The sequence below is a fragment of the Leucobacter chromiireducens genome (assembly GCF_051993095.1).
GTDB classification, from domain to species: domain Bacteria; phylum Actinomycetota; class Actinomycetes; order Actinomycetales; family Microbacteriaceae; genus Leucobacter; species Leucobacter chromiireducens.
Genome location: NZ_CP197024.1, coordinates 2,116,058 through 2,173,092, shown reverse-complemented (window position 1 = coordinate 2,173,092; position 57,035 = coordinate 2,116,058). Strand labels below are relative to the sequence as shown.

The following is a 57,035-nucleotide window of genomic DNA, read 5'->3' as shown; positions in this document are numbered from 1 at the left end:
GGAACCGGCGCCGTCTCTTGATCACTCCACTCGTACGCAGCTCATTGCGGGGCGCCTCGCACTTGAGGCTCTCGCATTCCATGCGGGCTGCCCGAGTACGCCGGTGTATGTCGGCTAGGTGCTGAAGTGGTCGTGGGGCAGGGCGGACGCGCCTTGCCCCACGGCTTTTTTGTGGCGTCTCGCTAGCTGTAGAGCGAGGGGCGTCGCTGTGTCAGCATGTCGGTGAACGCATCCGCCGGTGCAGCAATCGTGAAATCGACAACGAGGCTTCCTGGTGTGTGCGCATCGAGTGCGCCGAGCATTTCGCCTGTTGGCGATACGGCGCAACTCATGCCGCAGAATGAGTGGCCAGATTCGCTACCGACTCGGTTGGCATAGGCGAGCGGAAGTCGGTTTTCGAGTGCGCGCGCCTGCGCGGCGATGCGGTGATCCCGGTCATGCGGACGCATGTTTGCGGATCCGGCGATCAGGAGCTCTGCCCCGTGTAGGGCAAGTGTTCGAGCGACCTCTGGAAACTCGAGCTCGAAGCAATTGATCACCCCGATCTGCGTGCCGCACAGGGTGATCGTATCGATGCGTTCACCTGCGCGGAAGGCGTCGCGCTCTGTGCCGAACAGGTGCGTCTTGTGAATCGCTTCGAGTGTGCGGCCATCAGTGTCGATGGCGAGGTAAGCGTCAGAGTAGCCGGTGGCGAGCGGTGAGATGAAGCCAACAAGAAGCCCGGTCTGGGTCTCCCGACAGGCTTCCCGAAGGGGGTCGAGGCGCGCGTCGTGCTCAGTCATGGCGAGTTCGTCAAGCTGCCCGGTCTGGTAGCCCGTGAGATAGAGCTCGGGGAACACGATGAGATCGGCGGAAGACCTCACGATTGTTGTGCGCACGTGCTCGATATTGGTTGCCAGGTCGCGCGGGGCGGGGGTCTCCTGCCGGATTTCGACGCGGAGTTGAGTCGGAGACATGGGGGCCCTTTCTGTGAGAGCTGATGAAGGTTGCTAAATCGTTTCAACCATAATACTAGGCTGAATTCGTTATAAAAACAGAGTATTGCTAAAACGTTTCGGCCAAGGTAGCGTGTTCGCAGAACCAAAGGCTCGCGACGTAGCGAGAGTTCTCGGAGGTTCTGGACGGGCGCGTTGAGTTCCGAGGCCACCCCGTCGTTGTTCACGAAGCAAAGGAGTTTCCATGACCGCGACGTCTCCGGTGATGAAGCGTGAGTTCACAATGTTCTCCGCCCTATCGGTCGCTTTCGCTTTTGTTTCGCCCATCGTCGCGCTCTACAGCGTGCTGGGCGTTGGCCTGACAACTTCCGGCCCGGCCTTTATCTGGGGTGGCCTCATTCTCTACGCTGGTCAGTTCATCGTTGTACTCACGCTCGGGGTGCTCGCGTCGAAATGGGCTGACTCTGGTGGAATTTATCAGTGGTCTCGTCGTCTCCTGGGGCATCGTTACGGCTGGTTTGCCTCATGGACCTATATCTGGACCCTGTTGATTACTCTCCCGGCTGTCGCATACGCGGGGGCTGTGCTGATTCCGCCAATCTTCGACATCCCCGCAGCAGATCACGGCCTGGTGACCTGGCTCGCGATCGGGGTTCTCGCGTTCAGCACGCTCGTGAATCTTGCGGGCAGAGTGTTCATCAAGATCTTGATGGTGGGGGTGATCGTAGCCGAGGCCGTTGGGTCGATCGGTGTTGCGGTGTGGCTGCTCTTCTTTGAGCGGCACCAGGGGCTCGAGTATCTGTCGCCAGCGAGCCTCGGTGACTACAGTGGCGCGTTCTTTTCCGCGCCGCTCGTCATGGCGATTGCGTTCTCGAGCTATTTTGCAATCGGGTTTGAGAGCGCGAGCTCCATCGCTGAGGAGGTGAAGCGTCCGAAGCGGGCAGTGCCTCGAGCGATGGTCGTTTCGTTCTTTGCGATCATGATCATCGTTCTACTGAGTACGCTTGCGTTCACGCTCGCGGTACCGAGCGACGCGTTCCTCCAGGACCCAGAGAACGCTGCTGACCCGGCCGTCGCGATCATCGCTGCCACGTTCCCTGAGCCAGTATTCCGAGGTATCTTGGCGCTCTTCGTGATCGCATTCGCTGCGAGTCTCATGACGATCCAGATCACAGTCTCTCGAATCGTGTGGGCAACTGCGCGAAATGGGGAGTTGCCATTCGCTCGCTTCCTGACAAAGCTTTCAGGTGAGACTGGCCTGCCGAGGCGCGCTGTGCTCATCACTGCTGCGATTGCGGTGCTGCTCTTCTTGCCGTTCCAAAGCGAGGGAATTCAGATGGCACTGATCTCGTTCTCGTCGGTTGGGTTCTTCATTTCCTTCTTGTTCCCCGTGCTGGGGCTCGCAGTTGCTCGAATGCGCGGGACCTGGCGCGAAGATCCTTCGCTGTTCCTGGGGCGCGCAGGGAAAGCGGTGAGCGCGCTCGCGCTCGTCTGGCTCGTGTTCCAGGTGGTCAACGTCGCTTGGCCCCGTCCATCGGGTGCGGGATGGGTGACGGACTGGTCCACTGTGATTGGTGTCGCCGCAGTGGGGGTGCTCGGAGTCTTCGTTGAGGCTTGGGTCCATCGGAAGCGACTCCACGCAGCCTCGACTGGATCGACCATTGTGGTGTTCGAGCGCGATGAGTCCGCGGATGACGAGGATGAGCAGGAACCTGACCGGCTGCTGGGGACGAGCACACCGCAGTCTCGTGTTGCTGGGCCTCGCTAGGAAGCGAGAGAAGAATCGCGAACAGTGAGCGTCGCCGGGACAAGTTCTCGGCGGCGTTCGCTTTTCCCCTCGATTGATTCAAGGAGGAGATCAACCGCGATTTCACCCAGGCGAACTGGAGCAAGGTCGAGCGCAGTGATCGGCATCTGGAGCCCGTAGTCGAGGTACCGGCTGTCTGAGAGGCTGAGAATCTGCAGTTCCTGCGGAATCGAAAGCCCAAGCATGTGCGCGCTGCGCTCTGTCGCGTGTGCAAGGGTGTCGAGCGTTGTCAACACCGCATCAAACTTGCGGTCTCCTGCTGCGAGCGCCTTCTGGATGACAGGTTCGGCCTCATCGACACGAGGGCCGGGAGACCGGATGATGACGGGCTCCACTCCAACTGTGCTGCACCAATCAAGGTAGGCCGAGAGTTCATCGCGAACGTAGGAGGAACTTGTTTCACTCAGGAAGAGTGCTGGCCGAGCATCGCGCAGCTCGCTCAGGTGCGCGAGGGCTGAGGTGGTCCCCGTCGCGAAATCATTGTCCACCCAGCTCAGGTCGTCCCCGTTCCGACCGATCGTCACACATGGGAGCCCCGCCTGAAGAGCGGCACCAATGATGGGATCATCCTGGCTGGGGTCGACCACAATAAGCCCGTCCGTGGCGGCGAGGAGGCCACGGGACGGCTCGCCCGAGGGCATCATCGAGAGGAGGAACCCTCGCTGAAACGCCTGTGCGCTCGCGCCGCTCAAGACTCGAAAGTAGTATTCAACATCCCACTCGGGCTGCATGCCGGGGGCTGCTGAGTGTGCGGCCATCGGGGAGACCGTGAGCGCGAGTGACCCGGTTCGCCCTGCATTGAGGTTCTTTGCGAGGCGATTCGCAGAGTACCCGAGTCGATCCGCCGTATCGACCACGTTCTGGCGGGTGGCAGCTGCAACCCGACCCTTCCCGTTGAGCGCTTCAGATGCGGTTGCAACTGAGACGCCCGCCTCGAGAGCGACGTCTTTGATGGTGATCCGGCGAGATTTCATCTGGTGGCTGCTCCGTTCGTGGGGCGATGCGGGGGTGATACCACGGTATCGACGGAGGTCTGAAGGAAGCCGAGGCTCACGGGGGATGGAAGAATGCCGGTGGCCTCTGCGCGAAGCTGCTCGACGCGTTCCGCAACGACGGCCATGATCCCAGGAGCATCCACTGCTGACATGAGGAGCGCCGGCGTTGGAGCGCTCTCGCCTGACGCAATGAGGCGCTGATAGGCGTGCCAGAGCGGAAAGGTTGGAATCCCATTCCTGACATCTGCTGCGGCGTCTTTGCCGAGCTCGGCTGCGTCGCTCTGAATGTCCAGGATGTCGTCGTGGAGTTGGAACGCGAGGCCGAGCAGTCGTCCTGCCTCGTCAAGGCGGTCTGTCTCATGGTCTGGAAGCCCGGCAACGTGCCCGGCAAGCGCAAAAGCGACACCAAAGAGGGCGCCGGTCTTCAGCACGCAGTACCGCTCAATGTCCTGGAGTCGGTCAGGCGCCCAGCCCAGAGACTCCTCAAGGAGCTGACCCTCGTTGAGTGCGAGGTATGCGGCGGAGAGTCTGCTCGCGGCCTCCGCGGATTGGTGGCTTGCGCTCTGGAAAACGAGCCCAAGTAGCGAGTCACCCACGAGAATTGCGGTGCCAGCGCTGGTGGCCAAATGAAGCGTTGCCTTGCCGCGACGCTGGGATGAAGCATCAATAATGTCGTCGTGGACGAGAGATGAGGTGTGGAGCAACTCGATCGCTGCTCCGATTTCAACGAGCGCTGCATCGTCTGTGGCGCCGTAGGCGAGTGCGGCGGCGAGAAATGCTCGCGCGCGAACGTGTTTGCCGCCACCGAGCGAGGTGAGTTGAGCCGGTGAACGGATCGCCCATTCGTGCGTGCCGAACTCGGACGCGAGAAGCGACTCAATATGAAGGCGGACGTCGCTGAGGAGCGTGTCCAGCTCCTCGGGGCTGCGGGGGAGCAGTCCGTTTGTGTGGGGGTGTGGCACGTGCGGCGGCTCCCTCGATGCGGTGACGTGTGATCTCCTCCCTCAGCGTAGGCCTGACGGGAGCTCCTGCCAAATCGATTCAGCAACCTCAGTGTGCGGCGTGTCCCGTGTGGAAAGGGTGCAGATCAACGACGCGGGCTATTCTTGTCGGCGTGAGCGTTGACGATCTTTCGGCGAGTATGCAGAACTACCTCAAGGTGATTTGGGGGCTGCAGGAGTGGTCAGACGCGCCCGTTTCGAACTCGGCCATCGCGGAGTCTGCCGGGGTGCGACTGTCGACCGTGTCGGATGCGCTGCGCAAGCTCTCTGAGCTCGAACTCATCAGCCACGTGCGCTATGGCAGCGTGACGCTGACCGATCTGGGGCGTGAGCACGCGGTCTCAATGATCCGTCGTCACCGCCTCCTGGAGACTTACCTGGTGCAGGCGCTCGGCTATGAATGGGACGAAGTGCACGCCGAGGCGGACCGCCTGGAGCATGCGGTCTCTGACGAGCTGATTCACCGCGTTGATCGTGCGCTGGGCTACCCGACGCGCGACCCGCACGGTGATCCGATTCCGAGCGCTGACGGTCGCGTACACCGTCCCGATGCCATCATCCTCGCCAAGGTGCCTGCGCCGAACCGCGTGCGCGTGGAGCGCATCTCGGATTCGGATACCGCCATGCTGCAGTACTTTGCCAGCCGCGGTCTGGTCGTGGACGCCGAGCTTGAAGTGCTCCCCGGCGAGCCGTACTCGGAGACGGTGACGGTGCGCGTGGGTGGCGCGAGCGAGCCCGTGAGTCTCGGGCCAGCAGCCGCGGCTGCCATGTGGGTCTCGCTGCAGAGCGAGGCGGCGTAGCCGAGAACCCCCGACCCCGCCGCCGCCCCGAGTGGGCGCCTAGTTTTTCGGCGCCGGATCCTTCGCGAATTTCAGGCCGATCACGCAGCCCACAATGCCGGCGAGGAATACGAGCTTCAACACCGACGGTGTCTCGAGCCCCATGACGAACGATGCTGCGACCGTGAGCGCGGCGCCGAGGCCCGTCCAGATCGCGTAGGCAACGCTGACGGGCAGGCCACGCATCGCGTAGCCGAGGCCGAATAGGCTGATCGGGTTCGCGATGAAGAACACGATCGACGGCATGAGCTCGCTGAAGCCGTGTGACTCCTTGAGTGCGAGCGCCCAGACCGCCTCGAGTACGGCGCTCAGGAACAGGATCACCCAGTGGCGCGTGGACGCGGTCTTCGCCTCGGGCGCGGCCGCCGCGGCGGGGGCGTGGGCGGTCACCGGCGTAGGAGAGATGTACTCAGCCATGGTTAGCTCACCGCCTTGAGGCCCACCACGCAGGCGATGAGGCCAGCGAGCAGTGCGACGCGCAGCACGGTGGCGCGGTCCTTCTTCGTGAGCATGGCCCACGCGGCGGTCAACACCGCACCGATCCCGACCCACACGGCATAGGCGGTGCCAACGGGAATCACGCTCATGGCGTAGGCGAGGCCAGCCATGCTGGCGAGGTATGAAGCGAGGAAGGTGACGGTGGGCCACAGCTTCCGGAAGCCCTTCGAGGCGTCGAGTGCGGTCGCCCAGACCGCCTCCAACATGCCGCTCAGGATCAACGCAATCCATGCGAGGGTCACAATGACATCTCTCTGGCAGTCGTCAGTGTGCGGGTACTGCTCCCTCGTCCGCACCCCTGCGTCGGGGTCATTTCCAGTTTCGCACACTCGCTTTCGTTTCGTGCCCAGCTCCTGCACAGGGATCAGATCGGGATCGGGTCTCGCCGTGTTCCGGCGGTCGCGCGGGAGGCTGTGGGACGTGCGCCTGTGCGCGTCTGCGTCAACCCGCGGCCCAACACTGTGCCCGAGATGCTACGCGAGCGCCGCCCGATCCTGGATAATGGACGTGTGCCCACGCGGGCGCGCGAGAGGAGCACAGTGTTCGGCTGGTCGAAGAAGCGCAAACGCGGCGGTGCGCGCCCGTTGCGACGGCTGCCGAAGCGGGTGCTTGCCCCCGTCGAGGAGATCGTGGAGCAGGGGCTGCTCGTCGCCGATGTTGCGGTCCGCATGACGGTGAAGAACGCGATCATCATGAACGCGTTGCAAAAGCACGTCGACTACGACGAGGCGCAGATCATTGAGATGGTGCGCACGGCGACAGAGGATCTGGCCGCGGAGCGTGAGCGAGATGCGCGACACATTGCGCGCATGCGCGGCGAGATTCGTGACACTGGGCGCAGCTCCTGGAGCGAATCGGACTACGGCAACGACGACAACCGCACGCTCAAGCACCGCCAAGAGGTGTACGAGCAGGTTGCGGCCGAGTTGCACGCCCGCGCGGCCGACGAGGAGTCGTTGCGTGCAACCGCGGAGCGCGCACGCTCGATGGCGTGGGATGAGATTGGTGATTCGCTCAAGGAGCGCGCGACTCACCCCTACTACAGTGGTGGCGACTCGGAGGAGTACCGCGATGCGCGCGACAGCCGCATTCAGCAGCTCATTGAGAAAGACTTGACGGCGCTCATTCAGGAGCACGTGGCAGAAGCTCCGGGTGGCAAGCAGGATCGACCGCGCCTCTTTAAGCGCAAGGATCGCACCAGTTCCTAGTTCGTGCCCTGCCGCGTGTACGGCCGCGGCGTGACGCCCCTCTCAGAAACGAGAGGGGCGTCTTTTGTGTGCGCAGGGACGGGGTGCAGCGTGCGCGGTATTCGGTGTTGCTATGTACCGGTACTCGGTGTTACTGTGTAGTGGTAGTTAGTGACGCTGAGTAGGAGGCGCCGTGGCAAACCAGATGACCGAGATGCTGAAGGGCACGCTCGAGGGCATCGTGCTCGCGATCTTGTCGGGCAACCCAACGTACGGGTACGAGATCACCGCGCGACTGCGCGGCGCCGGCTTTCCCGACATCGCAGAAGGCACGGTGTACGCGCTCCTCGTGCGCATCGAGCGGCGGGGGCTCGTTGATGTGGAGAAGGTGACCTCCGAGAAAGGGCCGCCCCGCAAGGTCTATGCGTTGTCGGCCGCGGGGGAAACCCAGCTCGCAGAGTTCTGGGAGACCTGGGACAGCCTCTCCGCCCGCATCACCGCGCTTCGCGCGAACACCACCACCCACACCACCGCTGAAGGAGCCTAATCATGGCCGCAAAATGGATCGAGACTCTCACCGGGTCTCTCGAGCAGAAGAAGCAGTACCGCGCCGACATGGCGCGGGTGGACGCGCTGCCGGAGCCGTACCGGGCGACCGCTCTGGCGCTCCAGCGCTACTTCACCTACTACGCCGGGATCTCCGAGAGCGAGACACTCGTCGCCATGCTGTCGGACCACGTCGACCTCTGGGAGCGCGCAGCGATTGATGGCACACCGGTGCGCGATGTACTCGGCGAGGATCCGGTGACGTTTGCCGAGGAGTTCGCACTCGCATACCGGGGCAAAGAATGGATCGACAAGGAGCGGGCGCGGCTGCGCGCGTCGGTTGCGACGGCGCTCGGTGAGGATGCTGGCACCCCAGAGGTGCGCCATGAGTGACTCCTGGCCACCGCAGTCCGGTGCTGGCGCGCTGGCGGCCCGGCCGTCGGCGGTGAGTCTGCCCGCACTCCGCATCCGCGGGATCGAGAAGTCGTTCGGAGAACTCCCCGTGCTCCGGGGCGTGGACCTCGACGTCGCGCAGGGCACCGTGTGCGCGCTCCTCGGTTCCAATGGTGCGGGCAAAACCACGCTTGTGCGCATCCTTGCGACGCTGCTCCGCGCGGACGGTGGCACCGCTCACGTCGGCGGCTTCGACGTTGGCGCACAGCCCGCCGACGTGCGCCGCGCGATCAGCCTCACTGGTCAGTTCGCCGCAATCGACGAGGTGCTCACGGGACGAGAAAACCTCGTGCTCGTTGCCCGGCTGCGGCATCTGCCTCAGCCGTACGACATTGCCGATGCACTCCTGGAACGGTTCTCGCTCACCGAAGCGGGTGGCCGGCGCGCGGCCACCTACTCGGGCGGAATGCGGCGGCGCCTTGACATTGCGATGAGTCTGGTGGGGGAGCCCTCCATTGTGTTTCTCGACGAGCCGACCACGGGCCTCGACCCGCAGGCGCGCATCGAGGTGTGGAACATGATTGCCGAGCTCGCCCGCGGCGGCACGACCGTGCTCCTCACCACCCAGTACCTCGAGGAGGCCGAGCGGCTCGCGGATCGCATTGCGATCCTGCACGAGGGCACGATCATCCAGGAGGGCACGCTCAGCGAGCTCCAGCGACTGCTTCCCGCGCCGACGCGCGAACTCGTCGAGCAGCGCCCGTCGCTGGAGGACGTATTCCTCGCGCTGATTGGGGCTCCGGGCGCCAGCTCACACGCCAGTGACACGGACTCGCACGGAAAGGAAGACCAATGACCTCCCACGCACTCAGCGATACGCGGGTGCTGACCGGCCGATCGCTGCGACACATCGTGCGCAGCCCCGACACGATCATCACCACCGCGGTCACCCCGATCGCGCTCATGCTGCTCTTCGTCTACGTGCTGGGTGGGGCGATCCACACCGGCTCCGACGAGTCCTACATCACCTACATGCTCCCGGGCATTCTGCTCATCACGATCGCGTCGGGTGTTGCCTACACTGCCTACCGGCTCTTCCTTGACATGCAGGGTGGCATCTTTGAGCGGTTCCAGTCGATGCCGATTGCGCGCTCCAGTGTGCTGTGGGCACACGTGCTCACCTCGCTTGCCGCGAACCTCGTCTCCGTCGCGCTCGTGATCGGCGTCGCGCTGCTGCTCGGCTTTCGCACCGGGGCCACGGCGGGGGCCTGGCTCGCGATCGCCGGAATCCTCGTCCTGTTCACACTCGCGCTCACGTGGGTCGCGGTGATCGCCGGGCTGTCGGCGAAGACCGTGGACGGAGCGAGCGCGTTCAGCTACCCGCTGATCTTCCTGCCATTCATTAGCTCAGCGTTCGTCCCTACAGCGTCGATGCCCGGGCCGGTGGCCTGGTTTGCCGAACACCAGCCGGTCACGTCGATTGTCGACACGATTCGGGCACTCGTGACGGGCGCCCCGGTCGGCGCCGAGATCTGGGTCGCGCTGGCGTGGCTCATCGCGATTCTCGCGGTGGCGTATGCGAGTGCCATCGCAATCTATCGGAAGCGCATCCGGTAATCAGCGCCCCGTGCGCTCCGCCCACCGCGACCCCGCTGCGGGCTGGGCACGCGCTACGTGACGGCGCCGGCCTGCTCGAGGAGCTCCGGGTGGCGTTTCAGATAGCCGTCGATGAACCAGCACGACGCGAGTACCCGTCGCCCGCGCACGATGTCATCGGTCACGGCGCGATGCGCGAGCAGACCGGAAAGCCCCGTACCGCGGTACGCATCGTCGACGAGGGTGCTGTCAAAGTTGATGGTGCCCGCGCTGTTCGAGTCTGCGGCACCCCCGGCGAGCGGCTCGCCGCTGAGCGTGTAGTGCGCGTAGCCGATGGAGCGCACCGGCTCGCCTTCGACGGTGTGCGTGATGATGAATCCCGAGTTCTCCGGGTCGTGCACGATGAGAAAGCCATCGACAGCAGCCTGGTCTTCGGTGAGATATCTGGCCATGTGCTCAGCCTAACTTCGGGGTGGGGAGAACGCACGAGATATTCTGAGGCCATGGGAAAGAAGTCGCGCCTGGCCGGGGGAAGTGTGTCGAGTGCTGCTCTCGTGCTTCTGGCGGCGGTGGCGCTGAGCGGCTGCTCGGGCGCGCCCGAGCCAGAACCCGAGGTGCTCTCGGCGAGCGAAGCAGGAACGGCCTACCTCGACGCAGTGTGCCCGGTGAACGAGGCGTGGGATCGGGCCGACGCCGCACTCGAACGCTTCCGCATCGCCGTGACGCTCGGCGACCGCGACGTCGCCCCGCTCGCTGAAGCGCTCACTGAAGTCGCACAGGCGAGCGGCGAGGGCGCGAAGCGCCTGGACCCCGAGCGTTCCGTATGGCCGCGTGCGGCAAGCGACGAGGTTGAGGCGGTGCGCGCCACGCTGCTGAGCGACCGCGCGCAGGCGCGTGAACTCGCGGAACTCGACGCTGCGGCTGTGCTCGACTACGCCTGGGATGGTGCGGGCGAGAGCGGTGCGGCCGCCGCTGCCGCGCGCGCCGCGCTCGAACTCCCCGACGACCCCGACGCCGCGTGTGCAGAGCGCGCCAAGCAGCTTGCGGACGAGCGTGCAGCGAAATCAACGTCGAAGTCCCCGGACACCAACGAGAAGGACACCACGGACCGTGACTGAGTCGAACACTGGCACCGAGGCCCTCTCGAGCGGGATCGCGGGAACGCCGCAGCTCGCCGTTGAACGCGCGCTGCGCGCGGCGGCGCGAGCGGGAAACCGAATGCTCGCGGGCGGCGTGGCGAGCGTAGAGCTCAGCGATCCCACGCAGCGAGACCTGTTGCACACCGCGCTGCAGCGCATGGGCGTGCGTACCGCCCCTGCGGCCCACCCCGCCGTCGAGTTCGCGTTTGCGGACACGGCAGGCATCGACGCGAGGCCTGCGGGCGCAGATACTCGGGCGGCTGCGCAATCGCAGGCGGGCGCTCTGCCCCCGGTGCGCGTGGGGCTCGACGGTTCCCTCGCATCGCCGCGCGCTGCCTCAGCCGAGGCGAGGATCGCGTGGGCCGCCCAGGGCATGCCGGCAACCGCGCAGCTCGCCCAGACGCTCGCCGAGGCGACCGGGGATCACGCCCCGCGCATCGCGGTGAGCCTGGTGCTCGAGCCGAAAACCGCCGCATTCACGCTCGCGCTTGCGGACGCCGGGTGCGAGGTCGCTGTATTCAGCGCGGTCAGCGAGACCGACCCGGAGGTCGCTGCGGCGCTCGCGGCGACGGGGCGCGTTGCAGTGTTCGCGCCCACCACCGCGCTCGCCGCAGTTGACGAGGATTCCGCGCGGACCGTGCGGGAATACGACGCACGGCACGCCGCGGCGGTGCTCGCCTGGCGCCCCGAACTGCTCATCGACGACGGCTCGCACTTGATCCGCCTGGCCCACACGGAGCAGCCCGAGGCGCTCGTCACACTGCGCGCAGCTGCCGAGGAGACGACGAGCGGCGTGCGGCCGCTGCATGAGATGGCGGCTGACGGCGAACTCCAGATACCGGTCATCGCCGTGAACGATGCGCGCACGAAGACCGGCTTTGACAACCTCATCGGCACGGGGCAGTCCTGCGTGTTCGCGCTCGCAGATGTCTGGGATGCTGCCGACCCGCACTACGCGGGGCTCAGTGGCACCCGCTGGGCGGTGCTCGGCTACGGCCCAGTGGGTCAGGGCGTGGCACGCTTCGCTGCGGCACTCGGCGCGCGGATCACCGTCGTCGAGCCAGATCCCGTTCGCGCGCTCGCGGCGCTGCACGACGGCTTCGACGCGCAGCCAAGCGAGCGTGCCCTGCCCGAGGCGGATGTGGTCGTGAGCGCGACCGGCGTGTGGCACACGCTTGACGCCGCGGGCTTCGCGCTGCTGCGCCCCGGCACGATCGTCGCAGTCGCCGGGGGGATTGACGATGAGCTTGCGCTCGACACGCTCGCCGAAACCGGGTGGACGCACCGCTCACGTGGCGCCCGGGTTGCTGAGTGGCTCGCACCCGGTGCAGACGCGGGCCCACTCGTGCTCGCCGAGGGTGGGGGAGTGAACTACTCTGCGGCGGAGGGCAATCCCATCGAGGTGATGGACCTGTCGTTTGCCACGCAGCTTGCCGCGCTGCTGCGGCTGCTCGAGACGCCGTTGCCGCGGGGGGTCCACGCGCTTTCGGTCGCCGAGGAGGAACGCGTGGCGCGCGCCGCGCTCAATGCTCGCGGCGGTGCGCCGGCGCGCCCGGTCCGCTCGGACCGCGCGGGCGGTGCGGCGCAGCCCTGGCGCGTTCACCGGTATCGCAGCCGGGCCGACGCACCCCGCGGCTAGACTTTTGGGGTGAGTACTGATCCCGCAATCGTTGTATATAGCTCCCCTCTCGTGTTCCCGGTGACGAGCCCTCGGATCACCGACGGTGCGGTGGCCGTGCAGGGGGATCGGATTCTGCACGTCGGTGACCGGCGCTGGGTGCGCGAGGCGCTCGCTGCCCGCGGGGCCGCATACACCGAAGAGCGATGGGATGGTGTGATCGCGCCGGGGCTCGTGAACGCGCACACCCACCTGCAGTACACGCACATGGCCGAGGTGGCTGCCCGCAACTACACCGGCTTCGATGACTGGGGTGACGCGTTCGATGTGGTGTACGACCGCGGCGGACACGACTGGGGTGCCGCCGCCGCAGCGGGTGCGAAGCTCAGCCTCGCCGCCGGGGTCACCGCCGCCGCCGACGTCGTCACCGACCGCGAGGCGTTGAGCGCGCTGCACGATGCGGGCATGCACGGCATCGCGTACTGGGAGGTCTACGGCAAGAGCAACGAGGACTGGGACGAGGCCGCGCGCGAAGAGGTGCGTGAGCAGTTGCGCCGTATCCCCACCCCGCCCGGGGCAGGCGTTTCGCCGCATGCCCCGTACTCGCTTGAGGTGCAGCCGCTCCTTGAACTGCCGGACATCGTGCGCGAGGAGGGGCTGCGCCTCCACATTCACCTCGCTGAGGCGCACATGGAGCGCGAGTTCGACGGGATTGACGGCTACGCGGGCCCCGGTGGTCACGGCGAGTGGCCGGAGCTTGAGGCCGACAGTTTCCGCGCCCTGCGTTCCCACGGCATCGGGGTGTCGTCCACGCAGTTCGTCGACCACCTGGGCGTGCTCGGGCCAGACTGCCACATTGCGCACGGCGTGTACGTGAGTGCGGAAGACCGTGCGCTGCTGCGCGCCCGCGGCACGAGCGTGGCCCTGTGTCCGCGGTCGAACGAGGTGATCGGCCTCGACATGCCCCCGGTGGCGGCGTACCTCCGCGAGGGCAATCAGATTGCCGTGGGCACCGACTCGCTCTCCTCATCGCCGTCACTGGATCTGCTCGCCGACGTGGCGACGCTCTACAAGGTGGCGCGTGCGCAGGGCTACCGCGGCGATGATCTGCACCAGCGCTTGTTTGGGGCTGCGACCCTTGGGGGCGCCGCGGCGCTCGGCCTGCACGTGGGGAAGGGGCGGCTCGGACAGCTGGGCGTCGGGGCGGTTGCCGACCTGGCATTCTTTGCGGTCGGAACAACCGACCCCGACGTGGCGCTCGCTGAGCTGGTGGAGGACGGGGCGGGCCGTGCCCGGCGCACCATCGTCGATGGTGTTGAGCGCTTCCGGGCGCCCGGCGTCTAAACAGGGTCGCCACCGCGCGGGCTCCGCGTATGACGGTGCGTGACGCCCCGCGCGCGAGGTGGTCTGACATCTCGTAGACTGGGGGCATACGCGCGGACCGGTTTCGTGCGCCCGCACGTCCTCCGCACCTCTCTAGGAGTTCTCCATGTCTCGCACGTCCCGCCTCGCCGCAGCCGTCGCTGTTGGCGCCGCCGCACTCCTCGCGCTCACGAGCTGCGCGGGTGGCACTGACTCGGCAACGGTCACGCCCAACAAGCTCACGATCGCGACCGGTGAGCCCGCGTACGCGCCGTGGGTGCTGAACAACGACCCCGCGAGCGGCGAGGGCTTCGAGGCTGCCGTGGCATACGCGGTTGCCGACGAGCTCGGCTACAAGAAGACGGACGTCGAGTGGGTGCGCACCAGCTTCGACGCCGCGATCGCGCCGGGCCCGAAGGACTTCGACCTCAACCTGCAGCAGTTCTCGGTGAACGACGAGCGCAAGAAGGCTGTTGACTTCTCCTCGCCGTACTTCGTGACCACGCAGGCCGTTGTGGCTGCCGGCGGCACGGACGCCGCGAAGGCAACGAGCCTCGCGGACCTCAAGGACTCGGTGATCGGCGTCGCCTCGGGTACCACGTCGCTCCTCGTTGCTGAAGAGATCATCGCCCCCACCCAGAAGCTGCAGGTCTTCAACAACGTGGATGACACGGTTGCTGCGCTCAAGAACGGCACCATCGATGCCCTCGTCACTGACCTGCCGGGCGCCTTCTATGTGCGCGACGCGCAGCTCGACGACGGTGTGATCGTCGGACAGCTCGACTCCACCGAGGGCGGCGACGAGTTCGCGATCGTGCTGCCGAAGGACTCGAAGCTCACCGCCGACGTGACGAAGGCCGTTGACACGCTCCGCGAGAACGGCACGCTCGACGAACTCATCGCGAAGTGGGTTGCCGACCAGGGCGCCCCGGTTCTGAAGTAACCCCGCGTGAGTCACCCCACCCCAGCTTCGCAGGCCGCCGGCGTCGGATCCACCGACATCGGCGGCTTCGCCGTGAGCGCGATTGAGCTGGAACGCCGCGCGTTCCGCCGCTCGCGCAAGCAGCGCTCCATCCTGGTGAGCCTCGCAAGCACGCTCGTGTTCGCCGGCGTCATCGCGATCGTCATCGTCAACAGCCCCGGCTGGGACCGCGTACGCGAGACCTTCTTCGATCCCGCCGTCGCGATCGCCTCGCTGCCGCGCGTGCTCGAAGGGCTCTGGCTCAACATTCAGGTGCTCGTCGTCGCGGTGATCGGTGTGGCGATCTTCGGCACGCTGCTCGCCATCGCGCGCACGCTGAAGGGCGCGGTGTTTACACCCCTCCGGCTGTTTGCGGCTGCGTACACCGACCTCTTCCGAGGCATTCCCGTACTGCTGGTGCTCTACCTCGTCGGCTTCGGGATCCCGGGCCTCGGGCTCACCGGGCGCATGCCGGCGCAGTTCTGGGGCGCCATCGCGCTGATCCTCTGCTATTCCGCGTACGTTGCGGAGGTGCTGCGCGCCGGCATCGACGCGGTGCACCCGTCGCAGCGGCTCGCGGCTCGCTCGCTGGGGCTCAGCCACAGCAAAACCCTGCGCCTCGTGGTGATGCCGCAGGCCGTGCGCAAGGTGACGCCCGCGCTCATGAACGACTTCGTCTCAATGCAGAAGGACGTCGGTCTCATTTCGGTGCTCGGCGCCGTCGATGCGATTCGCGCCGCGCAGATCGAGGTTGCGACGGCTTACAACTTCACCCCCTACGTCGTCGCTGGCATCCTGTTCGTGCTCATGTCGTGGCCGTTCGTGCGGCTCACCGATTGGGTCACCGCCCGCGCTCAGAAGCGCGAGCAGATCGGAGGTGCGGTGTGACCGCGCAAGACCCCGGGCCTGCCCCGGCGGACACCACCGCACCCACACCCGTGCTTGAGGTGCGCGGCGTGCACAAGCGTTTCGGGGACCACCCCGTGCTGCGCGGGATCGACCTCACCGTCGCCCAGCATGAGGTCGTGGTGCTGATTGGCGCCTCCGGCTCGGGGAAGTCGACGCTTCTGAAGACCGTGAACCTGCTCGAGCAGATCGACGATGGGCAGATCCTCTTGAGCGGCGAGGACATCACCGACCCGCGTGCACACACCGACGCCGTGCGCGCACGCATCGGTGTCGTGTTCCAGCACTACAACCTGTTTCCGCACATGAACGTGCTCGACAACGTGACGCTCGCCGCGCGCAAGGTGTTTGGCACCCCACGCGCAGACGCCGAGGCGACGGGCCGCGCGCTCCTCGCGCGAATCGGCCTGGCCGACAAGGCGGACGAGTACCCTGATCGGCTCTCGGGTGGCCAGCAGCAGCGTGTGGCGATCGCCCGCGCGGTTGCCACCGATCCCGAGCTGCTGCTCCTCGATGAGATCACGAGCGCGCTCGATCCGCAGCTCGTCGGCGAAGTGCTCGATCTCGTGCGCGAGCTGAAGGCGAGCGGCTCGACGATCGTGATGGCCACGCACGAGATGTCGTTTGCGCGTCGCGTCGCCGACCGAGTCGTGTACCTGAAGGACGGCGTGATCATCGAGTCGGGCCCGCCCGAGCAGATCTTCGAAGCGCCGCAGCGCGCGGAGACCCGCGAGTTCCTCGCGCGACTTCGCGACCCCTTCGACGCATAATCTTCCAGGTCACAGCCCAACACCGGCCAATTTGTGGGTAGACTAATACGTCTGCCTCCGAGGAATCGGCCGAACACTCCTCCCGGGGCGGGTCCGTCTTCACGCCCTCCAAGGAGCTTTCTCTCGTGACCCCCGACACCGATTCCATTCGCGTGCCGCAGCAGCCAGCTGACGCCATCGACCCCGCAGGGATGCGCGTCATCTGGCTGCTGCTCGTCGCCGCGTTTGTGGCGATCCTGAACGAAACGACGATGGCGATCGCCATCCCCGCGCTGAACGCGAGCCTCGGGATCCCGCCCGAGCTGGGCCAGTGGCTCACAAGCGCCTTCATGCTGACAATGGCCGTGGTGATTCCGACCACCGGCTTCCTGCTGCAGCGCTTCACCACCCGTCAGGTGTTCCTCGCGGCCATCAGCACCTTCATCGTGGGCACGGCGATCTGTCTGATCGCGCCAGGCTTCTCGACGCTGCTTGCAGGCCGCGTGGTGCAGGCCGCGGGTACTGGCATCATGATGCCGCTGCTCATGACGACCGTGATGAATGTCGTGCCTGCGCACTCGCGCGGCCGCATGATGGGACGTGTTGGGCTCGTGATCAGCCTCGCCCCGGCGCTCGGCCCCACCCTCTCCGGAGTGGTGCTCGACTCGCTCGGCTGGCGGTGGCTGTTCGGCATCATCCTCCCCATCGCGCTCGTCGCGCTCGCGCTCGGCGCGAAGTGGATGACCAACCTGGGTGAGACGACGAATGCGCCGATCGATGTGCTGTCGATCGTGCTCTCGGCATTCGCATTCGGTGGCATCGTGTTCGGGCTGAGCCAGCTGGGCGGCCACGGCGCGTCCGGCGTGCTGCCGCCGTGGGCGGTCATCGTGGGCGGAGCCGTATTCCTCGGCCTGTTTGTGTGGCGCCAGCTCGCACTGCAGAAGAAGGACGATGCCCTGCTCGATCTGCGCGTGTTCACCTCGCGCAACTTTGTTGTCGCGGTGATCATCATGGCGGTGATCTCGCTCGCGATGTTCGGTACGTTCTCGCTGCTGCCGCTGTACCTGCAGAACGTCGCGGGGCTCGACCCGACGGCCGCGGGCCTTGTGCTGCTCCCGGGCTCCGTGATCATGGGGCTGCTCGGGCCCGTGATGGGGCGGATCTACGATGCGCGGGGTCCGCGGACGCTGCTTGTCCCGGGCACGATCCTCATCGCCGCGGCGATGTTCGTGTACTCGACCGTGGGGACGCACACTCCCATGTGGTTCCTCATGATCGTGCAGATCGCGATGTCGGTCGGCCTCGCAAGCTCGTTCACGCCGCTCTTCTCAGCGTCGCTCGGTTCGCTCGACCGCTCGCTCTACTCGCACGGTTCAGCCGCCCTCAACACGCTGCAGCAGGTCGCCGGAGCCGCCGGCACCGCGGTGCTCATCTCGATCTACTCGGGCTTCCTGCACGCTGGCGAGGCCGAGGGGCTGCCCACCGCCGACGCGGGGGCACCCGGTGCGAACGCGGCCTTCTTCACGGCGGCCTGCATCGCGCTCATCCCAGTGGTGCTCGCGTTCTTCATCTCGAAGCCGGAAGAAGCGGAGGGTGCGCCCGCCGCGCACTAGTGTCCTGAGGCCGGGCGCCGTGGCAGACCTGGGGGCATGACCCGCATCTCTGGCCGCGCGCTCGGCACCTGGAGCCTCCGCATCGACGCCGCGTACTGCTTCGTTCTCGGGCTGTTCGTCGCGTTCGCCGCGGTGACGGCGGCGAGCTCGCTCATTGTGCTCGCGATTGTCGCGATCGCGCTCGATGTCGCGCTCTTCGCGGCGAGCCAGGCACTCGCGCTCCGCGCGCTACGCACCCCCCGCGGGGCTCTCCGCAGCGTAGGCGGCGGATCAGCCGAGTGCGCTGATCGAGCGACGCACCGCCTCTGCGAGCTGGCGCACCGCTGCGGAGGGGCCGCTTGGCCCCGCCGGTGCCGCAAGCAGCAGCTCGCGCGCGAAACGCGGATCCTCGATCGGGCGGAGCACCACGCCCTCCGGCGGTTGGTTGCTCACCAAGCTGGGGACGAGCGCCACCGCCATCCCCGCGGCGATGAGGCCAAGCACTACCGAGTAGTCATCCGTGCGGATGGCGACATCGATCTTGTGCCCCTCAGCGAGGAACACCTCACGCACGAGATCATCAAGCGTGTCGCCCGGCGTGGACCCCATCACCCAGCTGTCCTCGGCCAGGGTGAGCAGCGTCGCGCGGTCGAACACCGCGTGGTGCGCGGCGGGGTGAGACGCGGGAAGCGCAAGCAACATCGGGTCAGTGAACAGGTGCGTCGTGTGCACCTCAGCGCGGAAGGGCAGCTGGTAGCCACCCGCCGCGTACACAAGCGCGGCGTCGAGGGTGTGCTGGTTGATACGCGTGACGAGCGGCGCAAGCTCCTCGAGGTGCGCGTCGAGCTCGATCCCAAGCTCGCTGACGCGGCTGACAATTCCCGGGAGGAGGCGGGCTGCGGCCGTGGGGAAGGTGCCAAAGCGGAGCCGGATCCGGCCGAGCTGTGCGAGATCGCGCACATCCGTGAGCGCGCGATCGGTGAGCCCGAGAATCTCCTCGCCCCGCTCAAGCATCAGTGTTCCGGCGGTGGTGAGCTTCGAACCGCGCGTACTGCGTGTGGTGAGGTCTGCGCCGACCAGGCGGTCGAGATTGCGGAGGTGATAGTCGACGGTGGGTTGGCTCCACCCCAGTCGGGTCGCGGCGCGGGCAACGGAACCCTCTGCGGCGACGGCGCTGAGCGCCTGCAGCTGGCGGAGGTCGATCATCGAGTATCCCCAATCCTTCTGGACCGCACCCGGGTCCCTTCCCGTGCGCGTTCAAGACAGTATATGGGGCCCGGGAGGGGTTTCCGGGGTTCTCGCCGCGGCTGCGAACGGGCATTCTGGCACCATGCTGCACCACGACTCGAACACCACTGCCCCCGTCCTCCAGGATGGCGCGGCCGTGCCCACACAAACCTCCGCCCCCGCAACCGCTCCCCGCATTGGCGCGGGCCACGAACGCGCGCCCTACGCTGAGGCGCTGCAGCGCTTCGCTGACTCGAGCCCGCTCTCCTTCATGGTGCCCGGCCACGGCAACGACCCCGAGGCGGGTGCGCAGCACCTCGCAGAGCTCTACGGGCCGCGCGTCCCGCAGCTCGACGTGCCCCTCATGCTCTCCGGGATCGACCTCGGAGATGACTCGCCGCTCGTCGAAGCGCAGCGCCTCGCCGCCGATGCGTGGGGTGCCAAGCGCACCTGGTTCCTCACGAACGGTGCGTCACAGGCCAACCGCACCGCGGCGATCGCGGTCCGCGGGCTGGGGGAGCGGATCCTCATTCAGCGAAGCATGCACTCGAGCCTCACGGACGGCGTGCTCCTGTCCGGGCTCATCCCGTCGTTCGTATCGCCCAATGTAGACGAGCGCCACGGGATTGCACACGGGCTCACGCCGCAGATGCTTGACGACGCGCTGCGTCGTGAGGCCGAAGCGGGCCGCCCCGTTTCGAGCGTCCTCGTAGTGTCGCCGAGCTACTTCGGCTCGACGGCAGACGTTGCTGGGCTCGCAGAGGTTGCTCACGCGCACGACGCGGCGATCATCGTCGACGGCGCCTGGGGCGCCCACTTCGGCTTCCATCCGGAGCTGCCGGAGTCGCCCGCGCGGCTTGGCGCCGACCTCGTGATCTCGAGCACGCACAAGCTTGCGGGCTCGCTCACGCAGTCGGCGATGCTGCACCTGGGGCACGGGCCCTACGCCGAGCGGCTGGAGCCGCTCGTTGCACGCGCGTTCTCGATGACCGCGTCAACTTCGATGAGCGGTATCCTCATGTCCTCGCTCGACACCGCGCGCCGCGCGCTCGTGATCGGGGAAGCGCGCATTGGCGCGACGGTCGCCGCCGCGAAGGAGATCCGTGAGCGGCTGCGGGCCGACGAGCGCTTCGCTGTGATCAGCGATGGCTTCGACGCCTACGCCGACATCACTGAGACCGACCTGTTGCGCGTGCCGATCGATGTGTCCCGCCTCGGGCAGAGCGGGCACTGGGTGCGTGGCCGCATGACTGATGAGCACGGCGTCTACCTGGAGATGTCCACCGCGACGAGCGTGGTGGCGGTGCTCGGGGCGCTGCGCACGATCGATGTTGAGCGCTTCATGACGGCCCTGTCGGCTGTGGCCGACGAGGCAGCCACGTTGCCCGCTGCGGACGCGATTGCGATCCCCTCGCTTCCTGAGGCTGGCCCGCTGCGCGTGCGTCCGCGGGACGCATACTTCTCGGAGAGCGAGGTCGTTCCGGCGGCCGACGCGATCGGACGCATCTCGGCGGATACGCTCGCGGCCTACCCGCCCGGCATCCCGAACCTGCTGCCCGGTGAGGAGATCACCGCGGACACGGTGGCGTTCCTGCAGGCGGTTGCCGCCTCACCGACCGGCTACGTGCGTGGTGCGGTCGACTCTGCGGTTGCGGGCTTCCGCGTGCTGCGCGGGGAGTAACTTGTCGTTCTGGCGCGCACTGCGCGCCAGAACGCAAACGGGGCGGGATCCAAGTGGATCCCGCCCCGTTTGTTGTTGTGAGAGAAGCTTACTTCTTCTCGAAGAGGTTGCCGATAAGCGTCGAGCCGATGAGCACGACCGCGAGCAGCACCACGCCAACGATCGAGATCGCAACGACGTCGACGGGCTGGCCGGCCGACGAGAACATCGAGTCGGTGGTGTCGGCTGCGCCGGACGCGAACGCCGGGGCTGCGACGAACACCGAAGCGAGCGCTGCGGTCACGGCGGTAGCGATGCGGGTGCGGATCTTCACGTGTTACTCCTCGCGGGTGGTCGGTGGGCGCAGAACGCCAATACTGTCATCCTACCCTGCTTTCGGGGACGAGCAATCTGCCCCGCGGCGTGCCAGGGGCGCCTAGGCTGGAGACATGACGAATTCGCGGGAGCAGACACCCATTGATCGCATCGCAGAGGTGTGGGTTGACACCCTCGTTGCGCACGATCCGACGATTGGCACGTACATCGGCCGCGCGGGCGGCGGACTGCCTGATTACTCGCCCGAGGGGGCTGAAAGGTTCGCGGATGCGCAGCGAGCCACGCTCGCCGAGCTCCAGGCGGCGACGCCCGTCGATTCCGTCGACGCGGTTACGCAGGCGGACCTGAGCTCGGAGCTCACCCTGGGCCTCGCGCAGCATGCCGCGGGAGAAGCGCTCCGAGACCTCAACGTCATCGAGTCGCCGCTGCAACAGATCCGCGACAGCTTCGATCTGATGCCGACCGCAAGCGACGCAGAATGGGGCGACATTGGCGAGCGGCTGCGCGCCATTCCCGCCGCGCTCGCCGGGTACCGCGCGGCCCTCGGCGCCGGAGCGGCGCAGGGGCTCGCCCCGGCCCTCCGTCAGGTCACCGAGGTTGCTGCGCAGACGCGCCGCACCGCCGGCACGCCCGCGACTCCCGGCTTTTTCGGGCAACTGGTTGCGGGCCGTGGCGAGGAGCTCGAGGCCGCTGCTGCAGCCGCCTCTGCTGCGTATGCCGAGACGGCCGACTACCTGGAGCGTGAGCTTGCGCCCGTCGCGCCAACCACAGACGCGTTCGGGCGGGAGCGCTACGAGCTCGCATCCGAGGCGTTCCTCGGGGCGAAAGTCGACCTCGACGAGACCTACGAGTGGGGGATCGAGGAGCTCGCGCGCATGGTCGACGAGCAGGAGCGTATTGCTGCTGAGATCACGGGCGGCGCGCGCCACCCCGGTGTGGTCGCCGAAGCGATTGCGCAACTCGAGCGCGACGAGAGCCGCAAGTTGCACGGCACCGAGGCCCTGCAACGGTGGATGCAAGAGACGAGCGATCGCGCCGTCGCTGAGCTGGGGGCAACGCAGTTCGACATCCCGGAGGAGATCCGTGCGCTCGAGTGCATGATCGCACCGACGCAGGAGGGCGGGATCTACTACACCGGGCCGAGCGACGACTTCTCCCGTCCTGGCCGCATGTGGTGGTCGGTTCCCGAGGGAGTCACCGAGTTCGACACCTGGCGCGAGCTCACCACGGTCTATCACGAGGGGGTTCCCGGTCATCACCTGCAGATCGGTCAGGCGGTCGTGAATCGGGGTGTGCTCAACGAGTGGCGCCGACAGCTCGCGGGGAGCTCGGGGCATGCCGAAGGCTGGGCGCTCTACGCGGAGCGGCTCATGGAGCAGCTGGGCTATCTCGATGATCCGGCGGATCGCCTCGGCATGCTCGACGGTCAGCGCATGCGTGCGGCCCGCGTGGTGCTCGACATTGGCGTGCACCTCGGCAAGCCGCACCCCGATGGTGGGACCTGGGATGGCGACGCCGCGTTCGCCTTCATGGCGCAGCACGTCAACATGAACGACAGCTTTGTTCGCTTCGAGGTGCTCCGCTACCTCGGTTGGGCGGGCCAAGCCCCCTCCTACAAGGTGGGTCAGCGCATCTGGGAGCAGCTGCGCGATGAGGCTGCGATGCGCGCGTCGACCGCCGGCCGCGACTTCGATGTGCGCGATTTCCACCGCGAGGCGCTCGCGCTGGGCGGTGTGCGGCTCGACACGCTCGAGCGCGCGCTGCGCGGCGGGCCCAGCGCGTGAGCACCGCCGCAGCAGGGCCCTCCGGGGAACATTCCTGCCCCTGCGGGAGCGGCGAGAGCTACGCAGCGTGCTGCGGTGCGCTGCACGCCGGGGCGCCCGCGCCGAGCCCCGAACGATTGATGCGCTCGCGATTCTCAGCGTTTGCGCTGGGCCTCACCGACTACCTGCTCGAGAGTTGGGATCCTGCCACCCGACCAGACGAACTTGAGCTCGACGACACGGTTGAGTGGCGGCGGCTCTTCATTTCGGACACGAGCCGCGGTGGCCCCGGTGACGCGGAGGGCTTCGTGACCTTCACCGCGATTGGCCGTGGCGTCGAGGGACGATTCGAGCAGCGGGAGCGAAGCCGGTTCACGCGTGCCGGCGCTGGCTGGCGCTACACGGACGGCGAGGAAATCTAACCGGGCAGGCCCGTCACCCCGCGACAACAACCCCTCAGCCGGATTTCCGCGGCTGAGGGGTGACCGCGAGGTGGGACGCCGCCGGGCGGCTACGACTGCGCGCTGCGGATCCAGGCCTCGACGTCGTCCGCGGTGCGCGGGATCTCCGACGAAAGGTTCACGCAGCCGTCCTCCGTCACGAGGATGTCGTCTTCGATGCGCACGCCGATTCCGCGGTACTCCGCGGGCACGGTGAGGTCGTCCGGCTGGAAGTAGAGACCCGGCTCGATTGTGAAGATCATGCCCGGCTCGAGGATGCCGTCCATGTACATCTCGCGGCGCGCCTGTGCGCAGTCGTGGACGTCCATGCCAAGGTGGTGACTCGTGCCGTGCACCATGTAGCGGCGGTAGTACGCCGTGCCGTCGTCCTCGGGGAGCAGCCCCCACTCGCGCGTGCGCGCCTCGATGACCTGCATCGCCGCGTCGTGCACATCGCCGAAGCGGATGCCGGGGCGCACAATCGCACGCGCTGCATCGGCAGCTTCAAGCACCGCGTCGTACACACGACGCTGCACCTCGGAGAACGTACCGGAGACCGGAACCGTACGGGTGATGTCCGCCGTGTACAGGCTGTCGAGCTCGACGCCGGCGTCGAGCAGCAGCAGGTCACCCGCGCGCACCGGCCCATCGTTGCGGATCCAGTGCAGGGTGCACGCGTGCGGACCCGAGGCCGCGATCGTCTCGTAGCCGACGGTGTTGCCGTCGAGGCGTGCGCGCTGATTGAAGACACCCTCGACGATGCGCTCGCCGCGCGGGTGCGCGCTCGCCTGCGGCAGTGCGGCAAGGACCTCCGTAAAGCCCTGCGCGGTTGCGTCTACCGCGGCCTGCATCTCTGCGATCTCGTACGCGTCCTTCACGAGCCGCAGCTCGGAGGCTGCACGCGCAAGATCGGCATCCTCAAGCGTGCGGTCGCCCGCGGCGGCTGCGAACTCTGCGAGGTGTGCCGTGCGGACGCCCAGCGCCGAAGCGATCTGGCCGAGCGAGGGGCGCGGCCCGATCCAGAACTCCCCGATCTCGGGGTTCGCGAAGAACTCGTCGCTGTCGCGTCCCGCACGTTCGCGGAAGTACAGTGTGGCCTCGTGCGACTCGCCTGCGGGATCGAGCACCAGGACTGCGCCCGGCTCGCTCTCCGCGCCCCACCCCGTCAGGTGCGCGAACGCGCTGTGGGCGCGGAACGGGTAGAACGTGTCGTTTGACCGCTGCTTCATCGCGCCGGCCGCAATCACGAGACGCTCGCCCGGGAAGAGCGCGCCGAGCACGCGGCGACGCGTCGCGGCGTGCGCGGCGACGGGCAGCTCCTCCGGCAGTTCCTCGGGGCGCTCGGCCCAGTGCTGCGAAATGTAATCCGCAAATGTGCTCGTCTGCGGAGTAGTACTCCGGTTGCTGTTGTCGATCTCCACCTCGTGAGTGGTCTGCGCGCTCTCAGTCATACCCCCATCCTCTCACCCCGGGCTGAACGCTGGCACCCCTCTGGCATGCGCTCAGCACCGCGGAGTATCGTCTGGATTGGGCGGTGATCCCGCCCACACCCAACGGAATGGAGCACGTGAATATGGCTACGTATGATGTTGCGGATCGTTCGGCGATCGTCACCGGTGCAGGTTCTGGCATTGGGCGCGCGGTTGCGCTGCTGCTCGCCGAGAATGGTGCCCAGGTTGTCGTCCAGGATCTCTCAGAGGACGCCGCGAACGCGGTTGTCGCTGAGATCACGGACGCGGGTGGCACCGCGGTCGCGGTAGTTGGCGACGCCGGGTCGACGGAGGTGATTGATGCGGCAGTCCGCGCCGCGGAGAAGCTCGCGCCGCTTCGCATCGGCGTGAACAATGCGGGAATCGGCGGCGCCGTCGCACCGACCGCGGCGTACACCGATGATGACTGGCAGCGGGTCATCGACATCAATCTCTCCGCGGTGTTCCGCGGAACGCGCGCGCAGATCGCGCAAATGCAGGCCAACGGCGGTGGCGCAATCGTCAACCTGGCGTCGATCTTGGGCAGCGTCGGCAGCGCGTACTCGCCCGCGTACGTGGCGAGCAAGCACGCTGTCGTTGGCCTCACGAAGACTGCGGCGCTGGAGAACGCGGCGACGGGCGTACGGGTCAACTCAGTAGGTCCGGGCTACATTGATACTCCGCTCCTCAAGAATGCCGACGACGCGGCGCGGGCGGCGCTGATTGCGAAGCACCCCATGGGACGACTGGGTCGTGCCGAGGAGGTCGCACAGCTTGTCGTCTTCCTCGCGAGTGATGCCGCCTCGTTTGTCACGGGCAGCTACCACCTCGTTGACGGTGGGTACACCGCGCCGTAGTGGCGACCGAGACCTCCTAGAATGAGGAAATGACCGGGACCGCTGGCTACGACCTGCACACACACTCCGTGCACTCGGATGGCACCACGACACCAGCGGAGATTGCGCGCGAAGCCGCCAGTTTGCAGCTCGGCGGCTTCGCGCTCACCGACCACGACACCGTCTCCGGGTGGGATGAGGCGCGGGCGGCGGCGGCGCAGCACGGCATCGACTTCCTGCCAGGCATGGAGATCACTACCGAGCACGCCGGGCGGTCCCGGCACCTCCTCGCCTACGGCATCGATCTCGCAGCAGCCGAACTCTTCGAGGCTCTCGCGCTCGTGCGCAGTGCCCGCCTGGAACGGGCGAGAGAGATGGTGCGCCGAGTGGCCCGCGACTACCGGATCAGCTGGGAGGACGTTGTCGGTGCCGAGAACGAGCGCACGGTCGGGCGACCGCACATTGCCGATGCGCTCGTGGCTGCGGGCTACTTCGCGGACCGCAGCACTGCGTTCGAGCGCGTACTGTTTCCGGGCTCACCGTACTATCTCGGCACCTACGCGATTGCCACGCGTGACGCGATCCGCATGGTGCGCGCTGCCGGGGGCCGGGCCGTTCTGGCGCACCCCGCCGCGATGCGCCAGCGTCGCCCGACAGACCCGATCGAGCTCGCAGAGCTCGCCGAAGCCGGGCTCTGGGGCGTGGAACTCGATCACCCGGAGCACCGGGCGGAGTGGGTGCCGCCCCTCACCGAGGCAGCCGAGCGACTCGGCCTGGAACGCACCGGAGCCAGCGACTTTCACGGCGCAGGGAAGCCCAACAGGCTGGGGGAGCGCACGACGCCCGCCGCGGTCGTGGCGCGCTTGCGCGTTGGCCTCGCAACGCCCCGCTGATCCTCGAGCGTGCGGCGGAAAAAACACTCGGGGCCCGGGATCACGTCTGTGATCCCGGGCCCCGAGTGCGTGGCGTCTGCCTAGGCCGCGGGAGCCTCGCCGGCGGGAGCCGAGCCACCCTCGGTGGCGTTGCTCGTGCCATCGGTTGCCGCCCCCTCGGCACCGCGGCCGGAACCACCCCGGCGGCGACGGCGACGACGCGGTGCGGCATCGCCCTCAGCCTGCAGCGGGGCACCGGGCTCGCCGCCACCATCCGCGTCGTGGCCGTGCTGCTCGTGGCCGTGGCTCTCGTGACGGCCGGGGCCCTGCGGGTTCGAGTCGCGCGTGCGACGGCGCGTGCGCGAGCCATCGCTCGTACGCTCACCGGAACGCTCGCCGCGCCCGCTCGAAGCGCTACGACCGCCGGCCGGCCGCTCCTTCACAGGGGTCGCCTTCAGGCGTCCCTTCGAACCCTCGGGGATGTTCAGGTCGCTGAACAGGTGCGGCGACGACGAGTACGTCTCGATCGGCTCCGGCACGCCGAACTCGAGCGCCTTGTTGATCAGCGCCCACTTGTGGAGATCATCCCAGTCGACAAACGTGACGGCGATGCCCGATCGGCCTGCACGGCCCGTGCGGCCCACACGGTGGAGATAGGTCTTTTCCTCGTCGGGCACGGTGTGGTTGATCACGTGCGTCACGTCGTCGACGTCGATGCCGCGGGCAGCGACGTCGGTAGCGATGAGGATGTCCTTCTTGCCGCTCTTGAACGCCGCCATGGCGCGCTCGCGCTGCTCCTGGTTGAGGTCGCCGTGCACCGAGGCCGCGTTGAAGCCGCGGTCCACGAGCTCCTCCTGCAGCTTCGCCGCCGCGCGCTTCGTGCGCATGAAGATGACGGTCTTCCCGCGGCCCTCGGCCTGCAGAATGCGGCCGATCACCTCATCCTTGTCGAGCGAGTGCGCGCGGTAGATGATGTGCTCGATGTTCGCCTGCGCGGCGCCCTCATCGGGATCCGTCGCGCGAATGTGCACGGGGTTCGACATGAAGCGGCGCGCCAGCGTCACGATGGTGCCCGGCATGGTCGCCGAGAACAGCATGGTGTGACGGATCGCGGGAATCTTCGAGAACAGCTTCTCAATGTCGGCGAGGAAGCCGAGGTCAAGCATCTTGTCGGCCTCGTCGAGCACCATCTCGCGTACCTGCGAGAGGTTGAGGATGCGCTGGTTCGAGAGGTCGAGCAGGCGGCCCGGGGTGCCGACGACAATCTGAGCGCCCGCCTTGAGCTGCTCGATCTGGCCCTCGTATGCCTTGCCACCGTAGATCGAGACGACGGTTGCATCGCGGCCCTGCGCAGCGAGCTGGAGGTCCTCGGTCACCTGGACGGCGAGCTCACGCGTGGGCACCACGATGAGGGCCTGCACGCCGGGCTCGGGGGAGGCGCCCACACGCTGCAGCAGCGGCAGACCGAAGCCGAAGGTCTTGCCGGTGCCGGTCTTTGCCTGGCCAATGATGTCCTGCCCGGTCAGCGCGAGCGGGATGGTCTGCTCCTGGATCGGGAAGGCATCAATGATGCCCTTGCCTGCCAGCGCGTCGACCATGTCTTGGTCGATGCCGAGTTCGAGAAAAGTCGTCACGGGTGCGTCCTTCGGGGGTGCGGTGCTGCGCGGTGATACCGAAGAGCGCAGCGGCCGGCGCTCCTGCGTCGCCGGCGGTGAATACGTACAACGACCAGTCTATTCCCGCGCGCGGAGTACGGCGGGGAGCGTTGCCGCGGTTCGTTTCGACCGGGATCGCTCGCGCGCACGCGCCGGGCATGCGCGCGTGGCGATCGCTGCGGCGCTAAGCTGTCAGAGTGTTCGAGTGGATCCGTGGGCTGCGCAGGAAAAATGCCCCTGCCCGAAAGCTGCGCTCGCGCGGCGAGGGGGCCGACACGGAGCGTGTCGAGCTCGCCGAGCTCGCGCCCGGCATTCTGCCCTTTCTGGGGCTGACCGCCTACTTGCAGCTCGAACTCTACGAAGCAGCGACGCGCGCCGTCTCCGGCGCCCCAACGCTCGAGGCGAAGAACGTGCTCGCGGAGATCGCGGGGCAGACGCTCTCGAAGCACCAGCTGCTCACCGCGGAGATCCGCGATCGCGGACACGAACCGCACGTGGTGATGGCTCCGTTCTCGCCGGTCATCGACTCGTACGTTGAGCGCATTGACACGCCCGACTGGCATCAGCACGTACTCTCGCTCTACCTCGTCGGTGGCCTCTTCGATGACTTCTTCGCGAGCCTCGCAGAGGGGCTTCGCGACAGCTACAAGTCGGAGGCGATCCGCATTCTGCGCAACGACGCAGGCCGGGCCGAGCTGAAGGCGCTGCTTGAGGCGGCGCTCGAGGCGGATTCGGGGCTGTCGAGTTGGCTCGCGCTGTGGGGTCGCCGCCTGGTCGGTGACACCCTGCTCGTCGCCCGCGCCGTGCTCACACTCAGCGAACGGCGCGAGTTCGACGCGAGCGAAATGGAGCCCGTCTTCACCGAGCTCATCGCCGATCACATCCGCCGCATGGACGGCCTCGGCCTCACCGCCTGATCGTGCTCATGTCGACGCCGCGCTGTGAGTACTTCGAGGCGGGCCGCTGCCGCTCGTGCACGCTGATCGAAACTCCAATTGCCGCGCAGCTGGCCGCAAAGGACGCACGCTGCCGCGAGCTCTTGCCCGAGGTGCCGGCGGCCGCATGGCTCCCGATCGCCGAAGGCGGCGATCGCAACTTCCGCAACAAGGCAAAGCTCGTTGTGGGCGGCTCAGCCGGCAAGGTGACGCTTGGCATCCTCGGGCGGGATGGTGAGGGCGTCGACCTGCGCGACTGCCTCATCCAAGAGCCCGTGATCCGCGCGGTGATCCCGCGCCTCGCGGAGTTTCTGAACGCGACCGGGCTGCCGCCGTACAGCGTGCCTCAGCGTCGCGGCGAGCTGAAATATGTGCACGTCACCGCGGCGCCTGCAGGGCGGCTGATGCTTCGTTTCGTGGTGCGCACGGAGGAGGGGCTTACCCGGATTCGCAAGCGCTTGTCCGAACTCCGCGCGGCGATTCCCGAAGCCGACGTGATCTCGGTCAACCTGCTGCCCGAACACGTCGCACTGCTCGAGGGCGAGCGCGAGGAGTTGCTGCTGGGCTCCTCACTCACGATGGAGCTTGGGGACGTCTCGCTGCACCTACGGCCGCAGAGCTTTTTCCAGACCAACACCGCGGTGGCGCAGGAGCTCTATGGTCAGGCGTCGAGGTGGGTGGAGCGCCGCGATCCCGCATCGATTTGGGATCTGTACTGCGGCGTCGGCGGCTTTGCGCTCGCCTGTGCGCCGCGCGCGGGAACTGGCGCCGCGCGCGCCGTACTCGGCGTGGAACTCTCCGAGGCCGCCGTTGCTTCCGCTGAGCGGAGCGCTCGTGACGCTGGGATCGATGCCCGCTTTGTTGCCGCCGATGCCACCGCGTTTGCGCTCGACGCCCCCGCGGCGTCGCTGCCCGAGCTGGTCATCGTGAACCCGCCGCGCCGCGGCATTGGCGCGGAGCTCGCTGCCTGGCTGAATGATTCCGTGGTGCCGAGCGTGATCTACTCGAGCTGCAACCCGGAGAGCCTGGCGCGGGACCTTGCGGCGATGCCGAGTTTCCGTGTGCGCGAAGCACGTGTCTTCGACATGTTCCCGCACACCGGGCACCTTGAGGTCATGGTGTTGCTGGAGCGGGGAGCGTAGTCGTCCACTTGGGCTCGGCCCACCGACCGGGCTCGGCGAGCGCCGACCAGCGGAGCGAAAGCTCTGGGGCGGTCCCAGTGCCGCCGACCGCGGCGTCGCAGACCAGCAGTGACTGGGTGGGGCAGCCGTGCGGGGTGTTGTCGCGAATGATCGCCCGATCGTCGTGCGGGCCGAGCGTCGCGCTGTGTGCGAGCACCGTGTGCCAGCGGGCGCGCCAGGACTCGGGGCTCGCTCCCTCAGCCGCCCGCTGAAACTCGGGCAGCCACCGTGCGATACGCGGCGACCCCGGGTCGTCGACCTCGAAGTGGTCGACCATGTGCACGCCCGGCAGCAGCGGTTCGCGCCGGAGCGCGCTGCCGTCCCAGGAGATTACCTCCGCGCCACCCGGTTCGATCGTCACGAGGGTGAATGCCGGGGTGGTGGGTGGAGTGGCGGGCAGTTCGCCCCGCGCTGCGGCGAGGGGGAGCGCGCCGCGTGAACTGAACCCGGACGCGGGTTCGGGCACCTCCGCGGCTCGGTTCAGCAGCACCGCGAGGCGGCCGGACTCGGGCTCCGCGGCAAGCCAGGCCCCACCGGCGCGGCGATCGCGCACACCACGCACCCCAGGGAACGTGTCTGGCCACCAGAGGCCGGGCGGATCCCACGCTCGCGCTGGATCCTCGTCGCGAATCGCGAGCAGCCGAACCTCGCCGTTCGGGTTCGCGGGGACATCGATCACCACCGTGCACATGGCCCCGAGTGTAGCTGGGCGGGTTCATACCCCGATTCTGGGCGGTGAGTGCGAGGATGGGAGCGTGAACATTGTGCTTGGAGTCAGCGGCGGGATCGCCGCCTACAAAGCCGTCGCGCTCGCGCGCCTCCTCGTCGAGGCCGGTCACGAGGTGCACGTCATCCCCACGGCTGACGCGCTGCGCTTCGTCGGGCAGCCCACCTGGGAGGCGATCAGCCGTCACCCCGTCACCACCTCGGTGCACGACGACGTTCCCGAGGTGCGTCACGTGGCGCTCGGACAGCGCGCCGATCTCGTCGTGGTCGCGCCCGCGACCGCGAACACGCTGGCGCGGATGACCGCGGGCCTCGCTGATGACCTGCTCGGTACGACGCTGCTCGCCACGCGCGCGCCCGTGGTTGTGGCACCCGCGATGCACACGGAGATGTGGCAACACCCGGCGACACAGGACAACGTGGCGATTCTGCGCTCGCGCGGAGTCGTCTTTGTGGGGCCGGAGAGCGGACGCCTCACTGGGGACGACACGGGCCCGGGACGACTGAGCGAGCCCGCCGACATTTTCGCGCGCATCGAGGAGATCCTCGAGGCCGGCGTCGCTGCGGATGCCGCGGCGGCCGTGGGGCTCGAGCGGGATCCCGAAGCGCCGATCCTGCCGCTCCCCGCGGGGGAGGACGACGCGACCGTGCTCGCTCCTGTGGTCGTGCCGGGAGCGGCCGCGCCCACGAGCGTGTTCCCGAGCGCAGCTGCCGACGACGTGGCTGATGATGATGAGGGCACTCACGCAGAGCCGGGCGACTTTGACGGCGTGCGCGTGCTCGTGACTGCCGGCGGTACGCGCGAGCCGATTGACCCGGTGCGCTACCTGGGCAACCGGTCGAGCGGGCGGCAGGGCGTCGCAGTTGCGGCGGCGGCTGCGGAGCGCGGCGCGAAGGTGGTGCTGCTCGCAGCAAACATCGACGAGGCTGTTCTCGCGGAGGTCGCAGACCGACCCGCCGTGCGGATCGTGCCGGTCGGTTCAACTGCCGAGCTGGAGCAGGCGGCGCACGCGGCTGCGGCGGGCGCGGAGGCCGTGATCATGGCGGCTGCGGTGGCTGACTACCGGGTTGCGGATGTTGCCGACGGCAAGCTCCGCAAGGAGGACTCTCCGGGGGTCGCGCCGACGCTCTCGCTCGTCGAGAACCCGGACGTGCTGGTCGGCCTCGTGCAGGCGCGGCGTCCCGGCCAGGTCATCGTCGGCTTTGCCGCGGAGACTGTGGAGAGCGAAGAGGAACTGCTCGAGCGCGGTCGGCGAAAGCTCACGCGCAAGGGCGTCGACTTGCTCGCGGTGAACGCGGTGGGGTGGAACGAGGGCTTTGAGTCCGCGGAGAACGCGTTGCGTGTACTCGACGCCGACGGCACGGTGGTGTCGAGCGTGGCCGGCTCGAAGCGTGAGGTTGCTGAACGTCTGCTCGACGCCGTGCGCGACGAGCTCGATGCTGCGGCACGAGAATAGTCCGGAGCGCGGGGCGGTGCATGCCCCGCACGCGACAGTGCCCCGGGCGGCCGCGATCCCCTGAACGGAGGACCGCGCCCGCCCGGGGCACTGTCGTGTGCGGTGGCGTTAGCTCACGAAGCCGATGCGACGCTCAGCCTCGCCGCCCAGCTCGATGTACGTCACTGCGTCTGCGTTCACGAGGAACTGACGCCCCTTCGTGTCCTGCAGCGTGACGAAGTCGGACTCCTTCGATGCGGCCGCCTCAAACAGGCCGCGCACCTCGTCGGCGGTGGCGTCGGTCTCGAAAGCGAGCTCACGGGGTGACTGCTTGATGCCGATGCGAACTTCCACGGGGCCTCCTCTAACGGGTGGCGCTTCGGCCACACGGTGTGCATGTGCTTCGAGTCTACGGCGATGAGCCTGCGCAGCACCGGGAACGGGGGCTGCGTTCGCCCTGAGCGCAGCACCTGTTCCCGGCTACCCGCGGGTGGGCGGCGCGGGGGTGAGCGTCAACTCATCACTTGTGTGCTCGGCTACCGCAGCCGGCGTGAAATTCCACGGGTACTGCTCGCCCCGCGCCCAGCCGGCTGACTGGTCCGTGTAGTTCGGATGGAATGCGTGACCACTTGCGCCCGTCAAGTTCTGCCACGTCGAGGCATCCCAATCGCTCAGATCGATGACCATGCGCATGGAAGGAACGGAGCTCGTCGCGTACCCCTCGTCGAGGTCCCAGCCCGTCGCGTTGACGACGCCCGAGCCACCGCCAACCTCGATCGGGCCGCGGTTGAACAGCCACTCGATCGGTGCGATGCCGCTCGTGCCGAATGTGCCGTGTGTGAGCGGGAGGGCGTGCAGCGTTCCCCAGTTCCACCGGTCTGGACGGGAGCCCTGCAACGTCGTGATCTCGTGCACGGCCCGCTCAGCGCAGAGCTGCAGAAACTCGGCCTGGGTGGTGGCAAGGCCGTTCTCCGCGCTCTGCCACCAGGGTGAGTCTGGATCGTCGAGCAGACGATCGAACAGGAGAGCGAAACGGGACTGATCGTCGCGGGGAATGGGGACCACCTGCTCATCGGTCAGCTGCGCGGTGATTTCACGCCACAGCACGTTCGCGAACGCGGCCGCGGAAGAGTCCGCGTCGTTCTGCCCATCCCACTCTGCGAGGAGCGCGAGGGCCGCCGTGAGGTCCTCATTCTCGACTGTGAGGTCCGCGTAGGCGCGCTGGAGTGAGGCCGCCGCCGGGAACTGATTGTCCATGTGGATCTCGGCCATATCTCGCGCGGAGACTGGGCCGGCGGCAATCCGCTCGTCGAGGAGCTCCGCGATGCGCGCGGCGCGGTACCCCGTGTCCCAATCGCGGCTGAGGAAGTGGCGGTACTCGTCGGTGACGATCGCGTTGTTCGCGGTGACGATGACCCCGGAAGCCGGGTTGTACGTGGTGGGTTGCTCCGCGAAGGGAATGAAGCCCTGCCAGTCGAACGCGCTGTCCCAGCCGGGCTGGGGGAGCCAGCCATCGCCCGCGCCGCGGATGGGGAGCCGTCCCGGGGCTTGGTACCCGATGTTGCCTGCGCGGTCTGCATAGATGAGGTTCTGTGCAGGAACATCGAACTGCGCGGCGGCGAGCCGGAAGTCACCAAAGTCGCGTGCCCGATTGAGTGTGAAGATTGCCTCCGCGGTGGTCGAGACGTCGAGCGCGGTCCAGCGCAAGCTCACCGCGAAGTCTCCGGGTGGCAGCTCGTCCTCTGCGGCGGCGTCGACCGCGGCGTCGGCGGGCGGCAGCTCTGCGGTCCCGTTGGACTCACTCGAGGCTGCCGGTGCGGGCCGAGCGCCCGTGACGCGGGGCTGCTCGCTGATCGCGGTGAAATCGGGTTCCAAGCCCGACACGATGGGGCCATGTCCGGTTTCGCGGATTTCGAGTTCAACGTCCGCCCCACCGGCAACCGCGATGGTCTCCGTGCGCGTCGTGAAGGGGTGCTTCACCCCATCCTGCCAGTACCCGTCGGCCTCGACGCGCTCAACGTAGAGGTCGGCAACGTCGGTGGTGAGGTTGGTGAAGCCCCACGCGATTTCCGCGTTGTGGCCGATTACGATGCCGGGAAGTCCAGAGAAGCTGAAACCCGCGACGTCGAAGGGGCACTCGGGCGTGACCGCGCTGCAGCGCAACTGCATCTGCGTCCAGACGGAAGGGAGCGCCGCGCTCAGGTGCGGGTCGTTCGCGAGGAGGGGGAGCCCCGTGGTGGTGTGCTCGCCAGACACGACCCAGGAGTTCGACCCGATTCCTTCCGTCTGCTCGCTGATGAGCGCGCTCACCTGCGCCCGCTGCTCTTCAAAACGAGCGAGCGCGGGGAGTGATGCTGGAACGACGGGGGCCGTGGCGCTCGCGTCCGCGAGGCGAGCGGTCGGCGCGACCGAGGAGTCACTGGGGTCAGCGGAACTACTGGGGTCAGCGGAACTACTGGGACCACCGGAATCACTGGGACGCTCGACGCGCGCAGCCGCAAAGCCGCCCGTCGGGGCAGGGATGCGTGCATCCTCGATTCCGGTGCCGGCGGGATCGTCCGCGAGGATAACCGGGTGCTCCTCGAACGGATACTCGGGGTACAGGGTGGCGAGTTGTTCGCCGTCAAGCCCCTGAGCGAGGAGCGCGCGTGCCGTCTCCTCCTCGATGTTCGTCCGCAAGTCCCAGGCCATGGCCTTGAACCACGCGACCGAATCCGCCGGGGTCCACGGCTCAGGCGTGTACTCGGCGTTCTGCAGCCCCAGCACGGCGTACTCGAGCGAGAGTTCCGCCCCAGAGCGCTGCGCAAGGTACGCGTTGACCCCAGCAGCGTACGCCTCGTAGAACGCGAGAGTCTCCGCCGGGAGCTGCGCGACCTCCTCCTCGGCGATCCGGTGCCACCCGAGCGTGCGGAGGAACGAGTCGGTGCCGAGCTGCGACTCGCCGAAGAGTTCGGAGAGCCGAGCGCTCGTCAGGTGGCGGCGGAAATCCATCTCCCAGAACCGATCCTGTGCGTGGACAAAGCCCTGCGCAAAGAACAGATCAGCGGAGGTGTCTGCAGTGATGGTGGGAATGCCATGCGCGTCGCGCTGCACCTGCACCGTGCCCGCGAGCCCAGGGGCCTCCAGTGCGCCGTTCGCCTGCGGGAATGAGCGTGTGACAGTCCAGGCACCCAGCCCAGCCGCGACGAGCGCGAGCGCGACGAGAGCTGCAACGAGCCACAGCACGATGCGCCAGGGGCGACGTCGCCGGCCGGATGCTTCGGTCATGCCGCCTGGTGGGCCTGGCGGCGCCCCGACAGCTGCGGGGGCGGGGGCGAGCGTCTGCTCTGGCGCGGTCAATGTCATTGGAGTCCTCCACGGTGAGGGGTGGCGCACCCGCCTTCGAGCGCACCAGGCCAGCTGCTCGGGCACCGCACGAGCGTTCCGGATAGAACCGAGTCTGGCACGGACCGCAGATAATATCGCGCCGCCAATCCGTGCGGCTCGCGTGGAATCACGAATGTCTGTGGTGCTCAGTAGGCTGGCCGCATGGTCTCCCTCGATCCTTCGCAGCGTCGAGTGCTCGCACTCGATCCCGCTCGGCATGCCCGTGTGCTGGGCGCGCCGGGGAGCGGGAAGACGCGCACTCTGGTCGCCGCATACGTTGAGTGCAGCGGTCGTGAGTCGTGGCGGGAGGGCGAGGTGCTGGTGCTCGCCGCAAATCGCCTGGTCGCCACCGCTCTGCGCGCGGCACTCGCTGAGCAACTGGGGCGCGCGTTTGGCGGAACCCCGGTGCGCACGGCGGCGTCCCTCGCGTTCGCTGTGCTCGGGCGGAGCGCCGCGCTCCGCGGCGAAGACGCACCCCGGCTGCTCACTGGCACCGTGCAAGACGAGGCGATTGCGCGGAGCGTTACCGAAGGCATCGAGCGACCAGGCGCCGGGGTCGCTGGCGTGCCCCCAGAGGTTTTGCACAGCGCAGCGTTCCGAGCAGAGCTGCGCGAACTCTGGCGGGTCGCCGACAACTTCGGCTGGGACCCCGACGCGCTCGCCGCAACACTGCGTGACACGGCGGCCGGGTGGGCGGGCGAAGCCGTAACCGAGCTTCCCGATCCCGAGCTCGCGGCGCGCTGGAGCGATGGCCTGCAGCTCATCTCCGCGGTTGCGGCCCGCGTGACGGCTGAGCGTCCGGGCGAACTCAGCTCAAGCGGCCTCCTGCGCGCCGCGGCTCAGGTGGTGCGCGCCGAGGGGCGGCTTCGCCAGCCCGGCGTTTTCGTGGGAGACGGACCGGCGGATCCGGGGGTGCCGATTCCACGCCTCATCCTGGTCGATGACGCGCAGGAGCTTGGCGAGGGTGAACTCGCGTTGCTTGCCGCGTGCGTGGACTCGGGAAGTCGCGTGTGGGTGTTTGGCGATCCGGATACGGCGACCGGTGCGTTTCATGGTGAGCGTGCGCGTGTGCTGACACAGCTTGATGAGGAGCTTGCGCGGCGCTCCGAGACTCCCGTCGCTCTTCGCGCGGACGCACCGGCACAGCTGGTGGTTCTGGAATCTGTGCACCGGCACGGCCCCGAACTACGCTCGGCGGTTGTGGGGCTCACGGATCGCATCGGTGCGGCGGGCGCTGGTGAGCAACGGCGGGCGGTGGCGCTCCGTTCGGCAGCGGCTGATGCCGGGCATTCGGCGGCGCAGCCGGTGCAGTTCGCTGCGCTCGGCTCGCCGGCAGAGCAGCTCGGCGCGATTGCACACCGCTTCCGTGCGCGGCGACTCGGCCTCGACGGGCGCAATGCGCTGCCGTGGGGCGAAATGGCGGTGCTGTGCCGAAGCCGCGGCGAGGCCACACGAGTCGCGCGGGCGCTCGCGTCCCATCAGGTGCCCACGGGGGTGGCCGCAGGCGGAATCGTGCTGCGTGAGCACCAGATTGTGCGCGAGCTGATTCGGCTGCTGCAACACGCGCTTGGCCTGCACCCCCTCGCGCCCGCGGAAGTGCTGCCGCTCGTCGCGGGAACGATTGGTGGCCTCGATCCGGTTGCCCTGCGGCGGCTGCGCGGTGCGCTGCTCCTCCAGGAACGGCGAGATGCGCGGGCAGAAGAACGTGAACCGCGCGGTATCGACGAACTTGTCGCCGAGGCGTTTGCGTTCCCCGGCGCGGCGCCCGTGGTGGATTCCGCGGGCGGGCGGGCCCTGCGCCGGCTCGCTGTGCTCGCGGCCGCGGGAACCCGAGTGCGAGAGGCCGGGGGAACCGCGCGCGAGACCCTGTGGGCGCTGTGGGACGGTGCAAAGCTCGCGGCTGCCTGGCAGTCGGAGGCACTGGAAGGGCGGGGCGCGCGGGCAGACGAGGCGCACCGCTCGCTCGATGCGGTGCTCGGGTTGTTCTTCGCGCTGCAGCGGCATGAGGAGCAGGACAGCGAGCAGCCGATTGGTGAACTGCTCGAAGAGCTGCTGCTGAGCGCGGTGCCCGAAGATTCGCTCGCGCAGCGCAGCGAACGCGCCGCCGTGACGGTGACCACCCCGCAGGGGGCCATCGGCCGCGAGTTTGCACTTGTCGCGATTGTCGGTCTGCAAGACGGAGCCTGGCCGAATCTGCGCGCCCGCGGGTCCATCCTTGGCACCGCGGCACTTGAGCGTTGGCTGCGCGGGGGAGCGGCACAGCCCCCCTCACGCAAGGACACCATTCACGACGAGCTGCGATTGCTGGTGCATGCCTGCGCGCGTGCACGCGACGAGGTGCTCGTGGTGACCGTGGCAGACGAAGATCAGCACCCGAGCGCGTTCTTTGGGCTGGGGCGCGAGTACCGTGATGACGCGCTGCCGACCTCACGTCTCACCCTCCGCGGTGCGACTGCGGCGATGCGGCGACGACTGACACATGACCCAGCAGATTTCGGGGCGCTCGGAGCTCTCACTGCATTGGCTGGCGCCGGCGTGCCAGGCGCACACCCGGACGAGTGGTACGGCATGTTGCCGCCCAGCACCGCGGCACCGCTCGTGGACCTTGACGGCGATCTGGATGCGGTGGTGCCGGTGAGCCCCTCGCAGCTTGAGCGTGCCGAGAACTGCCCCCTCGATTGGGCGATCGCGCACTTGGGTGGGAGCACGGGAAGCGTGCAGGCGAACATTGGCACGCTCGTGCACCATGCGCTTGAAACTGCCACTGCGGCGAATGCGGATGAGCTCCTCGCAGCGGTGATGAGCGAGTGGCGCAAGCTGGACTTCGACGCGGAGTGGGAGTCCGTACGAGCAGAGCGACTCGCAACTGCGATGACGGCTGGGCTCGCTGCCTACCTGAGGGATTTTGAGGCATCGGAGCGTGAGCTCGTGGGGCGCGAGGCGCTCTTTGCCGCTCCGATCGGGCGGGCGATGCTGCGTGGAATCGCGGACCGACTGGAGCGCCGGGTACTGACGAGCGGCGCCACAGAAGTGACCGTCCTCGACCTGAAGACCGGGCGCACGCCGCCGAGTAAGGTGCAGGCGGAGACCCATGCGCAGCTGCGCGCCTACCAGCTCGGGGTGACGCTCGGCGCGTTCGAGGCCCTGCGGGATCCCGCTGCGGATGACTCCGCGAGCGGTGACGCTGAGCGGCCGGGCAGCGGCGGCGCACGGTTGCTGTACGTTCACCCCGACGCCACAGGGAAAGCTGAGTTCATCGAGCGGGTGCAGGAACCCATTACCGCGGAGGCAAGCGAGGAAATGATGGCCCGCGTAGAGAGCATTGCCGAGGTGATGGCGGGCGGCGCATTCACCGCGCGCATCGAGCACCACTGTTCCGACCCGCACCAGCCCGGCTCCTGCAGACTGCACATCATCCCGGCGGTGAGTCACGCATGAGCGAGCAGCGAGAGGAATCCGGCGGGCCGCGGCAGGTCGTGTTCTCCGCCGCGCGCATCGCGGAACTTCTGGCAGTGCCGCCTGCGCCGCCACTCACTCCAACCCCGGAGCAGCGGGCAGTGATCGAGCACCCGCTGGGGGGAAGCACGCTGGTGGTGGCGGGTGCGGGAAGCGGTAAGACGGAGACGATGGCCAACCGCGTGGTATGGCTTGTCGCGAATGAACTCGTTGCTCCCGACGCCGTACTGGGCCTCACGTTCACACGGAAGGCTGCTGGTGAGCTGCGTGAACGGATCACCGGACGCCTCGCAGTATTCCTCGAACGGTTGCGCGACGCTGGCGAGCGCGGCGCGCTGAGCGAAGCCGAGCTCGCTGCATCAGCTCGTCTTGAGAGCGCGCTCGGCGATGGGCTCGACACCCCGGAGGTCAGCACCTATAACGCGTTTGCCGCGGGAGTGCTGCAGGAGTACGGGATTGCCGCGGGCGTTGCCCCGGGGGCCGCGGTGATCGATGAGGCCACCGCCTGGCGACTCGCGCGGGAAGTGGTGGTCGCAAGCAGCGACCCTGAACTCGCGACGAGTGAGCTGCGCACCCCAGAGCTCATCCGCCACCTGCTCGCGCTCGATCACGCCGTAGCCGACAACCTCACCTCACTCGACCGGGTCGATCAGGTGGTTGCTGAATTTGCGCGCGTGCTGCACCTCCCGTATTCGGAGAAGGAGATCGGCCGCGAGCCAAGCGGAAAGGTCTACGCGCCCGTGCGCGACGCGGTCGCCGCACTTGCGGAGACGCCGATGATCACCCGCCTGGCACGCGAGTACGCCGCAGAGAAGGAGCAGCGCGGAGTCATCGAATTCCCCGACCAGCTGGCACTTGCGACGCGCGCCCTCGAACGCTCGCCGGACGCGATCGCCGCGCTCCGACGGCGGCACCGCGTCGTGCTGCTTGATGAGGTGCAGGACACCTCAGTCGGGCAAACCCGATTTCTCGCCATGCTGTTCGGCGGTTCCTCGGTGATGGCGGTGGGCGATCCGCATCAGTCCATCTACGGCTGGCGCGGAGCCTCCGCTGAGGGGCTGCGCTCGTTCCACGCGGACTTCGCAAACCGTGAGCGTCGGTCCCCGCGTACGGCTCCCGCGACGCTGACGCTCTCCACGAGCTGGCGCAACCCTGGGACGGTGCTTGACGCCGCAAACGCGATCGCCGGGCCGTTGGCCGCAGCCTCCGAGATTGACGTCCCTCGCTTGGCGCCTCGGCCCGGAGCTGGCGCGGGCAGCGTGGAGTGGGCCTACCCCGAGACCGTGCATGAGGAACGCGCCGCGGTGGCCGAGTGGCTGCGTGACGCTCGCGCTGCGCATCTCGCGGAACACGGAGAGCTGCCGAGCGCAGCGGTGATCTTCCGGACACGCAGCCACATGGCCGCATTCTCGGCCGCGCTGAGCGAAGCCGGCGTGCCGAACCGCATCGTGGGGCTCGGCGGACTGCTCACCACCCCCGAGGTCACCGACGTCGTATGCGTGCTGCGCTGCCTCTGGTACGCCGACGCCGGTGGAGAACTGATCCGCATCCTGAGCGGCCCCCGATTCAGGATCGGCGTTGCCGACCTCGCGGGTCTGCGGGACGCGGCGCGCTGGTTCGCCGCGAGAGACCTCAGACAGCAGCCTCTCAGTGAAGAGGACCGCGCCGCCGATCGGGTGCTTCCCGACCCCGATCGCCAGTTCACCCTCCTCGACGCGTTGGACCAGATCGCGGGGATGCGCGACCTCGGGCACGCCGCGCTTCGGGGGATCAGCGAAGTGGGCCGCGAACGGCTACGTGAGGCCGGGCGTATGCTCGCCGCACTGCGACAGTACGTCGGCGGCGACATGGGGGAGCTGTTGGGGGCAACGATCCAGGCACTCCGCCTCGATATCGAGCTTGATGCCAATGAGGCGCGCGAGCACGCGGGAACTTCAGCGGCGCAGGCGAATCTTGACCTATTCATCGACTTGATCGAGAACTACCTGGCCATCGACCCGCGCGGCACGCTCGCTTCGGTGCTCGAGTGGATTGAGCGTGCGGTGCTCGCGGACGAGGCCGCGGAGCATGTTGCGGCGCCCGCACCGGGTACCGTGCACCTCATTACCGCCCACGGTTCCAAGGGCCTTGAGTGGGACCTGGTTGCGGTTCCGCGGATGGTCGCCGGTGAGTTTCCGGGATCAGCGCGCAGCGGGGCCGGCTGGCTGCGCACCGGCCAGCTGCCAGACGAGCTGCGGGGCGATGCAGCCGCCAGGCCCGAACTCAACTGGCGCATCGCCGCAACGCAGCAGGAGCTCCGAGACCGGATCTCGGAGTACCGCACCGCACTCCAGGACCGACACGCTGAGGAAGAGCGACGCCTCGCGTATGTTGCGGTCACGCGTTCCGCAGACAGGCTGTTGCTCAGCGGTTCGTTCTGGGGCGGCCAGACCCGGCCGCGCGTTCCATCGACGTTTCTTGCTGAGCTGGGCGAAGCGGGCCTGATCGCCGGGCTTCCTGAAGAAAGCGCTCACGAGGCCGACCCCAGTGAGGCGAGTGAGCTCACCGAGCAGTGGCCGCTTGATCCGCTCGGCTCACGCGGGCCGGCGCTGCGCCGGGCAGCGGACGCGCTGCGCGGGGAGCTCGACGCCGCGGCGGCAGACGGCCCTCGTGCGAGCGGCGGTGACGAACTCGATCCGACTGTGGCGCTCCTGCTTGCGGAGCGCGCAGCGGCGCACGCGGACACTGCGGCAGCGAGCGCGGAAGAGCTGCCCGAACGCATCACCGCATCAACCTTCCACGAGTTCGTGGAAGACCCCGCACGCGCCGAACGAATGCGGCTGCGCCCGATTCCGCAGCGGCCCTACCGCCGCACTCGAGTGGGAAACCGATTCCACGAGTGGGTCGAGCGGCGGGCCACCACCGCGATCGGCAGCGCACTCCCGCTCGCGGGCCTCGACGGCACACTGGATCTGGACGCGAGTGATGCCGATGCGTTGCTCGATAGTGGGCTGGACACCGAAGCGGCTGCTGCCGAATCGTGGGAGACCGCCGAGCTCCGCCCCCTCATTGAGCAGTTTGAGCGCTCGCGCTGGGCAGGCCTCGCCCCCGTTGCTGTTGAGATCGAGGTCACCCTCCCGTTTGCCGGCCGAACCCTCGTGTGCAAGCTCGATGCGGTGTACCGCCAGCCCGACTCCACGGGTGGGGATGACCGCATTGAGATTGTCGACTGGAAGTCGGGGCGTTCGCCGCGCACCGACGCTGAGCGCGAGTCGCGCTTCTTCCAGCTCGATCTGTACCGGCACGCTTACGCGCAATGGGCGAGCATCCCGCCGGAGCGCATCGACGTCTCCCTGTTCTACGTCGCCGAGGGCGTGGAACTGCGCAGCGAACGAACGCGCAGCCTCGCTGAGCTTGAGGAGATTTGGGGCGCGGCCGCATCAAGTCTCACCGGGGCGAGCGAAGACGGCGACCGTGCCTAGCGATCCCGAGCTGAGGGAAGATCTGAGGCGTCGAGCGGCTCGGTGAGCTGATCTTCGGCCGCTGCGAGATCGGCCTCTGAATCGTCTGCGTCGTCAGGAGTGTCGCCCGCCTCGGCCGCGAGCGCCTCGGACACTGGCGGCACAAACAGTTCATCCAGATCGACCTCGGCGGTGCCCGCGGCGTCCGCGAGCTCGTCCACGGCTGCGGCGGGCGGAGCCGTGCGCTGCGCGGCGGCCTTCTGCGCGGCGGCTTTCTGTGCGTCGACCTCGGCTGCACTCAGCGGTTCGACGAACTCGGTGTCGTGGCCGAACATGCGATCCTCATCGAGTGCTTCGACGGCGGCAGTGTCTGACAGGTGCGGGTGCACGGTCGGGGTGTCCGCGAGCAGCGCCGTGACCTCTGCTTCACCGAGTGGGTGCTGCGACTGCGTGGCCGCGAACGCGGCGGCCAACGGTCCGCCCACACCCACCATCCGGTCAAGCATCGCCACCGCGTCGTCGATGACCCCCTCGTCATGCGATTCGGTGCCGTGCAGGAGCCACCGGGCCACCTCGAGCTCGTGGTAGAGCGCCGCCCGCGCGCGGATGTGCGCGACTGACCCGGCATTGCGGAGGGTTGCGTAGCGCGCAATCACCGCGTCGCAGATGTCGCTTCCTGGTGCGAGCAGCCACGACAGATCCTGCGCGGGATCGCCCACGGCCAGCTCACCCCAGCCAACGACGCCGGTGATCTCGCCGTCCGTGACTCGCAACTGCTCCGCGTCCAGGGAGCCGTGCACCGTGGTGGGGGCAAAGTCCCACAGCTCGGCCGCCTCGACCGTGCGCTGCCAGCGCTGCAGCACGGTCTCGGGGAGGAGCCGGGTGGCCTCCGCGCGATCGATCAGGCGAGTGGCGATGAGCCGGAGATCCTGCGCGGTGTGCACCGGCAGGCCACCGTTCTGCGCAACGCTCAGCGGAAGCTCGTGAATTGCGGAAATGGCCTCGGCGATGGGCTGCAACAGCAGCGCGTCGTCCGCGAGGTCCTCTGCCTCGAACCGTTCACCATCCACAAACGTGGACACGACGGCGCGGGTCTCGCCCGCTCGCGTCATCCCCAGGGTCTCCGGCACCTCGAAGGGAAGCCGGCGCCGCGGGCCCTCCGTGAGTGCGGCGCGACCGAGGACCTCGGCGGACTGCTGCACCTCGGCGGCTTGCGTCCGCGGCACCCGCACGAGCAGTTCAGCGTCCTCCGTGGTGATCACGGCAGCCGCATAGCGAGAATCGTCCGTGTGTTCGCGCACTCCGAACACTGTCAAACCTGGCACGGCGGAGGTCGCGAGCGCGGCTAGAGTGAATGGGATGCTGGCCATGCACATTAGGGTATGCAGGCTCGGGGCGGCCGTGGTCGCGCCACGCGCACCGCACAGCACACTGACACCTCGATCGGGGTGTCAATTCGCGTTCGATCGGCCCCGCGAGGGTGCAGAGGAGGAGAGGCAATGAACACGCAGGATCGCCCCCCACTTGCCAGCGGAGTGCTCGATCGTGACGCAGCGACGCGGGAAACCCCGGAGTTGCTTCGCGCGGCCTGGAACGAGCCCGGCGCGCGCCTGCTGCAGCTGCGCGGAATCGAGGTGCCTGTGACGGGTCCCGACGCCGCGCCGCGGCTCGCGCTCGTGCCCACGCACGGTGAACCGAATCTGACGGGTACCGCGGTTGGGCATGTGTACCTCGGCCGGATGGCCGGTGCGCCAGTGTTCGCGTGTGCGACGGCGGCGGAGGAGAACCCGGAGACCACCGACGAGCGCGCCGCGGATGCGGAGACTGCGGTGCGGTGGCGGCACCCGTTCGCTGCGAGCGGGGACCTCGGTGACACCGAGCGCGAGCTGGTCGCCGTCTCGTCGGCCCTGCTGCGCTGGCACGAGGCCGCGGAGTTCTCGCCGCGCGACGGCGAGCCCACCGAGGTGGTGCTCGGCGGCTGGGGTCGCCGTGACGCCCACGGCGGCGAGCTCTTTCCGCGCACCGATCCTGCAGTGATCGTGCTCATCGAACACGAGGACCGGATCCTGCTCGGTTCGAACGCGCTGTGGGAGTCGGGGCGGTTCTCTCTACTCGCTGGATTCGTGGAAGCAGGTGAAGCGCTCGAGCAGACCGTGGCGCGCGAGGTCTTCGAGGAGGCCGGTGTGCAGGTGGCGAACATCGAGTATGTCGCTTCACAACCCTGGCCGTTCCCGCGGTCGCTCATGCTCGGCTTCCGCGCCACGCTGGCAGACGGCGCCGACCCGGATGCGCTGCAGCCCGATCCCGCAGAGATCTCAGAACTGCGCTGGTTCAGCCGTGAGCAGCTGCGCAATCCTGACCCAGGGATCATCCTGCCGCAGTCGGTGTCGATCGCGCGCTGGCTCATTGATCGCTGGCTGGCTGAAGTTCCCGCGGGCGATGCGCGTGCGAACGCAGCGGTGAGCGACGATCTTGACGGGCGCCCCGGTGGCCGCTGACGCCGAATCAGTGCTCGACGGGCTCGACCCCGAGCAGCGCCAGATCGCGGAGCACCTGCGCGGCCCGATTTCGGTACTCGCTGGTGCGGGCACGGGAAAGACGCGAGCGATCACGCACCGGATCGCCTATGGCGTGCGCAGCGGCGTGTACGCGCCAGAGCGGGTGCTCGCGGTCACCTTCACCCGAAAGGCCGCCGGCGAACTTCAGGGGCGGCTGCGCGGACTCGGCGCCGATGGCGTGCGAGCTCAGACCTTTCACGGGGCGGCGCTCGCGCAACTCGGACACTTTTGGCCCGATGTGGTGGGCGGCTCGGCGCCGCAGATCCTGTCGGGAAAGGTTGCGGCCCTGTCGCAGCTCGTGGAGTCGCGCAACATGCGGCTCGGGGGCGAGGCGCTTCGCGACCTTGCCTCAGAAATCGAGTGGCGAAAGACCACGATGCTGAGCATCGACCGCTATGCCGCGCACGTTGAGGAGCGGCCGATTCCCACAGGCCTCACCGCGGAGCAACTCGTCGACCTGCAGCGCGGCTACGTGGAGCTGCTTGAGGAGCGGCGGCAGATTGACTTCGAAGACGTGCTTGTGCTGCTCACGGGCATGCTGGAAAGCGAGCCGCGTGTCGCCCTGCAGGTGCGGGAGCGGTACCGGTTCTTCACGGTCGATGAGTACCAGGACGTCTCGCCGCTGCAGCACGCCCTGCTCAAGGTGTGGCTCGGCGACCGTGACGACGTGTGCGTGGTGGGCGACGCGAGCCAGACGATTTACTCGTTCGCGGGGGCATCGAGTTCGTACCTGCTGCGCTTCGGTGTCGAACACCCGAACGCGCGCCAGGTGCGGCTGGAGCGCAACTATCGCTCGCTGGAGCCGATCGTGCGTATAGCGAACCGGCTGATGCGAGACCAGCCGGGTGCGCTGACGCTCAGCGCGATGCGCGGCAGCGGCGCAGGCGACGTTGACACCGCGGCTTCGGTGGCTGCGAGCGAGCCCGGCACAGCTCCTGCCGCCTCCGCTCCAGTCGCTGTGGCAGCCCCGCCTACGTTTGAGTGGTTTGCATCAGAAGCGGACGAGGCGCAGGCGGTGGCGGGCTCGATTGCTGCGGCAGTGCAGGCGGGCACCCCGGCATCCGAGATCGCTGTGCTCTACCGTACGAATGCGCAGTCTGCTCGGTTCGAGGAAGCCATCAAACGGAACGGCATTGGCGTCCGCGTGCACGGCGCTCAGCGGTTCTTCGACCGTGCCGATGTGCGCCAGGCAGTGATGCTGATCCGCGGTGAAGCGAAGGTCGCGCACGACCGGCCGCTCTTCCAGATCGTGAGCGACGCACTCCGTGCGGGCGGGTGGTCGGCTCGCCCGCCCGAGGGTGCTGCGCAGCGTGAGAAGTGGGAGGCGCTGAGCGCGCTGCTCTCGCTGGTCGACGAGATGCCGCCGGGTGCTGGGATCGTGGAGTTCAGCGAGGAGCTTCTGGCGCGGCAGCGCACGCAACACGAGCCCACGGTCGACGCCGTGACCCTGAGCGCCGTGCACGCCGCGAAGGGTCTCGAATGGTCGCTCGTCCATGTTGCCGGGCTCAGCGAGGGGCAGTTTCCTATCGTGCACGCGGTCGATGAGGCGAGTCTTGACGAGGAGCGGCGGCTTGCCTACGTGGCGTTCACGCGCGCCCGGGACACGCTCAGGCTCTCGGGCGTTGCTGGGGGAGCGCGGGCTCCGCGTCAGCCGTCTCGGTTCATCGCTGAGGCCGGGCTCACCTAAACCCGCCGCACCCGCACTCGGGGTGTGCGGACAGTTCATGCTCCTCGAGCGTGCCGCGCGGGTGGCCGGCCTCAACCTCAAACGACACCCGGGTGCCATGCACACGCGATTCGCCTCTGAACCAGGCGTCGATGAACTGCACGGTGAGCGCCGCGGCGAGCACACCCACTGCTGCGGTCTCGCTCGCAGGCGTGGACTCGACGAGCTGCGCTGCGAGCACCGATGCGCCCGGGTCTGCCTCGAGGACGGCGAGCGTGATGCAAGTGTGGCAGGGGGCACCGGGCGGCGCCACGATCGGGCCCACCGACGCGCGGGTGTCCGTCAAGCGCACGAGGAGGTGGGGGATACCCGCGACGAGCCACCGCTGCGCACGCTCGAGCGGCTCGAGGAACCGTTCAACGAACACCACGAGTGCGGGTGCCGTGTCCGCGCCCGTGCCCCCGTCCGCGACGTGAACCTCGCCCTCGCCCGCGCCCGGGGCCTTCGTAGACCACGCGACTGTGCTCCCAACCCCGTGCGTCAATGCGCCCGCAAAGCCGGGCACAGGCCTCCCCGCGTCGTCGATGAACAGCTGGGGCGGTAGCGCGGAGCGCGGAACAGTGGGGAGCGCGTGCACTGGTTCCGTGCGTGGCAGACAGGCACGCTCTACCGCGGAGAGGAGCGCTCGCGCTTCCTGTAGCGTCACGCCCGTGCGGCGCGCCACCTGCGGCAGGTCCGCCGCAGCAAAGCCGGTGCGGAGTGCGCCGAGGAGACGCTGCTGGCCCGCACTCGGCGACACGATGCGCGCGTAGGCACGCTCAAACCCCACGCGTAGGGTGTCGGGACTCTCCCAGCAGACCGGCAGGTCTGGGCGGAGTCGAAGAAACGCGGGCATGGCCACTAGTGTGCGGGGAAGTCTCCCTGCCTCGCTGGTTGTCCACAGCCTCCCGGCGCACGTGGGCGCGCCGCGAGACGCTCCCGCCCTGTGAGCGAGTGCCCTATGCGATCTCCGCGCGAATCACATCGGCAAGATCTCGGGGGCGGCTCCACATCGGCCAGTGCCCGGTGGGAAGATCGACAACGCGCACCTCGCTGAGCTCGGCAACCTCCGCGAACATCGGGTGGCCTGCGCGTGCGAGCTCGAGAACCTGGGCGCTGGGAATCGAGCAGCACACGAGCGTCGTGGGCACCTCGCGCCGAGCGGGCTGCGCGAGAGATACGGCCTCCCGGAGCACGGGGCCGGGCTCCGCTACCGCGCGGTCGCGGAATCGTGCAAGCACGGCCCCGCTCAGGCCGTCCAGGCTTGCCTGCTCCGCAAGCACCCCAAAGGCAGGCAGCGGAAGCTCGGTGACCTCCGCGGGGAGGTTGGGCGCGAATGCCGTGCCAGAGCTGAGCGGCCCTGAGTCCACCCAGATCACGCGCTCAATGAGCGATGCGTGCTGATCGAGGACGAGGCTGACGGGCCCGTTCGCTCCGCTGTGTGCAACGAGCACGGCCCTTCGCTCCGGGTGCGCGCCCTCCTTCGTGGCGATGAGTTCAACAATCGCCGCGGCCTGCTCCGAGAGCGTCCGTTGAGCGCGGTGCGGATCGTCGGGATCCATGCCGGGGAGCGTGACGGCGTGCGCATCGATCCCAACGGCGGCGAGTTCGACGCGCACCTCGTCCCACGCCCACGCGCCCAGCCAATGGCCGGGAACGAGGATGAGAAGCGGAGGCTGAGAGGTCATCGGTGTGTGTGGCGTGGTGTCTGTCATACCTCGACTCTGGCAGGCGTAGTGGACAGCAGTATGTCACTATTTATGTCATGAATTTTGACGCCCGCGGAAACGCGCGATGAAGCGCGCCGAACGGTTGCACGCCATGTCCGAGATGCTGCGTCGCAGCGGCACCCGGGGATACTCTGCGGATCGGCTCGCGCGCGAATTCGAGGTCTCGGTCCGCACGGTGAAGCGAGACCTCGCGGCGCTTGAGCGAAGTGGTGCGCCACTCTGGTCTCGCCCCGGTCCCGGGGGCGGCTACGGCTTCGCTGCGGCGGCCACGCTGCCGCCCGTGACGCTCTCGCCTGAGCAAGCGGTTGCGCTCCTCTCCGCGGTGTCGGCAGCACAGGACGCGCCGTATGCCGACCTCGCGGTCGCCGGTGTGCAGAAGGTGCTTGATGTGCTCGACCCGGGAACGCGCGCTCGCGCGGACGCTCTCGCACGTCGGGTCTGGGTCACTGATGCTGAACGGCCCGCCCGGCTGGTCCGCTCCGCGGTTGAGGCGGCGATGGCCGATCAGCGCGTGGTTCGCATCCAGTACGTCGCGGGCGACGGGGCGATCACCACACGCGACGTGGAGCCGGTACTCTTCGCCGCAGCCCACGGTGCGTGGTACCTGGTGGGGTGGTGCCGCCTGCGCGATGCAATGCGGTGGTTTCGGGTGGCGCGCATCGAACGGGCGAGCGTGACGAAGACGCCTTGCTCCGGCCACACGGTCGCGGAAGTGGGGGATCCGCCAGCGAATACGCGGCCGGTGCACCGGGCGCGCGGCTGACGTTGTCCCACGAGGGGGGAACACGCGTCAAGTGCACCGCGAGCCGAATACGGACCTCAGGAGGAGCTACGCTATTTCGTCCGCAACGATCTCGACCTTGAAACCGGCCGAGTTTTCTATCCAGCCCGCATAGTGCTGCGGCCCGCCAGCATGTGGATATCGGTCCTCATACAGCGCACTCCAGCCGTGGCTGCTGGCACCGGCCATGATTCTGTCGACTTCGGATGGAGCACCAGCACCGAACGCGATGTGGTTGACTCCAGGCGTTCGACGATCGTGCGTCCTTCCCGACAGCTTCGGAGAGACCGTCAGCGTGAGGTAGGGCCCTCCAGCTGACCACGACTCGCCCTCATCCCACACGCTCTCCTGAACAAATCCCAGCTCGCGGAGCAGCCAGCCCCACTCCTCGCGGGCCGGAGCAATGTCGGCGACCCACACCTCTACATGATGAAACCCGGGCATACGTACAGTCTGGCAGGCGCCACACGACCGCAAAACTGAGTGAGCCCCCGCGCTCGCTGCGCGGGGGCTCACTGAGTGCCGGAGGCTCGGACGCCGCCCGGGGCTAGGACGCCGTCGGAGGCGTCGTGGGCTCAGGGCCGTCGCTGTTCGGCTGCCCCTCGTCGCGCCCATCCTCGCCACCCGCGTGCGGGGGGAGCTCGCCGTCGAGCAGCTGCGCAAGCGCCGCATCGAACTCGTCAACGGGTGCCTCGGGCGTCGCGCCACTCAGCCCCAGTCGCTCAAGCAACTGCGCCGGGTGGTCGAGCTCCTCCGAAGTGGGGAGCAGATCGGGGTGTGCCCACAGCCCGTCGCGGGTGGCGACATCGCTGCGCTCGCCCACCAAACGCCACAGCGCCGCGGCCTCGCGGAGCCGACGCGGGCGGAGCTCAAGGCCCGCCAGCGCTGCGAATGCGTGCTCGGCGGGGCCGCCGGTGGCGCGGCGGCGCCGCACCATTTCGGCGATCGCCTCCGCGCCAGGGATCCGCTTCGCCGCGTCCGCCGTCACCACATCGACCCAGCCCTCGACGAGCGCGAGCATCGTCTCGAGGCGCGCGTGAGCGGCCTCCTGCTCCTCGGTCTTCGGCGGAATCAGCGCACCATTCGTGATGAGCTGCTGGATCTGCTCGGGATGCTCCGGATCGATCTCGTGCGCGAGATCCTGGATGTGGTCCGTGTCAATGCGGATGCCGCGCGAGTAGTCGGTGATCGCGGTGAGGAGGTGCAGCCGCAGCCACTTCGCGTGGCGGAACAGTCGCGCGTGCGCAAGTTCCCGGACGGCGAGGTAGAGAGTCACCGCCTCGGGATCCTGATCGAGTCCCTCTGCGAACGCGGCAACGCCGCCGGGGAGCAACGCACCACCCTCGCGGCCGGGGCCGGAGAGCAGCGGGATCCCAACATCTCCGGCCGAGACGACCTCGCCGGAGAGCTTGCCGATGATGGTGCCGAGCTGCACGGCAAAGAGCGCGCCGCCCACGCTGCGCAGCATCGGCGCTGCGCCCTTGAGTGCATCACCGAGCTCCTCGGGCATCTGCGTTTCGAGCGCCCCCATGAGCGCGCCGGTGATGGACTCGGCGACCGGCTGCGCAAGGCCCACCCAGGTGTCCACGGTCTGCTGCACCCACTCGATGCGACCGAGCGTGCGCGGTGCGTCCGGAGTCGCACCGATGTCGGTCACTTCATCAAGCCACAGCGTCGCAACCGGGAACGCTCGCATCGCAGGCGCGGGATCGGCGGCAGCCGCACCGTCGCTCGCCACCTCGATGGCTGTGCGGCGGGTCGCCGACCAGTCGATCTCGGCGGAAGGGTTGTGCATCGCGCCCTGCAGCGTCGAAAACAGTCCCTGCAGCATCTGCGGATCGATCGGGATCCCCGCTGCTTTCGCAAACTGCTCGGGATCAAGCGCCGCGCCATCGCCGCCCTGCCCGGACAGCATTTCGCCAAGGATCCGCTGGAGGTCCTCGAAGTCGTTCCGGCCCTCTCGATCGGAGCCGTCGTGGTCGTTCGCGCTCATCGCCGCTCCCTCGCTGTTCGTCGTGTTTCCACGCTACGGCACAGCGGTCAGTTCTTCCTGCTAGATTGACCCGCGCTCGGCGTTTTCCTTTGCGCCGAGTGCGAACAGGCGCGGTGATCTGGAACTTGAGGAGCACGTTGGGCGAGTACGGCACGGTCGTGGAAACTGACGAACTGCACCGGCAACAGCGTCGCTCGCGCTGGGCGTTGAGCATTGCGCTGGCCGCGTGCATCGTGCTGCTGGCCGCGGTGATCCCTTCGCCCTTCACGGTGGAACGGCCCGGCCCCGTGGTGAACACGCTCGGCGAGGCGCGGATCGATGGCGAGTCGCGCCCCGTGATTTCCATTCCGGGGGCGAAGACCTACCCGACGACGGGAGAGCTCAACCTCCTCACGGTGTCCCTCGTGGGCAGCCCAGAGCATCCCGCGAGCTGGCTGGCGCTCGTGCCGGCACTCGTCGACCCGTCGCAGCGCATCGCGCCACGAAGCGATTTCTTCCCCGAGGGCACCACGCTTGAGGATCGCGAGGCGCAGGGCACCGTGCAGATGCAGTCGTCGCAGGCGCAGGCCGCCGCTGCCGCGTATCGCGCGCTCGGTGAGGACGTGCCGGTGGAACTGACGGTCGCGGCAGTGTCCGAGGATGGGCCCGCGGTCGGTGTGCTGCAGGACGGTGATGTGATTCTGCGCGCGGGCGGCAGCCCAGTTGCCGACTTCGCCGGGCTGCGCGACGCCATCATTGCAGCCGGCGCGGGATCCGAGCTGACGCTCGACGTGCGCCGGGACGGTGCTGAGCAATCCGTCGTGCTCACACCCGCCGTGCCGGAGGGAGGAACGGACCCTCTCATTGGCGCGATCATCTCCTCGGTGTACGACCTGCCGCACGAGGTGGACATCAGCCTCTCGGAGATCGGCGGGCCGAGCGCCGGCATGATCTTCGCGCTCGGGATCGTGGACCAGCTCACGCCAGGGGACATGCTTGACGGGCGCGCGGTGAGCGGCACCGGCACCGTGAACGATCACGGCGAGGTCGGCCCGATCGGTGGCCTGGAGCAGAAGATGTGGGCGGCCGAGCGCGCGGGGAGCGACCTGTTCCTCATGCCCATGGGCAACTGCGCTGACCTGCCGAAGCGCGTCCCTGACGGGCTGCAGATCGCTCCCGTGGCGACGCTGGATGAGGCACTCGACGCGATCGCCGACAGCGGTGCCGGGAAGCCCGTGGCTGGCACCGAGCGCTGCGGGGCGGTGCAGTAGCGAGCCGAGTGCCCGGATCCCGATCGAGTCCCGGATTGCGATCGAGTCACGAAGCGCGGCAAAGCTGACTCGGATCCCGGAGGATTGTCAGCGCCGGGGGATAGGGTGGTGGGCGGAACCCGCTCAGCGCCGCCAGGTGCCCTTCGGACAGGAAAGTACTCAGAGACGTGACCGACCAGACGATGGGAGCGCCAGCCGCTCCCCAGCGCCGACTCTCGCCGCTTGCCGCCACCATCATCCTCGTGGTGATCCTGATTCTCGGCTTCCTCGCGGTCGCCGCGGTGATGGGCGAGGTGCTGTGGTACAAGCAAACCGGCTACCTGCCGGTACTCACCACCCAGTGGATTGCGGCGGCGGTGATGTTCGTCATTGGCTTCCTTGGCATGGCGGTTCCCATCTTCTTCGCGATCGACATCGCGTATCGAAAGCGGCCCGTGTACGCGCGGCTTACCGCTCAGCTCGACCGCTACCAGGAGCTGTTTGAGCCGCTCCGCCGCCTCGTGAAGTGGGGGCTGCCCGCGGTGCTCGGCCTGTTCGCCGGCGTCAGCACGGCAACGCAGTGGCAGACCGCGCTGCTCTGGCTGAATGCCGAGCCGACGGGGGAGAAAGATCCGCAGTTCGGCTTCGATATCTCCTTCTACCTGTTCAGCCTGCCGATGCTGCAGGGCATCGTGGGCTTCGCCTCCGCCGTGACGCTCATCGCGCTCATCGCTGGCGTCGCGACGAGCTACCTCTACGGCGGCATCGCGTTCTCCGGACGCGACGTGCGCGTGTCGAAGTCGACCCGCATCCAGGCGGCAGTGCTCGCAACGATCTACCTCCTGCTGCAGGCTGTAAGCCTCTGGCTCGACCAGTACCGCTCGCTCACCACCTCCGGTGGAATCCGCACGGGTGCGATGTTCCAGGACGTGCACGCCGTCATCCCGGGCAAGCAGATTCTCGCGGGCATCGCGATCATCGTGGCGATCCTGTTCCTCGTGACCGCGTTCACGGGCAAGTGGCGCCTCCCGGTCGTCGGCACGGTGCTCTTCCTCGTGTCGAGCATTGTGCTCGGCATCGGCTACCCCTGGGGCGTGCAGCAGTTCCAGGTGCGCCCGGATGAGAAGAGCCTGGAGTCGGAGTACATCCAACGCAATATCGATGCGACACGCACCGCGTACGGGCTCGACGACGTTGAAGTCGAGCGGTACGACGCGGTGACCGATGCCGAGCCGGGAGCGCTGCGCGATGACGCCGCGGCGACCGCGAACATCCGCATCATCGATCCTGAGGTGGTGTCGCCCACGTTCGCTCAGCTCGAGCAGATCCGTCAGTACTACCAGTTCCCCACCTCGCTGAGCGTGGACCGCTACGAGATCGACGGGCAGATCGAGGACACCGTTTCGGCGGTGCGCGATATCAATATTGAGGATCAGAAGGGGTGGTATAACCGCACCCTCGTCTACACGCACGGCTACGGCATGGTTGCGGCGTACGGTAACCAGCGCTCGTCGGGCGGCGAGCCCGTGTTCCTTGAGAACGGCATTCCCACGAGCGGGAAGCTCGGCAAGTTTGAGCCCCGCGTGTACTTCGGCCTCGAGTCACCCACCTACTCAATTGTGGGCGGCGAGCGGAAGAAGCCGATCGAGCTCGACTTCCCGGCTGATGCCGAGAGCGTCGCCGAAGCAACCGCAGACGACGCCGCTCCTGCCGAGGAGAACGCTGGAGACAGCGCCGCCGCCGAGGCAAGCGCCGACGCGCCCGCAGCGGACGACAGCGCTGCCACCGCCCCGAGCGACGAGAAGATCGCCGAGGAGCAGTCGGAGGGCGACAAGGTTGAGGCGTCCGCAGAGGGCGGACGTCAGAACATGACGACGTTCTCGGGCAACGGTGGCCCCGAGCTCAACAACATCTTCACGAAGCTCATTTATGCCCTGAAGTTCCAGGACATGGAGGTGCTGCTCTCGGGCGCCGTGGTTGATGGCTCGCAGATTCTCTACGACCGCAACCCGGTCGATCGGGTGCAGAAGGTGGCGCCGTACCTCACGATCGACGGGTCGCCGTACGCATCTGTGGTTGACGGGCGTATCGTCTGGATCATTGACGGCTACACGACTTCGGCTGACTACCCGTACTCCGAGGTCACCGACATGAACGCGCTGATGGTTGACTCCGTCGACAAGACCCGCGACCCCATGCCGAAGCCGGTCAACTACATCCGCAACTCGGTGAAGGCCACGGTTGATGCGTACGACGGCACGGTGTCGCTCTACGCATGGGACTCGGAGGATCCGCTCCTGAAGTCGTGGGGGAAGATCTTCCCGGGCACGCTGAAAGACGTCTCCGAGATGAGCGGTGGCCTGCTGAGCCACGTGCGCTACCCGACCGACATGTTCAAGGTGCAGCGCGCCGTGCTGGGCGAGTACCACGTCACCGACCCCGATGCCTTCTACTCGGCTGAGGATCGCTGGCGTACGCCGAACGACCCCGTGTCGGGCAACACCGCGAACGCGGAGAAGCTCGCGCAGCCGCCCTACTACCTGACGATGGCGGCTGGGGCGAACGAGGATCCGAACTACTCGATCTACTCGACGTACATTCCGGATGCGCGCGGAGAGGGCCAGCGAGACATTCTCACCGGCTACCTGGCTGCGAACTCGAATGCGGGTTCCACGGACGGGAAGGTCTCGGACGACTATGGCACGCTCAAGCTGCTGACGCTGCCGAAGAGCAACTCGATCCCCGGCCCGGGTCAGGTGCAGAACAGCTTCACCACCGACTCGAAGGTCTCGAACCTGCTCAACATCCTGCGCCAGGGCGAGAGTAAGGTCATCAGCGGCAACCTGCTGACCCTCCCAGTCGGTGGCGGTCTGCTCTACGTGCAGCCGGTGTACGTGAAGGCATCGTCGGGCACGAGCTTCCCGATCCTGCAGAAGGTGCTGGTTTCCTTCGGTGATGACATCGCCTTCGAGGACACCCTCGATGCGGCGCTTGATGAACTCTTCGGCGGAAACTCCGGCGCGAACGCCGGCGACGGCGGCACGGAGGTCGATCCGGGCGCAACGCCTGGCGAGGGCGACGAAGGTGGCGAGACTGGCGGCGAGAGCGGCTCATCGGGGTCGGCCGGCGCGAACGACGATCCCGCGCTGCGTGCGATGCAGGAGGCACTGCAGGAGCGCGACAAGGCGATGAAGGACGGCGACTGGGCCGCCTACGGCAAGGCCGACGACAAGCTGCGTCAGGCGATCGAGGACGCGCTGAAGGGCTAGTCCCGTCGGATGCGCCGCGCAGTGCGCGCGCGAGAGGGCCCGGCTTCGAGCAATGCTTGAGGTCGGGCCCTTTGCGTGTCTCCGGGGTGTGTGCGTGAGTGTCCCTGCGTGCGCAGGCCTGCCGGGGAGTGCAAGATCGCGGATGAATGCCGTGTGGCCGGTGAGCGTCGCTCACAGAGCGAGGACGGCGGCGAAGATTTCGTCGTCCCGTGCGGGCGGAGGGGCTTCGGCGAAACGGGCTGCCAGGCGGCCAGGGGCTGCAGCGCAGCAAGCGGCGCGCGTCGTGCCACAGAAAACTGCCGAGAAAAGGCGGAAGGCCCTGATCTGGATTTCTCCTGATCAGGGCCTTCCTCACGGTTGCGGGGGCAGGATTTGAACCTACGACCTCCGGGTTATGAGCCCGGCGAGCTACCGAACTGCTCCACCCCGCGGCACATGTATTACTTTAGCACGGCCCCTCCACGAGCACGAATCGAGGCCCGTTTTCGCTTGTGGACGGCGTGTCGCACCGAGTCGCGAAGTGCCCGAAGATCGCTGAACGGCGCATGAACATGCGCCGAACGCCCATACGGGCGCTGACGAAGGGAGCGCGATGAGACTGCGGCGAAACCGGGGAATTCCTGGCACATGGGGGTGGCGGGCTGGGCGTCCCGCTCGTGACGGCCCACCCCAAAACTCGAGGAGGCCCGGCATCGTGACCCGAGCAGCGCACCTGGTGCTCCTCGGTGTGCTGTTGGGCGGTGGCCTCGTCGCAACGGCGGATGCCCCGGCACGCGCCCTGCCTCGCGGCGAAACCATGACCTTTCCGGGGGGCCTCGTCATTTCGAACTATGTGATGCCGAACGGGA

Annotated in this window: 49 protein-coding genes and 1 tRNA gene (2 of these 50 running past the window's edge); 31 read left to right on the top strand and 19 right to left on the bottom strand. The window is 67.8% G+C overall.

The features are described 5' to 3' along the window. Positions 1-118 carry the end of an agmatinase gene (speB, locus tag ACR81A_RS09715; protein WP_440311695.1) on the top strand. The gene continues 872 nt to the left of window position 1, outside the view, so 118 of the gene's 990 nt are visible here — the last part of the coding sequence; the start codon falls outside the window, past its left edge; it ends in the stop codon at positions 116-118. Between the two features lie 64 nt (positions 119-182). Here speB and ACR81A_RS09710 read toward each other — a convergent pair whose 3' ends face one another. Further along, positions 183-956: a nitrilase-related carbon-nitrogen hydrolase gene (locus ACR81A_RS09710; RefSeq protein ID WP_440311694.1), complete on the bottom strand. Its 774-nt coding sequence runs from the start codon at positions 954-956 to the stop codon at positions 183-185. 223 nt (positions 957-1,179) lie between these two features. On the opposite strand from ACR81A_RS09710, the gene ACR81A_RS09705 reads away from it, so the two are divergent. After that, positions 1,180-2,703, top strand: a complete 1,524-nt coding sequence (locus tag ACR81A_RS09705; protein ID WP_237462245.1) for an APC family permease — start codon at positions 1,180-1,182, stop codon at positions 2,701-2,703. On the opposite strand, the gene ACR81A_RS09700 is transcribed toward ACR81A_RS09705, so the two are convergent. Both ACR81A_RS09700 and ACR81A_RS09695 read right to left on the bottom strand, forming a co-directional pair. Continuing rightward, positions 2,700-3,716, bottom strand: a complete 1,017-nt coding sequence (locus ACR81A_RS09700) for a LacI family DNA-binding transcriptional regulator (protein WP_202381298.1) — start codon at positions 3,714-3,716, stop codon at positions 2,700-2,702. The two genes, ACR81A_RS09705 and ACR81A_RS09700, sit on opposite strands and share 4 nt — an antisense overlap. Further along, positions 3,713-4,699, bottom strand: a complete 987-nt coding sequence (locus ACR81A_RS09695; RefSeq protein ID WP_440311693.1) for a polyprenyl synthetase family protein — start codon at positions 4,697-4,699, stop codon at positions 3,713-3,715. Before ACR81A_RS09695 ends, ACR81A_RS09700 begins: the two co-directional genes overlap by 4 nt. Before the next feature lie 152 nt (positions 4,700-4,851). Here ACR81A_RS09695 and ACR81A_RS09690 point away from each other — a divergent pair, with 152 nt between their 5' ends. After that, positions 4,852-5,538 carry an iron dependent repressor, metal binding and dimerization domain protein gene (locus ACR81A_RS09690; protein WP_202381300.1) on the top strand — a complete coding sequence of 229 codons (687 nt, stop codon included), beginning with the start codon at positions 4,852-4,854 and terminating at the stop codon, positions 5,536-5,538. 39 nt (positions 5,539-5,577) lie between these two features. Here the strand turns inward: ACR81A_RS09690 and ACR81A_RS09685 are convergent, their stop codons facing one another. Beyond that, positions 5,578-5,994, bottom strand: a complete 417-nt coding sequence (locus tag ACR81A_RS09685) for a DMT family transporter (protein ID WP_440311692.1) — start codon at positions 5,992-5,994, stop codon at positions 5,578-5,580. Positions 5,995-5,996: 2 nt separating this feature from the next. Further along, a complete protein-coding gene (locus ACR81A_RS09680) occupies positions 5,997-6,317 on the bottom strand; it encodes an SMR family transporter (protein ID WP_202381302.1) in 321 nt (106 codons plus the stop codon). 297 nt (positions 6,318-6,614) lie between these two features. Here ACR81A_RS09680 and ACR81A_RS09675 point away from each other — a divergent pair, with 297 nt between their 5' ends. From ACR81A_RS09675 to ACR81A_RS09655, 5 genes are all read left to right on the top strand, one after another. After that, on the top strand, positions 6,615-7,283 hold the full coding sequence (locus ACR81A_RS09675; protein ID WP_202381303.1) for an asparagine synthase: 669 nt from the start codon (positions 6,615-6,617) through the stop codon (positions 7,281-7,283). 172 nt (positions 7,284-7,455) lie between these two features. Beyond that, a complete protein-coding gene (locus ACR81A_RS09670; protein ID WP_440311691.1) occupies positions 7,456-7,809 on the top strand; it encodes a PadR family transcriptional regulator in 354 nt (117 codons plus the stop codon). A gap of 2 nt (positions 7,810-7,811) precedes the next feature. Beyond that, the gene (locus ACR81A_RS09665) at positions 7,812-8,201 is read left to right on the top strand and encodes a DUF1048 domain-containing protein (protein WP_440311690.1); all 390 of its coding nucleotides are present in this window, start codon (positions 7,812-7,814) and stop codon (positions 8,199-8,201) included. Next, a complete protein-coding gene (locus ACR81A_RS09660; protein ID WP_440311689.1) occupies positions 8,194-9,057 on the top strand; it encodes an ABC transporter ATP-binding protein in 864 nt (287 codons plus the stop codon). Before ACR81A_RS09665 ends, ACR81A_RS09660 begins: the two co-directional genes overlap by 8 nt. Then, complete coding sequence (locus ACR81A_RS09655; RefSeq protein WP_202381306.1) at positions 9,054-9,818, top strand: ABC transporter permease; 765 nt, start codon at positions 9,054-9,056, stop codon at positions 9,816-9,818. The genes ACR81A_RS09660 and ACR81A_RS09655 overlap by 4 nt, the downstream gene beginning before the upstream one ends. A 53-nt stretch (positions 9,819-9,871) precedes the next feature. Here ACR81A_RS09655 and ACR81A_RS09650 read toward each other — a convergent pair whose 3' ends face one another. Continuing rightward, positions 9,872-10,249 carry a GNAT family N-acetyltransferase gene (locus ACR81A_RS09650; RefSeq protein ID WP_202381307.1) on the bottom strand — a complete coding sequence of 126 codons (378 nt, stop codon included), beginning with the start codon at positions 10,247-10,249 and terminating at the stop codon, positions 9,872-9,874. Between the two features lie 51 nt (positions 10,250-10,300). Here ACR81A_RS09650 and ACR81A_RS09645 point away from each other — a divergent pair, with 51 nt between their 5' ends. From ACR81A_RS09645 to ACR81A_RS09615, 7 genes are all read left to right on the top strand, one after another. Beyond that, the gene (locus tag ACR81A_RS09645) at positions 10,301-10,915 is read left to right on the top strand and encodes a hypothetical protein (RefSeq protein WP_202381308.1); all 615 of its coding nucleotides are present in this window, start codon (positions 10,301-10,303) and stop codon (positions 10,913-10,915) included. Then, positions 10,908-12,575 (top strand): adenosylhomocysteinase, encoded by a 1,668-nt coding sequence (locus ACR81A_RS09640; protein ID WP_440311688.1) that lies wholly within the window; start codon positions 10,908-10,910, stop codon positions 12,573-12,575. Before ACR81A_RS09645 ends, ACR81A_RS09640 begins: the two co-directional genes overlap by 8 nt. 9 nt (positions 12,576-12,584) lie before the next feature. Continuing rightward, complete coding sequence (locus ACR81A_RS09635; RefSeq protein WP_440311687.1) at positions 12,585-13,898, top strand: amidohydrolase family protein; 1,314 nt, start codon at positions 12,585-12,587, stop codon at positions 13,896-13,898. 145 nt (positions 13,899-14,043) lie between these two features. Then, positions 14,044-14,859: an ABC transporter substrate-binding protein gene (locus ACR81A_RS09630; RefSeq protein ID WP_202381310.1), complete on the top strand. Its 816-nt coding sequence runs from the start codon at positions 14,044-14,046 to the stop codon at positions 14,857-14,859. 57 nt (positions 14,860-14,916) lie between these two features. Continuing rightward, positions 14,917-15,765 carry an ABC transporter permease subunit gene (locus tag ACR81A_RS09625; RefSeq protein ID WP_202381551.1) on the top strand — a complete coding sequence of 283 codons (849 nt, stop codon included), beginning with the start codon at positions 14,917-14,919 and terminating at the stop codon, positions 15,763-15,765. After that, a complete protein-coding gene (locus ACR81A_RS09620; RefSeq protein WP_202381311.1) occupies positions 15,762-16,553 on the top strand; it encodes an ATP-binding cassette domain-containing protein in 792 nt (263 codons plus the stop codon). The genes ACR81A_RS09625 and ACR81A_RS09620 overlap by 4 nt, the downstream gene beginning before the upstream one ends. A 125-nt stretch (positions 16,554-16,678) precedes the next feature. Beyond that, positions 16,679-18,145 (top strand): MDR family MFS transporter, encoded by a 1,467-nt coding sequence (locus ACR81A_RS09615; RefSeq protein ID WP_337248900.1) that lies wholly within the window; start codon positions 16,679-16,681, stop codon positions 18,143-18,145. 270 nt (positions 18,146-18,415) lie between these two features. Here the strand turns inward: ACR81A_RS09615 and ACR81A_RS09610 are convergent, their stop codons facing one another. Continuing rightward, positions 18,416-19,330, bottom strand: a complete 915-nt coding sequence (locus tag ACR81A_RS09610; protein WP_440311686.1) for a LysR family transcriptional regulator — start codon at positions 19,328-19,330, stop codon at positions 18,416-18,418. 124 nt (positions 19,331-19,454) lie between these two features. Between ACR81A_RS09610 and ACR81A_RS09605 the strand changes: the two genes are divergently transcribed. After that, complete coding sequence (locus ACR81A_RS09605) at positions 19,455-21,032, top strand: aminotransferase class I/II-fold pyridoxal phosphate-dependent enzyme (RefSeq protein WP_440311685.1); 1,578 nt, start codon at positions 19,455-19,457, stop codon at positions 21,030-21,032. Between the two features lie 88 nt (positions 21,033-21,120). On the opposite strand, the gene ACR81A_RS09600 is transcribed toward ACR81A_RS09605, so the two are convergent. Then, positions 21,121-21,345, bottom strand: a complete 225-nt coding sequence (locus ACR81A_RS09600) for a hypothetical protein (protein ID WP_202381314.1) — start codon at positions 21,343-21,345, stop codon at positions 21,121-21,123. Positions 21,346-21,460: 115 nt separating this feature from the next. Between ACR81A_RS09600 and ACR81A_RS09595 the strand changes: the two genes are divergently transcribed. Together ACR81A_RS09595 and ACR81A_RS09590 are read left to right on the top strand one after the other, a co-directional pair. Beyond that, complete coding sequence (locus ACR81A_RS09595; protein ID WP_202381315.1) at positions 21,461-23,131, top strand: DUF885 domain-containing protein; 1,671 nt, start codon at positions 21,461-21,463, stop codon at positions 23,129-23,131. Further along, complete coding sequence (locus ACR81A_RS09590) at positions 23,128-23,532, top strand: YchJ family protein (RefSeq protein ID WP_440311684.1); 405 nt, start codon at positions 23,128-23,130, stop codon at positions 23,530-23,532. The genes ACR81A_RS09595 and ACR81A_RS09590 overlap by 4 nt, the downstream gene beginning before the upstream one ends. Before the next feature lie 89 nt (positions 23,533-23,621). On the opposite strand, the gene ACR81A_RS09585 is transcribed toward ACR81A_RS09590, so the two are convergent. Then, positions 23,622-25,001 carry an aminopeptidase P family protein gene (locus ACR81A_RS09585; RefSeq protein WP_440311683.1) on the bottom strand — a complete coding sequence of 460 codons (1,380 nt, stop codon included), beginning with the start codon at positions 24,999-25,001 and terminating at the stop codon, positions 23,622-23,624. A gap of 122 nt (positions 25,002-25,123) precedes the next feature. Here ACR81A_RS09585 and ACR81A_RS09580 point away from each other — a divergent pair, with 122 nt between their 5' ends. Further along, entirely contained in the window at positions 25,124-25,876 is a 753-nt protein-coding gene (locus tag ACR81A_RS09580; protein ID WP_440311682.1) for an SDR family NAD(P)-dependent oxidoreductase, read from the top strand. A gap of 29 nt (positions 25,877-25,905) precedes the next feature. Then, positions 25,906-26,748: a PHP domain-containing protein gene (locus tag ACR81A_RS09575; RefSeq protein WP_202381319.1), complete on the top strand. Its 843-nt coding sequence runs from the start codon at positions 25,906-25,908 to the stop codon at positions 26,746-26,748. Between the two features lie 80 nt (positions 26,749-26,828). Here ACR81A_RS09575 and ACR81A_RS09570 read toward each other — a convergent pair whose 3' ends face one another. Continuing rightward, entirely contained in the window at positions 26,829-28,325 is a 1,497-nt protein-coding gene (locus ACR81A_RS09570; RefSeq protein ID WP_440313144.1) for a DEAD/DEAH box helicase, read from the bottom strand. Between the two features lie 254 nt (positions 28,326-28,579). On the opposite strand from ACR81A_RS09570, the gene ACR81A_RS09565 reads away from it, so the two are divergent. Continuing rightward, positions 28,580-29,299 (top strand): ferritin-like fold-containing protein, encoded by a 720-nt coding sequence (locus tag ACR81A_RS09565; RefSeq protein ID WP_202381320.1) that lies wholly within the window; start codon positions 28,580-28,582, stop codon positions 29,297-29,299. A gap of 8 nt (positions 29,300-29,307) precedes the next feature. Then, complete coding sequence (locus tag ACR81A_RS09560; protein WP_440311681.1) at positions 29,308-30,459, top strand: methyltransferase domain-containing protein; 1,152 nt, start codon at positions 29,308-29,310, stop codon at positions 30,457-30,459. Here the strand turns inward: ACR81A_RS09560 and ACR81A_RS09555 are convergent. Next, a complete protein-coding gene (locus tag ACR81A_RS09555) occupies positions 30,431-31,189 on the bottom strand; it encodes an NRDE family protein (RefSeq protein WP_440311680.1) in 759 nt (252 codons plus the stop codon). The two genes, ACR81A_RS09560 and ACR81A_RS09555, sit on opposite strands and share 29 nt — an antisense overlap. Positions 31,190-31,253: 64 nt before the next feature. Between ACR81A_RS09555 and ACR81A_RS09550 the strand changes: the two genes are divergently transcribed. Beyond that, positions 31,254-32,681 carry a bifunctional phosphopantothenoylcysteine decarboxylase/phosphopantothenate synthase gene (locus ACR81A_RS09550; RefSeq protein ID WP_440311679.1) on the top strand — a complete coding sequence of 476 codons (1,428 nt, stop codon included), beginning with the start codon at positions 31,254-31,256 and terminating at the stop codon, positions 32,679-32,681. Between the two features lie 108 nt (positions 32,682-32,789). On the opposite strand, the gene ACR81A_RS09545 is transcribed toward ACR81A_RS09550, so the two are convergent. Both ACR81A_RS09545 and ACR81A_RS09540 read right to left on the bottom strand, forming a co-directional pair. Continuing rightward, positions 32,790-33,014: a DUF3107 family protein gene (locus tag ACR81A_RS09545; RefSeq protein WP_202381324.1), complete on the bottom strand. Its 225-nt coding sequence runs from the start codon at positions 33,012-33,014 to the stop codon at positions 32,790-32,792. 126 nt (positions 33,015-33,140) lie between these two features. Continuing rightward, positions 33,141-36,005 (bottom strand): penicillin acylase family protein, encoded by a 2,865-nt coding sequence (locus ACR81A_RS09540; RefSeq protein WP_440311678.1) that lies wholly within the window; start codon positions 36,003-36,005, stop codon positions 33,141-33,143. 183 nt (positions 36,006-36,188) lie between these two features. Here ACR81A_RS09540 and ACR81A_RS09535 point away from each other — a divergent pair, with 183 nt between their 5' ends. Together ACR81A_RS09535 and ACR81A_RS09530 are read left to right on the top strand one after the other, a co-directional pair. Then, positions 36,189-39,464, top strand: a complete 3,276-nt coding sequence (locus ACR81A_RS09535) for a PD-(D/E)XK nuclease family protein (RefSeq protein ID WP_440311677.1) — start codon at positions 36,189-36,191, stop codon at positions 39,462-39,464. Beyond that, positions 39,461-42,943, top strand: a complete 3,483-nt coding sequence (locus tag ACR81A_RS09530) for a UvrD-helicase domain-containing protein (protein WP_440311676.1) — start codon at positions 39,461-39,463, stop codon at positions 42,941-42,943. The genes ACR81A_RS09535 and ACR81A_RS09530 overlap by 4 nt, the downstream gene beginning before the upstream one ends. Here the strand turns inward: ACR81A_RS09530 and ACR81A_RS09525 are convergent. Beyond that, positions 42,940-44,292, bottom strand: coding sequence for a phosphotransferase (locus ACR81A_RS09525; RefSeq protein ID WP_440311675.1), 1,353 nt, complete (start codon positions 44,290-44,292; stop codon positions 42,940-42,942). The genes ACR81A_RS09530 and ACR81A_RS09525 overlap by 4 nt on opposite strands. Positions 44,293-44,421: 129 nt before the next feature. Between ACR81A_RS09525 and nudC the strand changes: the two genes are divergently transcribed. Beyond that, positions 44,422-45,420, top strand: coding sequence for an NAD(+) diphosphatase (nudC, locus tag ACR81A_RS09520; RefSeq protein WP_202381328.1), 999 nt, complete (start codon positions 44,422-44,424; stop codon positions 45,418-45,420). After that, positions 45,410-47,167 carry an ATP-dependent helicase gene (locus tag ACR81A_RS09515; RefSeq protein WP_440313143.1) on the top strand — a complete coding sequence of 586 codons (1,758 nt, stop codon included), beginning with the start codon at positions 45,410-45,412 and terminating at the stop codon, positions 47,165-47,167. The genes nudC and ACR81A_RS09515 overlap by 11 nt, the downstream gene beginning before the upstream one ends. On the opposite strand, the gene ACR81A_RS09510 is transcribed toward ACR81A_RS09515, so the two are convergent. Together ACR81A_RS09510 and ACR81A_RS09505 are read right to left on the bottom strand one after the other, a co-directional pair. Then, positions 47,160-48,041, bottom strand: coding sequence for a hypothetical protein (locus tag ACR81A_RS09510; RefSeq protein ID WP_440311674.1), 882 nt, complete (start codon positions 48,039-48,041; stop codon positions 47,160-47,162). The genes ACR81A_RS09515 and ACR81A_RS09510 overlap by 8 nt on opposite strands. A 103-nt stretch (positions 48,042-48,144) precedes the next feature. Beyond that, the gene (locus ACR81A_RS09505) at positions 48,145-48,900 is read right to left on the bottom strand and encodes an alpha/beta fold hydrolase (protein WP_237462248.1); all 756 of its coding nucleotides are present in this window, start codon (positions 48,898-48,900) and stop codon (positions 48,145-48,147) included. Between the two features lie 79 nt (positions 48,901-48,979). Here ACR81A_RS09505 and ACR81A_RS09500 point away from each other — a divergent pair, with 79 nt between their 5' ends. Then, entirely contained in the window at positions 48,980-49,678 is a 699-nt protein-coding gene (locus ACR81A_RS09500) for a helix-turn-helix transcriptional regulator (protein WP_440311673.1), read from the top strand. Positions 49,679-49,744: 66 nt separating this feature from the next. Here the strand turns inward: ACR81A_RS09500 and ACR81A_RS09495 are convergent, their stop codons facing one another. Both ACR81A_RS09495 and ACR81A_RS09490 read right to left on the bottom strand, forming a co-directional pair. Then, positions 49,745-50,140: a VOC family protein gene (locus ACR81A_RS09495; RefSeq protein ID WP_202381332.1), complete on the bottom strand. Its 396-nt coding sequence runs from the start codon at positions 50,138-50,140 to the stop codon at positions 49,745-49,747. A gap of 103 nt (positions 50,141-50,243) precedes the next feature. Next, on the bottom strand, positions 50,244-51,689 hold the full coding sequence (locus tag ACR81A_RS09490) for a zinc-dependent metalloprotease (RefSeq protein ID WP_202381333.1): 1,446 nt from the start codon (positions 51,687-51,689) through the stop codon (positions 50,244-50,246). Between the two features lie 125 nt (positions 51,690-51,814). On the opposite strand from ACR81A_RS09490, the gene ACR81A_RS09485 reads away from it, so the two are divergent. Both ACR81A_RS09485 and ACR81A_RS09480 read left to right on the top strand, forming a co-directional pair. Then, complete coding sequence (locus tag ACR81A_RS09485) at positions 51,815-52,939, top strand: YlbL family protein (protein ID WP_237462249.1); 1,125 nt, start codon at positions 51,815-51,817, stop codon at positions 52,937-52,939. Positions 52,940-53,106: 167 nt separating this feature from the next. Continuing rightward, positions 53,107-56,187, top strand: a complete 3,081-nt coding sequence (locus tag ACR81A_RS09480; protein WP_440311672.1) for a UPF0182 family membrane protein — start codon at positions 53,107-53,109, stop codon at positions 56,185-56,187. Positions 56,188-56,544: 357 nt separating this feature from the next. Here the strand turns inward: ACR81A_RS09480 and ACR81A_RS09475 are convergent. Beyond that, positions 56,545-56,618, bottom strand: a tRNA-Met gene (locus tag ACR81A_RS09475). Between the two features lie 263 nt (positions 56,619-56,881). Between ACR81A_RS09475 and ACR81A_RS09470 the strand changes: the two genes are divergently transcribed. Continuing rightward, on the top strand, positions 56,882-57,035 hold the start of the coding sequence (locus ACR81A_RS09470) for a hypothetical protein (protein WP_440311671.1). The gene runs 3,191 nt beyond the window's last position; the window shows 154 of its 3,345 coding nt (coding positions 1-154); it begins with the start codon at positions 56,882-56,884; its stop codon lies beyond the right edge, outside the window.

What these genes read in the sequence shown, in the direction of transcription:
- ACR81A_RS09710 (WP_440311694.1), bottom strand. Translation starts at nt 956, where the DNA reads ATGTCTCCGACTCAACTCCGCGTCGAAATCCGGCAGGAGACCCCCGCC.
- ACR81A_RS09705 (WP_237462245.1), top strand. Translation starts at nt 1,180, where the DNA reads ATGACCGCGACGTCTCCGGTGATGAAGCGTGAGTTCACAATGTTCTCC.
- ACR81A_RS09700 (WP_202381298.1), bottom strand. Translation starts at nt 3,716, where the DNA reads ATGAAATCTCGCCGGATCACCATCAAAGACGTCGCTCTCGAGGCGGGC.
- ACR81A_RS09685 (WP_440311692.1), bottom strand. Translation starts at nt 5,994, where the DNA reads ATGGCTGAGTACATCTCTCCTACGCCGGTGACCGCCCACGCCCCCGCC.
- ACR81A_RS09665 (WP_440311690.1), top strand. Translation starts at nt 7,812, where the DNA reads ATGGCCGCAAAATGGATCGAGACTCTCACCGGGTCTCTCGAGCAGAAG.
- ACR81A_RS09660 (WP_440311689.1), top strand. Translation starts at nt 8,194, where the DNA reads ATGAGTGACTCCTGGCCACCGCAGTCCGGTGCTGGCGCGCTGGCGGCC.
- ACR81A_RS09655 (WP_202381306.1), top strand. Translation starts at nt 9,054, where the DNA reads ATGACCTCCCACGCACTCAGCGATACGCGGGTGCTGACCGGCCGATCG.
- ACR81A_RS09650 (WP_202381307.1), bottom strand. Translation starts at nt 10,249, where the DNA reads ATGGCCAGATATCTCACCGAAGACCAGGCTGCTGTCGATGGCTTTCTC.
- ACR81A_RS09645 (WP_202381308.1), top strand. Translation starts at nt 10,301, where the DNA reads ATGGGAAAGAAGTCGCGCCTGGCCGGGGGAAGTGTGTCGAGTGCTGCT.
- ACR81A_RS09630 (WP_202381310.1), top strand. Translation starts at nt 14,044, where the DNA reads ATGTCTCGCACGTCCCGCCTCGCCGCAGCCGTCGCTGTTGGCGCCGCC.
- ACR81A_RS09610 (WP_440311686.1), bottom strand. Translation starts at nt 19,330, where the DNA reads ATGATCGACCTCCGCCAGCTGCAGGCGCTCAGCGCCGTCGCCGCAGAG.
- ACR81A_RS09605 (WP_440311685.1), top strand. Translation starts at nt 19,455, where the DNA reads ATGCTGCACCACGACTCGAACACCACTGCCCCCGTCCTCCAGGATGGC.
- ACR81A_RS09595 (WP_202381315.1), top strand. Translation starts at nt 21,461, where the DNA reads ATGACGAATTCGCGGGAGCAGACACCCATTGATCGCATCGCAGAGGTG.
- ACR81A_RS09585 (WP_440311683.1), bottom strand. Translation starts at nt 25,001, where the DNA reads ATGACTGAGAGCGCGCAGACCACTCACGAGGTGGAGATCGACAACAGC.
- ACR81A_RS09580 (WP_440311682.1), top strand. Translation starts at nt 25,124, where the DNA reads ATGGCTACGTATGATGTTGCGGATCGTTCGGCGATCGTCACCGGTGCA.
- ACR81A_RS09575 (WP_202381319.1), top strand. Translation starts at nt 25,906, where the DNA reads ATGACCGGGACCGCTGGCTACGACCTGCACACACACTCCGTGCACTCG.
- ACR81A_RS09570 (WP_440313144.1), bottom strand. Translation starts at nt 28,325, where the DNA reads ATGGTCGACGCGCTGGCAGGCAAGGGCATCATTGATGCCTTCCCGATC.
- ACR81A_RS09560 (WP_440311681.1), top strand. Translation starts at nt 29,308, where the DNA reads ATGTCGACGCCGCGCTGTGAGTACTTCGAGGCGGGCCGCTGCCGCTCG.
- ACR81A_RS09555 (WP_440311680.1), bottom strand. Translation starts at nt 31,189, where the DNA reads ATGTGCACGGTGGTGATCGATGTCCCCGCGAACCCGAACGGCGAGGTT.
- ACR81A_RS09540 (WP_440311678.1), bottom strand. Translation starts at nt 36,005, where the DNA reads ATGACATTGACCGCGCCAGAGCAGACGCTCGCCCCCGCCCCCGCAGCT.
- ACR81A_RS09535 (WP_440311677.1), top strand. Translation starts at nt 36,189, where the DNA reads ATGGTCTCCCTCGATCCTTCGCAGCGTCGAGTGCTCGCACTCGATCCC.
- ACR81A_RS09530 (WP_440311676.1), top strand. Translation starts at nt 39,461, where the DNA reads ATGAGCGAGCAGCGAGAGGAATCCGGCGGGCCGCGGCAGGTCGTGTTC.
- ACR81A_RS09525 (WP_440311675.1), bottom strand. Translation starts at nt 44,292, where the DNA reads ATGGCCAGCATCCCATTCACTCTAGCCGCGCTCGCGACCTCCGCCGTG.
- nudC (WP_202381328.1), top strand. Translation starts at nt 44,422, where the DNA reads ATGAACACGCAGGATCGCCCCCCACTTGCCAGCGGAGTGCTCGATCGT.
- ACR81A_RS09510 (WP_440311674.1), bottom strand. Translation starts at nt 48,041, where the DNA reads ATGCCCGCGTTTCTTCGACTCCGCCCAGACCTGCCGGTCTGCTGGGAG.
- ACR81A_RS09505 (WP_237462248.1), bottom strand. Translation starts at nt 48,900, where the DNA reads ATGACAGACACCACGCCACACACACCGATGACCTCTCAGCCTCCGCTT.
- ACR81A_RS09500 (WP_440311673.1), top strand. Translation starts at nt 48,980, where the DNA reads ATGAAGCGCGCCGAACGGTTGCACGCCATGTCCGAGATGCTGCGTCGC.
- ACR81A_RS09495 (WP_202381332.1), bottom strand. Translation starts at nt 50,140, where the DNA reads ATGCCCGGGTTTCATCATGTAGAGGTGTGGGTCGCCGACATTGCTCCG.
- ACR81A_RS09490 (WP_202381333.1), bottom strand. Translation starts at nt 51,689, where the DNA reads ATGAGCGCGAACGACCACGACGGCTCCGATCGAGAGGGCCGGAACGAC.